We start from the raw sequence: 57,671 nt of genomic DNA on the forward strand, positions 1-57,671 counted from the left end.
CCTCCCAGCGTGAAATAACTAAATACAACCGGTATGAGAGAAAGTAAAAATCGCTTTTTTCTTGCGATTAACCAGTATACGGCGAACAACAGATTTACCGTTAACCAAATGGGAGTGCCTAATCCCAATGGGGCAAGATAGGGAATCGTAGTGGCAGGCACATGTATCGATACATAGGCCAAAACCAACAACAAGGCAAAGAATACATTGAGTGCCAAAGCAATTTTATTGAATCTTGCCAATCGTTTCAAAATTTCAATCTTCTTTGCCTGCTTTAAACAAAAAATCTTTTTCTTCCTTGGAGAGACTCTCGTAACCCGATTTACTTATTTTATCCAATATAGCATCTATTTTACGTTGACGACTTTCCCTGTCGTAGTCTACTCTTTTCCTTGTCGAAGGTTCTTTTTTCTTTTTATAGACCGTCTTCATTGGTGCTTTTTTTTCCTTGGCTTTAAAAAGATTCGCAAAACCATCGAGCATTTTGGCGAAGCCTTCCCCGATATCCCTTCCGTTAATCAATTGTCTCGCGTACATGTAGCCCAAGAATGCACCTCCCAAATGCGCCAAATGACCCCCGGCATTTCCGCTCCCCATTTGAATTAAATCCAGCATTACCACCACCAAACCGATCACCCATAACTTCACATTGAAAAAAATAAGACGAACCTCTTGGTTGGGAATATAGGCACAGACGAATATCAATATGGCCATCACTCCTGCCGAAGCACCGATAAGGGCGGTATTCGCGGCATAAAAAACGGGGAAGATATTATAACTGAGAAGAAATACGGCACCCCCTGAAATGACTCCGAGAAAGTAGATGTTGACGAACTTTCTGCTCCCGAAAAGGTTCAGCAAAATGCGTGACGAAAAATAGAGCAGTAACATATTCCAAAATATATGTCCGAAACTGCCGTGAAAAAAAGCGTAGGTAATCAAGGACCAAGGTTGTGAAATAAAGGTGGAAAGGTATTTGGGAAGTTCGAACCACTGAACGATACTATTGTTCGATAGCTTGAAGAAAAAGGGCACCAACAGGTTCACCAAAAAAATCGCTACATTGATTACGATGAGCTTTTCCGCAATGCTCAATCTAGCATACTGATATCGTAGGCCTCCACTGCTCATTTTAATTCCATCTTTTGTCGTTAAACTGATTCTTTTTCCAATACCACATGATGAGAAATCCAAAAATAGCGCCTCCGACATGGGCCATGTAAGCCGTATTACTGGGACTAAAAAAAGACTGCCCTGTCAAGGCCGAAATAACATCCAGTAAGATAATCCCCGGAATAAAATATTTGGCCTTTATAGGGATCGGTAAAAAAATCATCATCAACTGGGCATTGGGATTCATGGTGCCGAAAGCGGCCAAAATCCCCATGATACATCCCGATGCCCCCACCATGGAGGCATTATAAATTGGAAAAATAGCCCTTAGATTATCAATTTGAGCGGTACTCAAGGCATCCGAAGCTTGATTCGTGGTCAGCATCCGTACAATTTGATCTCCATTCAATCCAGAACCAATCAAATTCGAATAAGTAGGAAAGTACTCAAAATAGTAATACCCCAATTGAAACAGAACCGCACCCAATCCGGCGGAGAAATAAATAAACAAAAACTTTTTCATCCCCAGACTTCGCTCCACCGGTGTCCCGAACATCCACAAAGCAAACATGTTAAAACCGATATGCGCGAAACCACCATGCATGAACATATGGGTCAACACTTGCCAAATGGCAAAATTTTCATTCTTCGGAAACCAAAGTGCAAACCATTGGTACATTACCTCTCCGTACAAGGAGGTTGCCACAAAAAATAGGACGTTTACAATCAGTAAATGTTTTACCCCTTCGGTGAGTCTTCCCATCTAAATAAATTTTTTATCGATCTCATTTTCGGTGATAGTAATATATATGGGTTTGTTAAACGGACTCACCATGGGTTCTTTGCATGCAAATAGGTCGTTTACCAAAGCTAATTGGGAAGCACTTTCCAAAACCTCCCCCGTTTTAACCGCCAAGGTTTTAGCCAATGTTTTGGAGAGGATATCTGTTTGGGAAAAACTTCCATTCCCCACTTCCAACTGGCAATCGGCAATCAGCTGATCCAAGACCATACCCACCTCGCTTTCGGGAACTAGTAAGGGAACACCGCTTACCTGCACCAACTCCTCCGTAATTTTATCGAAAACAAAACCTATGGCAACCAAAGTGTCTTTTATATCTTTCAAAACTACAACATCGGTCTTCGAAAAGGAAAGCGACAAAGGAAATAACAGTTGCTGGCTTACCGCTTGCTTTACCGTACTGTTTTTGAGAAATTTTTCATACAGTACTCGCTGATGTGCCCGACTTTGATCGATAACGAGCATACCCGATTTTATGGTAGTTACAATATATTTTCTTCTCAATTGAAAAGTGGTGGCAATGGAATGGGTCGTGTCGGCTTGCCCTTCAAAAATGGACCCGGTGATACTATCCGATTCGAACCGTAAGTTACCAAAATTAGTTTCCTCGCTTCCCATGTCAGATTTCAGCCCCACGTATAAACCTTCCCAATTTGCCGCCCCTCGGCCAGTTCCAGCGACCGCCCCTAATTGATATGTCTTGGTAGCAACCTCTTTATTTCCCGATTCGACAAAAGGGTTGAAAGAGGGGTCGACGGTAATTTTCGGTATCGTTGCGCTTTTGTCCTTGTAGGAATAAGGCGTGGCTAGATTTTGATCGGTCTCAAAATCCAGGGCGGGCACTACATTGAACTGGCCCAAGCTATGTTTGATGGTAGAGCGCAATATGGCATAAAGCGTATGTTCGTCATCGAACTTTACCTCTGTTTTAGTAGGGTGGATATTGATATCTATAGAACCGGGATCTACCTGCAGATATAAAAAGTAGCCAGGATGGCAGTCAGGTTTCACCAAACCTTCGAATGCGGCAAGCACGGCATGATGCAGATACGGACTTTTTATAAAACGATCGTTCACGAAAAAGAACTGCTCGCCCCTACTCTTTTTTGCAAATTCGGGTTTATTGATGAATCCTGAAATCTTGACTACCTGGGTCTCTTCCTGAACCGGGACTAATTTTTGATTTGTCTTACTACCAAATACGTGAACGATTCGCTGTCGTAAATTACATTTGGGCAATCCGAACAGTTCGCTCCCGTTTACGTAGTAATGAAATGAAATCTGTGGATGTGCCAAGGCCACACGGTGAAATTCATCGGTAATATGCCGAAGCTCTACCTGATTTGATTTTAAAAAATTTCGGCGCGCGGGAATATTGAAAAACAAATGTTTAACCGATATGGATGTTCCTTTTGGTACCACTTGGACCTCTTGGAAAATGATTTTGCTTCCTTCGATCTTTAAATGGGTACCCAACTCGGCCTCTTCGGGCTTTGTTTGCATCTCTACATGGGCAATAGCGGCAATAGAGGCTAATGCCTCCCCGCGAAAACCCTTGGTCGAAAGTTTAAAAAGGTCTTCGGCCCGGTTTATTTTGGAAGTCGCGTGGCGCTCAAAACTCAAACGGGCATCGGTCTCGCTCATTCCAGACCCATCGTCTACGACCTGTATAAGGGTCTTGCCGCCATCCTTAATAATCAACTTTATAGTTTCCGCGCCTGCATCGATAGCGTTTTCCAACAACTCTTTCACAACGGAAGCAGGCCGTTGTACCACTTCTCCCGCCGCAATTTGATTCGCAACATGGTCTGGCAAAAGTTTAATGATATCTGCCATTATTTCGGTAGGAATATTGAGAGGTCAAAATCGATGATGTAGAGAAAAATAAGTACAAGGATGGAAAAAATAATAAGAAATCTAATTTTGAGATTCCGATCTCCCTCACGTCGCAGGTCAGCCATGGCCGATCCCAATTTGCGCTTTAATCCTCGTTGATTGCCAACTGTAGTCCGATACTTGTCGAACCTGTTCTCAAACTTAAAAGGACTTTCCCCTGTTTCGCTTTTGTAATAACGCGGGGTATAACCGAACGTTCTATTCTTCTTTAGCTTTGTTATTTTATCAAAAACCCCCATAACTTCAAAGTTACTTAAAATCAAAAAATATGCCGTAAACGGATTGCCAATTTTTGTTAACAGGAGTCAAGCCGTACAGGTCTGAAGTTTGGGTTGGGGAAAGACTCTTATTGCGGTGCGACCTTCTAGGAAATACAGCTGAAAATCGATTGTTCCTGTAGATGGCGGTATGGGCATGCGCGATGGTACTACGTTCCCAGCACCGCCATTTGAATGGCTGCTATGGCGGCCTCGGTTCCCTTATTACCGTGCTTTCCACCACTGCGGTCCTTGGCCTGCTGCAAGGTGTTGTCGGTTAGTACGCAAAAAATCACCGGTGTATCGAAATGCACGTTCAGGTCCTTGATTCCCTGTGCAACGGCACTACAAACAAAATCAAAGTGCTTCGTTTCACCTTGAATGACACTGCCGATAGCAATAACCGCATCTACCTGTTGGGTAGTCAACATTTTTTTACAACCGAAGGTCAATTCAAAACTTCCCGGTACGTTCCAGCGACGAATATTTTCGGTCTTTGCCCCACAGTCCATCAAAGCTTCGCGGGCACCTTTAAAAAGAGCCTCCGTAATCTCGTGGTTCCATTCCGAAACAACAATCCCAAACCGGAGGTGCTCCGCGCTTGGGATTATTGTTTTATCGTATACCGATAAATTCTTATTCTCTGTGGCCATTATTGTCCGCTTTTGGCCATACCGATAAAGGCATCGATGCTCTTTGCCTCGTCCGAACCTGAAAACTCGTCCTTGATTTTTTGAAAATACTGTACGGCCTTATCGTTTTGACCTAATTCCATAGCCGTGATACCGGCCTTATAAAGGTATTTGGGTGTGGTGTAGTCATTGGTGCTATGTGCAAGCGCCTCCTCATAGTAGCCCAGAGCCTCAGCAGGCTGGTTCAACTGCATAAAGGCATCCCCTAATCCGCCTTTGGCCATAGCGCCTAAGATGGCATCGTCGGAAGAGAAATCACTGAGGTGGGTAATCGCTTCCTGATACTTTTGCATATTCAAATAAGCCATTCCGGCGGAGTAGTTGGCCAAATTTGCCGCTTTGGTACCTGGATATTCATCGATGATATCCAAGAAACCATATTTGCCCTCTGCCCCGTTCAAAGCCAAATTATAAAGGGAATCTTTCTCGCTCGTTGCGTTCAACGCCTGATCAAAATACTGCTGCGGATAATACAATTCATTGGCGGCATTGGCATCTTTCGGTTTTTGGACGAACTGATTGTACGCTAGAAAACCCAAAAGGGCAACGGCAATCACACCGATAACCCCCAAAATATAGTTTTGATTCTTGGAAACCCAAGCTTCGGTCTTCGAGGCTCCCTCGTCCAAAGAACTAAAAACCTCAGCGGTAGTACTTTCCTGCTCATCGAATCGCTGTTCCTCTCCCTTATTTTTCGGCTTGTAGCCCCGCTTCTTGTATGTTGCCATTCTATTTTTTTATTGATCGCGCAAAAATAAAGTTTTTATCCAAAACCAAAAGGGTATTTATTCGTTATTTTTGGATATTTTACCAGATAGCACGGTACGTAAATCCTTAAACTCGACCGAACAAGAATGTTTCTGAAAAAGTTATCACTTGTCAATTACAAAAACTTTGAATCACGGGAATTCGAATTCGATCGTAAAATCAATTGCTTTGTCGGATCGAACGGTATCGGAAAAACGAATATACTTGATTCGATCTATCACCTTTCGTTCGGCAAAAGTTACTTTAATCCTCTAGCCACCCAGAACGTACGGCACGGAGCGGATTTTTTCGTAATCGAGGGGGAATTTGAAAAGAACGGTCGCGAAGAAAAAATCGTTTGTAGCTTTAAGAAAAGTACCAAGAAAATCATCAAAAGAAACGGGAAAACCTACGACAAACTATCCGACCATATTGGTTTTCTGCCCCTTGTCATTATTTCTCCCGCAGATAGGGACTTAATTATGGAAGGAAGCGAAACCAGAAGAAAATTCATCGATGGGGTTATTTCGCAATCCGACAAAGCCTATCTTCAAGATCTTATCAAATACAATAAAGTGCTCGCACAGCGAAATTCCCTTCTCAAGTATTTTGCACTCAATCATACCTTTGACCTGGACACCCTATCGGTTTACAACGGGCAGTTACATGAATACGGATCTGAAATTTTTAAAAAACGGGTCGCTTTTCTTAAAGTATTTGCCCCTATCTTTCAGGAGCAGTACGGCAGCATCTCCGGAGGAGTCGAAGAAGTATCGCTTTCCTATGAGAGCAAAATGTTGGAAGATACGCTGCAATCCTTGTTGGAAAAGAATATAGAGCGGGATCGCGCCTTGCAATATACCGGTGTGGGTATTCACAAAGATGATCTTGGCTTTGAAATCGATGGGCATCCAATCAAAAAATTCGGAAGCCAGGGACAGCAAAAATCGTATTTGATCGCGTTGAAGTTCGCACAGTTTCAGTTTATACAGGAACAGGCAAAAACAACCCCCATTTTGTTGTTGGACGACATTTTTGATAAATTGGATGAGCAGCGCGTAGGCCATATTATTGCGCTGGTCGACGATAAGAACTTTGGACAGCTGTTTATCAGCGATACGCATGCCGAGCGCACCGAAAATGTAATCAAGAACATCCATCAATCCTATAAAATCTTTAAATTGTAGCATGCGGAAATTTCATTATATCGGGTTGTTCTTTGTTGTTGTGGCATGCGTCGATACCATTTCCGAAGGAATCCTCACACGATTGAATGGCTATTGGGAAATCGAAAAAGTGGTATTCCCGGATGGAAATTCAAAGGAATATAAATCGAGTACCACGGTGGATTATATTCAGTTGGAGAACCTCAAGGGTTTCCGCAAAAAGGTACAGCCCAAATTTGATGGCACGTACGACACTTCAAACGATGCGGAGTTATTTACCATAGCGGAACAGGAAGGGAAGTTTCACATCGTATATAAAAACGAAATGAGCGAATGGCGGGAGCGATTGGTCCGATTGGAGGAGAATGCCTTTTCGGTAATTAATGAACAAGGCATCCGATATGATTACAAACGATTTGAACCTATTAAGGTCGATAACTAATGGCAAAAAGAAAAAATGACCATTTAAAGCTTGGGGAGGCCCTTCGTGAATTCATCAACGAGAACAAACTGCAAAGAGGAATAGACAAGGTCGAGGTGCGCAAAGCGTGGACGGCCTTGATGGGTAACGGTGTCAACAACTACACTACCGCGGTGGAACTCCAGCGGGATACCCTTTTTGTTTCGCTTTCCTCTTCGGTACTCCGCGAAGAGCTCAGTCATGGAAAATCGAAAATCATTGCCCTATTGAACGAGGAATTAGGGAAAGATCTTATCAAGAAGTTAGTGCTTCGCTAATATGAACGAGTTACAGGACTATATTATCTCGTATTTCGGCATCCGTTCGGCGGATTTGGGAAAATTGGCACCGCTCTTTGAACAACAAACGCTGGAAAAGGGAGCCTTTTTTGTTGAACAGGGCAGCTACTGCGATGCCTTAAGCTTTGTAAAAGAAGGCCATTTGAGAATATTTGCCGATTCGGAAAGTAAAGAGGTTACCCAATGGATTTCGGTCAAAGGACATTTCATTACGGATTTATCTAGTCTCATTTTTGACACGACCGCACGTTTTAGCATCCAAGCTTTGACCAATTGCCAGTTATATACGATACAAAAATCCAGCTATCGAAGGCTGCATGAGGTAGTCTCCGACTGGCCAAAGCTTGAAAAACTATTTCTGGCCAAATGTTTTATAACCCTGGAGAACCGTGTTTTTAATTTATTATCGCTTTCCGCAACCCAGCGCTACGAGCACTACTTCGAACAGAACAAGGAAGTTTTCAATCAAGTGCCCCTCCAATATATTGCCTCTTTGTTAGGCATGACCCCGGAGACCTTGAGCAGAATTCGAACCAACCACACTTCTTGACATAGATCAAGCGAACCCATTTCGAAATAGTCAATCTTTGTAAGTAATAAAACAAGAAACAATGACTATTCAAACCAGCATCATTATTAGGGCCACTCCCCGAAAAGTTTGGGACCACCTGCTCGATTTCGAATCCTATCCCGCGTGGAATCCGTTCATCACTTCCATAGTCGGAAAGGCCGAGAAGGGGCACCGAATCAAAGTGTATATCAGTGGTATGTCGTTTAAGCCAATGGTTTTGGAAAGTAAAACGGCCAAAGAACTTCGTTGGCGCGGCAGTCTTTGGTTCAAAGGACTCTTTGACGGTGAACACGTTTTTAAAATTCAACAAGTGTCGGATATTGAGGTAGTTTTTAATCACAGCGAGCGTTTCGAAGGAATTTTGGTTCCCCTTTTTAGAAAAAAACTCTTAATTGATACCAAAATGGGGTTTCATGCCATGAACAGCGCACTCAAGAATCTATGTGAATCATAAAAGACATCCCTCTGAAGTACGCCCTTCGTTTAAAACCGGAGTCGGCCCAATCCCAAACCGGGAGAAGTTGTGAACGTGACCCCGATGCGATCGGTCAAGACCGGATCAACCATCCCTGTTGTCGCGGAACCGGCTTTCAGGTAGATCAAGATGGCGGTTCCACTTATAAAAAAGGCCTAGCGTTTTTACGCTAGGCCAACCATTGCTTCTCTGTAAATTTCTTAGTAGACTTCCCTGCCTGAGAAGTGGAAAGCACCTTCGATCGAGGCGTTTTCATCACTATCGGAACCGTGTATCGCATTTTCACCGATATCTTTTGCAAACAGCTTTCGGATGGTTCCTTCCGCCGCCTCTGCCGGGTTCGTAGCTCCAATCAAAGCCCGAAAATCCTCTACCGCGTTATCTTTTTCCAAAATAGCCGAAACGATGGGCCCCCTGGTCATAAAATTGACCAACTCATCGAAAAAGGGACGTTCTTTGTGAATGGCATAAAATTCCTTGGCATCCCTCCTACTGAGTTGGGTGTATTTCATTGCGACGATTTTAAAGCCAGCACTCGTGATTTTCTCCAAAATGGCACCAATATGTCCGTTCTCGACGGCATCGGGCTTTATCATCGTAAAAGTTCTATTTGTAATCATGGTTAAAAAATTTTGCGCAAAAATAAGCTTTTCCCTACAATAGGCAACTATACCAACTTTCGCTTCGTTTTTTTGAAAATCGTTCAACCAAACCCGAAACAGAGCAGAACTTTCCTAGGGCCGGTAATGCCAGGATAATCGAAATCTCCAAAGTTGCCTACTTTCCCTGCAAAACTTCCGTTTAATTCAGTACTTCCGTCGCAAGTCGTTCAGTACAACCCCATTGTCACCCACCATCATCAACTGGACCGTTTTGGTCAGAAAATCGAAACGCAGTAAACCAAAACTCTCAGTGGAAACCACCTCTCCTACCCTAAACGGATTTGGCTCCCCCTTGAAATCCGAATAGGCATGGGTAAGGCCGCTGCTTGTAAAATCTATTAAGGGATATGACAGACCCTCGACCCGTGTCTGGGAAAACTCCGAAATATGGCGATCCCCGGAGAGAAAAAGAACCCCTTGGGCACCAGATTCCACAATCATCTTTTTCAGTTTATCCACCTCATGCGGAAAATTGCCCCAGCACTCAAAGCCATGTTCGTTCGATAGCACCTGAATGCTACTGACAATGAGATTGAAGTCTGCCTCTGAGGTCTTCAGTTGGTTTTCCAACCATTGCCATTGGACGTCGCCCAATAAGGTCCCCTCACCGTACCTATTGGGTTTTATTCGTTTATCCGTCTCCGTATCGGGTGTCAAGGACGTCCTGAAGTAACGGGTATCAAGGACGATAATCTTGATGCTTCCATTCCAACGCTGAAAGTCATGTACCGTATAGACCCCTTCTTGTTTTCTTCTAGGACTGTCTTTTGGAACCCCCATAAAATCAAGAAATTCCTGTTGGCTTTCACGCTTGGCCGTAAATTCCCGCCCTCCATCGTTGAGCCCATAATCATGATCGTCCCAGGTGCCGACTACAGGTACCCTTTTGGTCAACCGCTTATACCCTTTCACTTCTTGCTGCGCCCGGTACATCCCACGAAGTTGCTCGATATCGTCGGTATCCGCATAGATATTGTCGCCTCCCCAAATCCAGATATTTGGATTCGTGCTTAGAATATCGTCCCACAATACATTGTCGATATCGGTCTTGTTACAGGAGCCAAACGCAATGGTAAAATCTGAATTTATCTGGACGGGAGCGGTACCATTTGGGGTTTGGGAGGTATTAATTTGCGTTGCTTTGCAGCCGAGCATTAAAACGGATGTTAATAGGGCAATTGTTAATCGGTTCATAGGTGAATATCTAGGCTTCCGCAAAAATAGCCATTTCAACCATAGGTCTATATTATTAAATTGTATCTTTGCCCGCATGAATTTTGAGGATATAAACGCCGTAAAAAAACTACTCTCAGAGTCACGGAACATTGTGATAGTCCCTCATAAAAATCCCGATGGCGACGCCATCGGTTCTACTTTGGGACTTTGGTTCTACCTAAAATCAAAAGGGCACAACGCCTCGGTAATCGTGCCCAACGACTTCCCCAAATTCTTAAAATGGATGCCGGGCAATGATCACATACTTATCTTCGAGAAACACAACACACAGTCAAAGGACAGATTAAAACAGGCCGATTTGATTTTTACGCTCGACTTCAATCATCTAGGAAGAGCGGGTCAGATGGAAGAACTGCTAGCTACTTCGGAGGTGCCCTTTATCATGATCGACCACCACCAAAAACCGGACGATTATGCCGAAATAATCTATTCGGATGTGGAAATGAGCTCTACCTGTGAAATGGTTTATAATTTTATCGAGTACTTAGGTGGGAAAGAAGAGATTACCCCCGAAATAGCCGATTGCCTTTATACGGGAATCATGACCGATACCGGCTCATTCAAGTATTCGTCAACTACTAGTAGAACACACAGAATCGTAGCCGATTTAATAGATAGAGGGGCAAATAATCCCAAAATCCATAACTTGGTTTTTGACACCAATACCCCCAGTAGATTACACATTCTTGGATGTGCCCTTAAAAACATGGTGATTCTTGAAGAGTATGCCACGGCCTATATCACACTAAGTCAAGAGGAACTTGACTTATACGATCATAAGAAAGGGGATACCGAAGGAGTTGTCAATTATGGTCTTACCCTGGACGGAATCCGTTTTGCCGTAATCTTTATTGAGAACAAGGAAGAAGGCATCATCAAGATTTCTTTTCGTTCGGAAGGTAATTTTTCGGTCAATGAATTTGCTCGGAAGTATTTTAATGGAGGGGGGCACATGAATGCCGCGGGCGGAAAAAGTGAGGTTTCGATGCAGGAAACCGTCGACCGATTTCTCAAACACCTCGATGAACATAAAGAGGCATTATCAAAATTGTAGGTCGATGGGTACAACAATCGAAACCAGTAATTAACAAAAAACATCGGGGCACGCCTCGGATCATTTAAACCCCTATTATCGGGTAAATAAGAAATCATTTGAAACGACCAAACAAATTAGCGCCTTCCAAGTATACTAAACTGCAGCGGTTCAGGTTTTACGGCTACCTTCTTGTTACGCTGTTCCTAATCGGTTGCGGCGGACCGGAACCACGAAGACCCAAAGAGGTCAAAAGTGGAAGCTACTACGAGGAATCGATTGAGCGCAATAAGGAAATCCTCGCCTTAGAGGAAAAAATGATGGAGGAAATCATTCAAAAAGACTCCCTGCACATGTACCAACACAGTGCCAGCGGATCATGGTATTACTATGATTTTAAAAACGATGAGGCCGGTTATTTGCCTCAACCTGATGACTTAGTGACCCTTGTCTATAACATTGTTAGCTTCGAAAACGATACCATCTACAGCATGGAAGATATTGGGGTCCAGAAATATAAGGTCGATAAACAAGAGCTTTTTCCTGGGCTGCGTAACAGCGTAAAACTTTTAAAGGAAGGGGAGACCGCTACTTTTTTGTTTCCCTCCTCCTTGGGGTATGGCTATCCGGGTGATGGGGACAAAATTGGAATCAATATGCCATTGAAATCTACACTGTCTATCCTTAAAATAGAGCCATCGGCCTCTCAAAGTAATGAGTAACAACAGAAATTTCAAAAATAAATCTAAATTAAAATAGTACACATGAAAAAAGCATACCTATTATTTCCAATAATCGCGTTCGCATTATTGAGTTGCAAATCGAGCAAATATGCCGACTTGGGGGATGGCCTTTTTGCAGATATCCAAACGAACATGGGTGACGTCGTCGTAAAGCTTGAATATGACAAAACGCCGGTAACCGTAGCGAACTTTGTATCCTTGGCCGAGGGTACCAGTCCTTTTGTAAGCGATGAATTCAAGCAGAAAAAATACTATGATGGGGTTACTTTTCACCGGGTCATCAAGGATTTCATGATTCAGGGAGGAGACCCTACCGGAACGGGCAGTGGAAATCCTGGATATAAGTTCAAGGACGAATTCAATGATTCGCTCACACACTACAAGGCCGGAATCCTTTCGATGGCGAATGCCGGACCAAAAACCAATGGAAGCCAATTTTTTATCACCCATAAGGAGACGCCTTTTCTTAATGGAAAACATACCGTTTTCGGGGAGGTAGTACATGGCATGGAGGTAGTCGACTCTATCGCCAATGTGCAGACCGGGGAACGTGATAAACCTGTTTCGCCGGTGACCATGAAAACCGTCGAAATCATTCGAAACGGAAAGGATGCCAAAAAATTCGATGCCGTTCAGGTGATGACGGATTATTTTGCCGAGGAGGAAGCCGCGGTTGCGGCCATGAACAAAATGAAAGCCGAGGTAGCTGCCGGTTTTAGCACCGATGAGTCCAAGGCGACTGCCCTACCTTCCGGGCTGAAAATGCTTACACTACAAGAAGGTGAAGGTGAAAAACCCGCAGTCGGACAAAAAGTCCTCGTTAAATATGCCGGTTATCTGAGCAATGGCACCCTCTTCGATAGCAATTACGAAGAGGTCGCGAGAAAATACGAACAGTACGACCATAGAAGACAGGACCAAGGTGGTTACGAACCGACTCCCATGGCCTATAGTCCCGATGCACAGCTGATCGCTGGCTTTAAGGAAGGGCTCATGACTATGAAAGTGGGTGACAAAGTGCGCTTGTTTATTCCCCCGCATCTAGGATATGGAAATCAAAACTACGGCCCCATTCCCGGAGGTTCGAATTTGGTATTCGATATCGAGATTACCGGCATTGCGGAATAATCGCTAAAGTGGCTATAGCTAACCCATCGATACTTGGTACCGAAATAAAAACGGCCTTTGCAGGATAAAGGCCGTTTCTATTTTTGAGCCCATGTAAAGCTTTTGCGCTACTCCCATCCGAAATTATCGATCCACATTTCAATATTCTTCTTTCCGGGAAGGTAATTGAGATCAAGTCGAAGTTCATAGATTTCATTCAAGGGGTCGATAGAACCCTTCACCAGTTGCAAATCCAAACTGTCGATATAAATAGTGGCTTTTTCCCAAGAGCCTTTTTTAAAATCCTTCAGGGCACTAGCGTCTTTCAGGATCCGATTCCAGTGCTTACCGGTCAGAAAAAGGGTCGCATCGTCAAAATCATCACTCTCTTCAGTGAGATAATAGTCGAAATAAATCTTTTTTACGCTGGTGAAGTCTACGGGACTCCCGGTGATTTTTTCGAACATGGGTAGAAAACAGGTAAACTTTCGCCGCACGTCATTGCTGTTTTTAATACGAACCGCCATGGAACCGTTTCCGAATTTACCCTTGGCCAGCGCTTGGCCTGAGGACTCGAAACCACGGTACGCCAATACTTTTTGGAAATATGGGCCATCTTCAAAATCCATTACAAAAGGATTTGAAATTGTGTCAGGTTTGGCAGCGAGTGCTTTTATATAAGATTCAGGCGAAAACTCCCTCCCCACCTTAATCGCATGCACGTAAATCGTTGAACTGTCGGCTTGGTGCGCATTGTAAGGGTTCAAGGACAACACCGATGTGTTAGGAATAGGACTTTCCTCGCCCACCCAATTCTTGCAATCGACCAGTGCTTTCTTCAAATCTACCCTCACGGTTATCCATGCATCGTAGTGTCCATAAAAATTATTGGTGATCTCATGGCATCCGCCAAAGTTTCCGGCATCATCCTTATAATTGAATTTCAAAGCAGTAATCCAACTTTCCTTGGGTACGTAAATCTCCAATTCGGCGTAGTTCGCTTGGCGAAAATCAATGGAATGGTCGAACAGCTTATCCAGGTCGATAAATCCATCTGAAAACTCTTGGTCGGTGCGAATTTCCAAGGCAGCTTTTCCATCAACCCTGCTCAGTGCCATAGAGCACCCGGAACAGTAGACGATACTATCCCGAATCAGGGTTTGTGAAAGCGACTCCTCGCCCAGTTCAAAAACAAAGCTGGTGCGATCGGTACTTTCAAATCTGTTTTTTGACGGCCTTTCGGTGCTGCATGCAAAAAGAAAGGTTGTTAAAAGAAGCCCTAGTAATTTGTACATAAGTCATTTTTTAGGCGCATCCTTCAAAATCCCCAGGACGAATTTCCAAAACTTTTTCACCGAGGAAATCTGTACCCTTTCATCTGGCGAATGGGCACCTAAAATGGTCGGCCCAAAACTAATCATATCCATATGGGGATAATTTCGTCCTAGAATGCCGCATTCCAATCCTGCGTGACAGGCGACTACTTTCGGTTTTTCCTGAAAAAGCTCTTGATACTTTTGCTCCAAAACCTTTAAGATTTCCGAGTCGGGATTCGGTTTCCAACCGGGATAGTCCCCGCTTAAGGTAACCGACCAACCGGCCTCTTCGAAGGTAGCTTTTAGGGTGTTGGCCAGTTCCATTTTTCCCGATTCTACCGAAGAACGTGTCAAACAGCCAATCTTAATATTGCCATCATTTACTTCGACCCGTGCAATATTGTTCGAGGTCTCCACAAGGTCTGGAATGTCCGGACTCAGGGCATACACGCCGTTGTGCGCGGAATGAAGCGCTTGCAGGAGCTTTTCCTGGTCCGAACCAACCATTACTTTTGAGGGTATTTCGATAGCGGCGATTTCAATGGTAAGGTGTGGATCTAATTCTTTAAATTCTTTCTGAAACACGGTCGCCCAATTCCGTATATCTTTCTCAAAACGATCTTTGTTAACTTTTGGGATGACCACTTGGGCGTGACTTTCCCGGGGAATGGCATTTCGAAGCCCACCGCCATCCAACAATGCGATTCGCAGGCCATGGTTCGCGTTACTCTTGTAAAGTAGCCGATTCATAATCTTATTGGCGTTGCCCAAGCCTTTGTGAATCTCAATACCGCTATGGCCACCGGAGAGTCCCTTCACTTCTATACGGTACCCTATATAATTATCGGCCACCCGCTCCTCCGAATAATTGCCGGAAGCAGTTACGTCAATACCCCCGGCACAGCCGATATCAAGTTCGTCGTCTTCCTCCGTGTCGAGGTTCAGCAAGATGCTTCCTTGAAGAATACCTCCCTCGAGTCCCATGGCTCCGGTCATCCCCGTTTCCTCGTCTATCGTAAAAAGGGCCTCTAAAGCGGGGTGGTCGATGTCGGTACTTTCCAATAAGGCCATTATGGTAGCGACCCCCAATCCGTTATCGGCTCCCAAAGTAGTTCCTTTTGCCTTCACCCAATCGCCGTCGATGAACATGTCGATACCCATTGTTTCGAAATCAAAATCGGTGTCGTTATTTTTCTGATGCACCATATCCAAATGCGATTGTAATGTGAGCGTCTTTCGGTCTTCCATGCCCTTGGTAGCAGGTTTACGAATGATTACATTGCCCACTGTGTCCCTAAAGGTTTCCAGACCGAGCGATTGTCCAAAATCGAGCATAAACTGGATGACACGACCCTCCTTTTTAGAAGGTCTGGGTACGGCATTCAAATCCGTAAATTTATTCCAAACCGCTTTTGGCTCTAATGTTCGTATCGTTTCGCTCATCGGTATCTTGTATTTTTTCAAAAATACGGAGTCAAAAATTAGTATGCAGGATATTTGGTTATTTTTGAAAGCATGTCCGATCGAGTGTGGTCCCCTTTAGAAGGATGATTTTTCTTATCCCATTGCATTGACCGTGCCCAATCGGACGATAGATTGACAACCTCAGTAAAGAATGAAGGACAAACTTCGAAATGGCATTGCCCTAAGCCTACTACCTCAGTTTCTTGTGGTAAAATGGTTGGGAACCCGGCCAGAATGGGTTGAGGAATACTACAGCAAAGGGCTTTACCCCGTTATCAGCAAGTTTTTTCGTTGGGTTTTTGGCTGGGTACCGTTTTCAGTGGGAGAACTGATCTATACAGCTTTGATCCTTGTGGGGATATGGTACCTCGTAAAAAAAAGAAAGCAGATAAGGGCAAGTCCGTTACGATTTATCAGAAATGGTTTACTGGCAGTATCGGTTTTCTATTTTACCTTTCATTTGCTTTGGGGACTCAATTACTATCGCCAGCCAATTGCCGATAATTTAGGCATTCGCGATAGCATCACCCGACCCGAGCTGCTTAATCTTACCCAGCAACTGATTACCAAGACCAACGAAATCCAGTTCCGGATTACAGGCGATAGTACCGCTATGGTAGCAATACCCTATTCTAGGAAGGAGATTTTCGATAAGACGATTCATGGCTACGGGACCATCGAAAAACGTATACCCTTTCTCCAGTATCAAAGACCTAGCATCAAAAAATCGATGTACAGCACCCTATCAAGTTATCTTGGTATCGGCGGTTATCTCAATCCATTTACGAATGAGGCCCAAGTAAACGCACTGACCCCGGTGTTCCGATTTCCGGTGATCAGCGGACATGAGGTAGCGCACCAAGTAGGCTATTCGGCCGAGAATGAGACCAATTTTATCGGATATCTGGTCACCATGAACAATGAGGATATTTATTTTCAGTACGCTGCCTATGCCTATGCCTTGAGCCATTGTCTAAGTGCCATTGCCCGAACGGACGTCGTGGAATTTGACAAATGGTACGCCCAAGTGAACGAGGGCACCAAAAAAAACTACCAAGAACTGAGGGACTTCTACGAGCGATACGAGAACCCGTTCGAACCCATTTTCGAATCGATATTCAACACCTTCCTTAAAGTCAACAACCAACAAGACGGGATCGCAAGCTATGGCCGTGTGGTGAGTCTATTGGTAGGGTATCATGAAAAGTATCCCCTCTAAAATTCGTATTCGAACGGCCAACAGAAACGCAAGTCCAAAAGCCGGGATCACCTACCCCAAAACGTTAAAAAAATCCAAACACCACTAAAAATCCAAGGAGTTCCCCTATTTTTAGAGAGACTAATTAACTGATACGTTACTAGATGAAAATGAGACTGCTCGCGCTTGCACTCCTTTGGTGCAGTGCATCGTTATTCGCACAAGAGTACTTTCCAAAAAACGACGGTGTAAAATCAAAAAACAATAACTACACAGCCTTCACGAATGCCAAGATTTATGTGACCCCAACACAGGTAGTCGATGATGGCACCCTGTTGATTCAACATGGAAAAGTGGTACAAGCCGGAAAATCGGTGACCTTACCAAAAAATACGGTAGTGATAGATGTGGCCGGTAAATCGATTTACCCTTCCTTTATCGATATCTACTCCGGCTTTGGTGTGGAAAAACCCAAACGCGCGCCCGCCAACGGGCGGTCGGCGGAATACGATGCTTCCAGGGAGGGGTTCTACTGGAACGACCATATAATGCCCGAAAACGCAGCGGTCGAAAAGTTTAAATACGATGATAAAAAAGCAAAGGAATTACGCGGTGCGGGCTTCGGCGTTGTAAACTCCCATATACAGGATGGTATTGCCCGCGGAACGGGTGTGCTCATCGCCTTGAACGGGGAAGGCGACGACTCCGAACGCATACTGGATGATCGCTCCGCCCAGCACTTCTCGTTCAAAAAAAGCGTCGCTAAAAGACAATCCTATCCTACTTCGTTGATGGGAGCCATGGCCCTTTTGCGGCAAATGTACTATGACGCCGATTGGTATGCCAAGGGGAATGTTGATACCAAGGACCGTTCCCTGGAAGCCTTGAACGAAAATAAATCGTTACCTCAAATCTTTGAGGGAGGCGATAAGGGAAATATCATCCGTGCAGACGGCATCGGAGACAAATTCGGCATCCAATATATCATTGTGGGTGGTGGGGATGAATACGAGCGAATCGCCGACATCAAAGCGACCAACGCGACATTGATTCTTCCCTTGGATTTCCCGGATGCCTACGATGTTGAAAATCCTTATGAAGCAAACTATGTTTCCCTGGCGGATATGCGACACTGGAACCAAGCACCGGCGAATCCTAAGATACTGGCTGAAAACGGAGTGCCCTTTTCGTTTACCACACATGGTCTAAAGTCAACGGCAGACTTCAAGAAAAAATTGATGAAGGCCGTAACATATGGCCTGCCGAAGACCAAGGCCTTGGAGGCATTGACGACAGTCCCGGCCGGAATCTTAGGAAAATCATCTGAAATCGGATCGCTGCAAAACGGAAGCTATGCCAACTTTCTAGTTACCTCTGGCGATTTGTTCGATGAAAACACCACGCTTTATGAAAATTGGGTGCGGGGGCATAAGAATGTCATCAACGACATGTCGTTAAAAGATATCCGGGGAGCGTACAATCTGACTGCGGGCGGAAAGACTTTTGCACTCTCGGTGACCGGTGAATCGGGGAAGCCCAAGGCAGAAGTAAAACAGGATACGGTGAAACTGAAGTCCAAGTTCAGTTATCAAAACAATTGGATCGAACTTTCATTTGCCGATAAGGACGAGAACAACTACCGCCTTACCGCCCTGGTAATGGATACATCCGATAACATCGAGGGGAAAGCGGCTCTTCCCAACGGTAACGAAGGGTCCTTCACCGCCAACAAGACTGCTCCTTTTGAAGAAAAGGAAAAAGAGGAAAAAAAGGAAGACGAACCGGAATTGGTCCCCGTTAGATTTCCGAATATTGCCTATGGCTATGATGCCATTCCAAAAGCGGAAAATACATTGTTTAAAAATGCAACGGTATGGACCAGTGAGGCGGCAGGGGTTTTGGAAAACACCGATGTATTGGTGAAAAACGGGAAAATCGCCAAAATAGGTAAGGATTTGAATGCCGGCGGCGCGAAAGTAATCGATGCTGCCGGAAAACATTTGACCGCGGGTATTATAGACGAACACAGTCACATTGCTGCTTTGGCCATCAACGAGGCAGGGCAGAACTCCTCCGCCGAGGTTAGAATGGAGGAAGTGGTCGATAATGAGGACAAAGGTATTTACCACGCCTTGGCAGGGGGTGTCACCTCATTACAATTACTACATGGTTCCGCCAATCCTATTGGAGGACAATCGGCCATCATGAAATTGAAATGGGGAGAAAGTGCCGAAAATATGATCTATGATAATTCGCCCAAGTTTATCAAATTCGCCCTTGGTGAAAACGTAAAACAGAGCAATTGGAACAGTTTCAGCCGTTTTCCGCAAACCAGGATGGGAGTCGAGCAGGTGTTCATGAACTACTTTCAACGCGCCAAGGAGTACGAAACCAGAAAAAAAAGTGGCCAGCCCTATCGATACGATGAGGAAATGGAGACCCTGGTCGAGATACTGAACGGGGAACGTTTTATCAGCTGTCACTCCTATGTACAGAGCGAAATCAATATGATGATGAAGGTAGCGGAGAAATTTGGTTTCCGGGTCAATACCTTTACCCACATCCTGGAAGGCTACAAAGTGGCCGACAAAATGGCGGAACATGGAGTCGGCGCAGGCACGTTCAGCGATTGGTGGGCCTACAAGTATGAAGTGAGGGATGCCATTCCCTACAACGCGGCCATCATGCAACGCCAAGGGGTCGTCACGGCGATCAATAGTGACGATGCGGAAATGATCCGTAGATTAAACCAAGAAGCCGCAAAGACGATTAAGTATGGGGGTATGAGCGAAGAGGAGGCCTGGAAAATGGTGACTATCAACCCCGCAAAACTCCTTCATTTAGACGATAGAACCGGAAGTATCAAAGAAGGAAAGGACGCCGATTTGGTGTTGTGGAGCGACCATCCCTTATCGGTATCGGCCAAAGCGGAAAAAACGATGATCGAGGGTGCCACCTACTTCGATTTGGAAAAAGACCGGCAAATGAGGGAGTCGGTCAAACAGGAACGCAACAAATTGATCAATATGATGCTGAAGGAAAAAGTCAACGGAGGCAAGATGCAGGGTCCTAAAATGAAAAAGAAGGAACGGATGCACTGCGAATCGCTATAACCACTTCGTTTACCATTAGTACTTTCAAGTTCAAACCTAAATAAGAGTCTTTAAACATATAAAATGAAGAAGTCAATTTTTACGATAGTCCTTGCCATCGGAATCATACTTCCCGGTAGTGCCCAGCAAACACCGGCACCCCAACAAAATGGGGCTATTAGCATTAAGGGAGTAACCGCGCATATCGGGGATGGTACCGTTGTTGAGAACGCCACCTTGGTTTTCGAAGATGGAAGGATAACCGCTTTGGGTGCCGAGGCCGATGTTAAGGGAACCGTAATCGATGCTTCGGGAAAACATGTCTATCCGGGCTTTATCGCTCCCTGTAAATCGTTGGGATTGATTGAAGTAAATGCAGTACGTGCCAGCAATGACCAGGATGAACTTGGGGAAATCATTCCACATGTTCGAAGTTTGATAGCGTACAACGCCGAGTCAAAAGTGGTGGAGAGTATGCGGCCCAACGGTGTTTTACTGGGGCAGGTGACCCCGCAAGGGGGCCGTATTTCGGGCACTTCGTCCATTGTGCAGTTCGATGCCTGGAATTGGGAAGATGCCGCTGTAAAAGTCGATGACGGCATTCATCTGCGATGGCCCAGTACCTTTCGGCGAGGCCGTTGGTGGATGGGCGAGGAACGGGGTTATCGACCCAATGACAAGTATAAGGAACAGCTTACGGAAGTAGAAACCTTTATGAGGCAAGCGGCCGCCTACGGTAAAGGCGCTGCCAAGGAAATAAATCCCCCTTTTGCCGCGATGCAAGGCGTCTTCGGCGGTACCCAGAAATTATATGTGTATGCCGATGGCGAACGGGAAATTATCGATGGGATTACCATTGCTAAAAATTCCGGGGTACAGCATATCGTACTGGTTGGGGGTTATCACGCCTACAAGACCACCGATTTCCTAAAGGAAAATAATATCCCGGTTTTGGTACAGTTTACCCACAACCTCCCCGTTTTTGACAACGAGGACTATGACCTCCCCTACAAACTTCCAAAACTCTTGACAGATGCCGGACTCTTGGTAGCCATACAAAATGGGGATGCCAGCAACTTCCAGACACGGAATCTGCCATTCTATGCAGGCCAAGTAGTCGGACAGGGAATGGACGTGGAAAAAGCATTACAGCTGATTACGGGCAACTCGTCCAAAATTCTAGGAATTGACGATGCCTATGGCACCTTGGCCGTGGGAAAAAGCGCTACTCTATTTATTTCGGAAGGCAATGCCTTGGACATGCGTGGCAATCAACTGACACACGCTTTTATCGATGGTAGGGAAGTATCGCTCGAAACCCATCAAACCGAACTTTGGAAACGATACGAAGGAAAGTATGAGGGGGAGTAGACTATTTTCAAAGTTCGTTCTAACATAACAGCAATACCAGAAAATTCCTTGCGTCCAATATTCAAAAAAGAAGCAAGGAATTTTTTTGATCCATTATGGAAAATTTAGAACCGATAGGGCTTGGAAATTGCACCTTACCATTGGAATTGGCGTATTCGGGGACCAAAAATAGGGTGCTTTAAGCAAGCCACGAACTACGACATAGCTTTTGTGGGTTCATCATCAAAAAACAATCATTATGAAAAGGACTCTTTGTCTTCTCCTCACCATCGCTTTGCTTCAATCTTGTAAGGAAGCGCCTAAGCCAGATGTAGTAGATGAGACTATCAAAAAAGTGGAAACCAGCTTGGTTCCTCCCGTCTACATTGAAGGAGATGACACGTGGACCTTGGAGGAACGCATGGCCCACTACGGCGTTCCGGGAGTAAGTATTGCCGTAATAAATGATGGCGAAATCCATTGGACAAAAACGTATGGAGTGGTCGATAAGGTCAGTAAGGTACCTGTTACCAAGGAGACCCTTTTTCAGGCCGGATCGATTAGCAAACCAGTGGCTGCCTATGGGGCCTTGAAGTTAGTGGAGCAAGATCAACTAGACTTGGATTCGGACATCAATACTTTCTTGAAATCATGGAAACTGCCCGAGAATGAATTCACAAAAGAAAAAAAGGTGGCCCTAAAGCACCTACTCAGTCATACGGGTGGCCTAACGGTACATGGTTTCTTGGGCTATAGCCCGGACCTACCCGTACCGACATTGGAACAGGTGCTGAACGGGATTCCTCCCGCCAATTCAGGGGCAATTTTGGTAGACAAGGTACCAGAAGAGAGCTTTCGCTACTCAGGAGGGGGATATACAATTATGCAACAGATGATGATCGATGTCTCCGGCAAATCATTTCCATCCCTCATGGATGAGCTGGTACTGCAACCGTTGGGTATGAATCATAGTACCTACGATCAACCTCTAGAGAGTCCCCAATTGGAAAAAGCGGCAACAGGTTATCTACCTGATGGCTCGATGACCAAAGGCAAAAGACATACCTACCCGGAAATGGCGGCCGCTGGTTTATGGACGACCTCCGAGGACCTCGCAAAATTTGCGGTTGACCTTCAGAAGACCCTCAAAGGAAGCAGTACCAAAGTACTTTCCCAAAACATGGGCACCAACATGCTTACCCCTTTTGTAGAGGATTTTATCGGACTCGGTATCTTCATCAATAAGAAAAAAGACGCAGTTTATTTTGGACACGGAGGTTGGGACGAAGGGTTCTCCAGTGATTTGGTAGCGCATAAGAACAAGGGTTATGGTGTGGTGGTCTTAACGAACTCGAACCATCCGGAGTTTATATCCGAACTTATCCGTTCGGTAGCCCTTACGTACGAATGGGAAGATTATGTTCCCACTTATGGGAGAATAGCCATGGACACGGTCGCCCTGTCCACTATTTCCGGTCGATATCGCGTTGATGGCAACTGGTTGGTCGAAGTATTCCAAAAAGAAGGGGTCCTCTATGGAAAAGAGGTAGGCGGAAAAGCCTCTGAATTGGTTCAAGTATCCGATAGCACCTATGCAAGACGGGAGAACGATCGGCTTATACAATTTAAACCCAACCCAGAGACCAATGGGTTGGACATGCTTGTTCGTAATCCCAATACCGGCAAAGTACAAACTACTTTTACACAATTGAAGCAAAATGAGAAGTTACCCATCGAGTGGCTCGTAGCAGGTGATTTTGAGCAAGCCCTTGTCGCTTATCAGGCCCTGGTGAAAGCGGACCCGACCGACCCGACCATTCTGGAAGGAAATTTAAACGGACTTGGTTATCGTTTCCTGTATGGAGACAATATGAAGTTGGCACAAGATGTCTTCAAGGTCAATACACGGCTTTATCCGGAAAGTTCCAATGTCTACGATAGTTATGCCGAGGCCTGTATGCAGCTGGGGGAAACGGACTTGGCTATTGAAAACTATAAAAAATCCCTATCACTCGATCCCGAAAATAAAAACGCCGAAGAGAAGATTGCCGAATTGGAAAAATTGAAAACGAGCTGATCTACATTTTTGAAAAGGTTCGTCCCCGTTTCGTATGTCGTCGGGTAAGACTCAAATCACCCCCAACCCATTTTTCAACAATACCCTAATCCCAACAATAAGGACCAATAAGGCCGTTACCCGTTTGATGCCCTTTGGGGTGAACTTTTTAAGACTGATACGTATACCGAGTTGGCCGCCTAAGAACACGGTTCCCATCAAAGCGATGGTCTCTACCCAAGGAAGTTCGAGGGTCTTTGCCATGACGAGACCGCCCAACCCGGAAAGGGAGTTGACCAAAATAAAAAAGCTGGCCAGGGCGGCAATTTTAATAGATCGGTCCCAGCGTAAATGATTCAACACAGGGGCCAAGAAAATACCGCCCCCGATACCGACCAAGCCGGAAAGAAAACCGATGCCGGCGCCCAAAATATAACTAAACCATTTAGGGTAACTATTCACCCGCTCTGCATGACTTGTCGAAGTCGCGATGGTCTGCCATGCCAAAGCCATTGCCGAAGCAATCAAGGAGACGCCCAAAATAACAAAAAAGACCTCCTCTTTCAATCGAAAGGATGCTCCAATAAAAGCCAAGGGAATACTTGTCAATACAAATGGTAAAAAATCTTTTAATTTGGCATGCCCGTGTTTATAATAGAGATAAGTGCTAGAGGACACCACCACGAGATTGCAGACCAAGGCCAGCGAACGGATGGCAAAAAAACCGATAAGGGTCAAGGATAACAACGCGAGATAACTGGAACCACCACCAAAACCTACGGAGGAATATAACGTAGCCACTACAAAAAAACCGATGCATAAAAGCACCAAGCTTTCAATACTTAGCAGCATACATCGATAGTTGATTGATTCCGCCTGATACATTGATCAAATTGGCTTTGGGCGCGTACTTACGTATTTGGATTACGCCTTTTTGACTTCGAATCCCGGATTGACAAATGAAGTACACGGGACGTTGCATATCGATCTCCTCTCTACGGGTCTCGAGATCCACCAGCGGAATGTTAATGGAATCCTTCAACCGGAATTCCCGATATTCTTTGGGTGTTCGAACATCAATGATTTGTAGCTTCCGTTTTTCCAATAATCGTTCAAAACTATCCGCTTGAACAGACTGCACTGGTATGGTACATTCAAATTCGTAGGACTCCCTCAATTCCGTAATCCCTAAGTTTTCTGTATTTGTAGAAAACCGAATCTTCTGAAAACTGTTGGCCAAACCATTAAACAAGAGCAGCACACCTGAAAGGGGCTCCCCTAGCCCGGTTATGGCCTTTACCGTCTCCAACGCCTGTAAGTTGCCGACGATTCCCGGTACAATCCCGAGCACACCGTGTTCATTGCAATTAGGTACTTCGTCGGCTTTAGGCATGTTTGGGAACAAACAGCGATAGGTAGGTCCTCCTTCGTAATTAAAGACACTCACTTGACCTTCAAAGCCATGCAACGCCCCATAGACAAAAGGCTTTTTTAAAAGTACACATACATCGTTAATCAAATAGCGTGTAGGAAAATTATCAGTGGCATCGACTACCAAATCAAAACCCTTGATGATTTCCAAGGCATTTTGTTTGGTTAAAAAGGTATCATAGGCTTCGAAAAGGGTTTCGGAGTTTTGGGCTTTGAGTTTTTCGATTGCCTTCCACACTTTTGAACTTCCCACATCCGATTCGTTATACAATACCTGGCGATGTAAATTCGATAGCGATACGGTATCATTATCGACAATACCCAAGGTACCCACGCCCATTGAGTTCAAATAGGTAAGCGCGGGGACGCCGAGTCCTCCCGCTCCCACGACCAAAACCTTGGCTTCCGATAGCTTCTGTTGTGCTTCGGGGCCAAAATCTTTCAAGATGATATGTCGGTCGTACCGCTTGGAATTCATGCCGTGGTCAATTTCGCCAAGGCAGCTCGATAATCTTCCTCGGAATTGGCATTGAGCAAAACATTTGGATTCTTTGGATACACCAATTGTACCTCGTTATTGATTAAGAATTTTCTCGGACAGGTACCCACGCCACTTTCCAAATAGGCAACCGATGTTTTTAAGGCCTCCGGTTCCCATATGGCACATAAGGGTTCGGGTAAAGGATTTTTCCTTTGGGCAAAGGCCGTCGCCAATGACTTCGGATTACGTTCGGCAATTAATTGCTTCAGCGCATCCGCATCTATCAAGGGCAGGTCGCACGCCAAAACCAACCATGCCACTTCCGGAAATTGATGATGTGCCGAAAGGAGTCCGTTATAGGGTCCACGGTATTCGTCCTCATCTACGATGTACTTCATATCCTTCGGCAGTTCCTTGACCTGTTCTTCCCGAAGGCTGATAAAGGTTTTTTCACAAACTTGCCCTAACAAGTGGTACAAATGTTCCCGCTGAGGAATGCCGTGATAGCGAATCAATCCCTTATCGGTTCCCATTCTCGTGCTTTTTCCGCCCGAGAGTACCAATCCATATAACTTAGCGACTGAAATCATTCTTTCCTCCTGTTTTTTCTTCCAATTGAATTCCCAAAATCCGAATATCGTGCGATAGTGCCTTGCACATATCGTAAATGGTCAGTGCGCTTACCGATACACCTGTCAATGCCTCCATTTCCACACCGGTACGCTCGGTGCATCTGACCATACATTTGATCTGCAAGGCGTTGTCGACGGGCTGTATATCTATCTGTACTTTTGAAAGGTTCAATTGATGGCAGAGTGGAATCAGTTCGGAAGTCTTTTTTACGGCTTGGATTCCCGCGATAACCGCAGTCTGGATAATGCTTCCCTTCGCACTGAGAAAATCCTGCTCGGACAAGATGGCGAACACCGCTTCCGGAAATGCTACCCTGCCGGAGGCCAAGGCGGTTCTTATGGTCATAGGTTTCTCCGAAACATCGACCATATGGGCTTTTCCGGCCTTATCGATATGGGACAATTCTTTGTTCATTGATTTAAACTCGGATTACACTTCTTCATTTCCAATACTATCTATCCTACATGTGAAACAAGAATCAGTAGCCAAGACAAAAGAAAAATTATTGGAGCCTTTTAAGTCTTATGCCAGTATCTCTTCGGTATCATATCTATCCCGAACCTACGGATGTGCCGACACCCAGACCGATTTATTCTTGAACAATTCTTTTTTCCAGATAGGAACGCGTTCTTTCAAGGTATCGATTAAATACCGACAGGCCTTGAAACAAGCATCCCGGTGAGCGGCCGATGCGCCGACCACTACTACTGGCTCCTGTATCTCCTTCGCGCCTACCGCGTGACGAAGCAACACTGTATTCAGCTTCCATTTTGCCTTGGCTTCCGTTGCAATCTTTTTCATCTCTTTCAAGGCCATATTTTCATAGGCCTCAAACTCCAAGGAAACTACTTCCTCTCCTTGGGTAAACTCCCGTACCGTACCAACAAAAACACAAATACCGCCACTTTCCGAATGGGACAGTTCGGCATACACCTTATCCGGCTCAATGTAATCGACTATTTCAACGATTGTTTTCTCCATTACCCTCCGCTTACAGGTGGAATAATCGCAATTTCATCCCCTTTCCCCAAAGATACATTATCCGTGGCATATTCGCTGTTGACCGCTATTGCCAACGAAGAAAGTTTTGCAAACTCCGGATAAGACGAAATTAACTGTTCCTTTAGTTCGGAAACCGACGCGGGCACTTCGCCTCCCTCATCGAGATGTATCACCGTTTTTCCCACGATATCCTTTGCGATTCCGAATAACAATACTTCCATACGTTCCTATCGATTTGAACTTACAATTTAATTAAAAAAAAGGGATTCGATTTATTTTGTGACAACTTTGGCATTCTCCGGGACGGCATAAAACGAATCAGGCAGGGCGGCTTCGCTTAGCGAGACTTCTTCAAAGGTGTAGCTGTTTTTTGCCTCCTTGATATCCCTTCCCTCATAGGCATGCCATGTAAGTGTTTTAGGCAATACAAGATCTTCTACCTCCATCCAATCGCTATAGCGGATCCACTTTACATTGTCCGATTTTTCCCCGGTACGATAGGTCACCGTATATCCGAGCCATGTCATTTGATAATTCTGGGGATGGTAGTGGATATAGTATTCGTCTTTGGGCGAAGTACCCACACCGGTATCGTAGGTTATGCGTATGCCGGGATAGGAAACTCCCTCGAACTGTAGGGGTTCCGTTTCCGCATAGTTGATGCCATCATCTGCCAAGACGAAGGGCATCGCATAGAAGTAGAACATGAGGTTATGATAAAATATCGGATCTCCCCCGTAGGCCTCTTTTCCATCCAAAAGCCAAACATCCTTTCCATCAAAACCCATCATCACATCATCTATCGTTATCCTATCTTTTCTCGAATACAAATCGGTCGTATGGGTTTCAATACCGGTAGGTTTGGGAAGGTCATACACCAAGGTTCGTTTCTTTTTCCAGTTTTCCAGGCCACCATGGGCCTCAAAAACCCTTTCGAGCGCTTCCGGATAGGCATTTTTAGCAGCTTTTGTATCGGGTTTCCCACTAACGACTGCGGGGGGTACTTCCTTGGGCGCCTCTTTACAACTCACGAAGATTCCAAGTACCATGAGCATTAAGATTTTTTTCATTTGCATTTGTAGTGGATTTTACTGTTTCGACATCAGTCGGTCCAATCGACTTTTATTTACATTTGTGCCGATGGACGAAATTAAGCAAATCACCAGCTTGCAGAATACCTTGATAAAAAAAATCGGGGTGCTACAAGAAAAATCAAGGGAACGGAAAAAAACAGGGCTATTTGTACTGGAAGGATTACGGGAATTACAGCTTGCGATCATAGGAAACTATCGCATCGAAACCGTTTTATTTTTAGCCGAAGTCATCGCGGACACCAAAGTACGTTCACTTTTAAGAGGATGCCAAGGCAAACCCGAAATCATTGAGGTTTCCAAGGAAGTGTATCAAAAATTGGCCTATCGAGAGGGAACCGAAGGAGTAATTGCCCTGGCGGAAAGTAAGCCCCATTCGATGGAGGACCTTGGTTTCTTAGGAGAAAATCCGTTGATCCTTGTAGCGGAAGCTCCCGAAAAACCTGGAAATATTGGTGCCTTATTGCGAACGGCCGATGCGGCCGGACTCGATGCAGTCATTATTGCCAATCCCAGAACAGATCTTTATAATCCCAATATCATCCGTTCAAGTGTGGGCTGTGTTTTTACCAACCAACTGGCTATAGGTAGCTCCAAGGAGATTATTTCATTTCTTAAAAAACAGTCAATCGCTCTATACGGTGCTGCACTGTCTGCCGCTAAAATGTATGTGGATGTCGATTACACTGGCCCCTCTGCCATCATCGTAGGAACGGAGTCTACAGGACTTACCAAGGAATGGTTGGATGCTTCCGATCAAAACATTATTATTCCCATGGCAGGCGAAATCGACTCGATGAACGTATCGGTTTCAGCGGCAATACTTATCTTTGAGGCGAAAAGGCAACGGGGATTCAATCGATGAGGTTGTTTATAGGAAGTATAAGGTCGAATTTCAAAATCAGCCTCAAAGCATCTTAAAAATCTAGGAAAATACCATTGCCGCGATTAATCATTTAAACCAGCTGTTCGTTGAATACGACTCTTTTTTATGTCATAATAGCCATTCTTGTGCTTCAGTTCGTGGTAGAGACCGTGCTTGATTATTTGAACGCACGAAGATATGACGATCCCGTTCCTGATGAACTAAACGATGTGTTCGACACCGAGGAATATCAAAAATCCCAAGATTATAAAAAGACCAACTACCGTTTTGGGCTTATAAGTTCCGGATTTTCATTACTACTCACATTGGGATTCCTCATTTTTGGTGGTTTTGAATGGGTAGATCAACTGGTGCGTGGATTTACCGAGAATGCCATTGTCATGTCCTTGCTTTTTTTTGGAATCATCATTATTGGAAGCAGCGTGCTGACACTTCCGTTCTCTTACTACCGTACTTTTGTTATCGAGGAAAAGTTTGGTTTTAACAAAACCACTAAAAAACTATTTCTAATTGATAAGGTCAAAGGTTGGATTATGACCGCGCTGTTGGGAGGTGCAATCCTGACCTTGATCATGCTGTTCTATCAATGGGCGGGAAATCGATTTTGGATATACGCCTGGATATTGGTGGCGGTCTTTACGCTCATTATGAATTTGTTCTACAGTAAGCTGATCGTACCCCTGTTCAACAAACAGACCCCGCTGGAAGACGGAAGCCTTAAAAGTAAGATTGAAAGCTACGCGAAAAAAGTCGGCTTCGATCTTCAAAACATATTTGTTATCGACGGATCTAAAAGATCCACAAAGGCCAACGCCTATTTTTCCGGTTTTGGTCGTGAAAAAAGAGTGACCCTCTACGACACGCTCATTAAAGATTTGGAGGAAGACGAGATAGTGGCAGTTTTGGCTCATGAAGTGGGCCATTACAAGCGGAAACATATCCTTTTTAATCTCACCGCTTCCATTTTGCTGACAGGGCTTACACTCTTTTTACTCTCACTTTTTATCAATAACCCGGAGGTATCCCTTGCCATCGGCGTTTCCCAACCAAGTTTTCACGCCGCCCTGATCGGCTTTGGGGTATTGTACAGTCCCATTTCGGAAATTACGGGATTGATCATGAACCACCTTTCCAGGACGTTTGAGTATCAGGCAGACGATTACGCTAAAGCCACTTTTGCGGCACATACGTTGATCAGCTCCCTAAAAAAGCTTTCAAAAAACAGCCTAAGCAACCTTACACCCCATCCTGCCTACGTTTTCATGCATTATTCCCATCCACCTCTCATCGAACGAATACGCAACTTGAAGCGTTAAATCGTACGCAAGGGTTCCCTCCAATTGTCAAGATAGGTCAATAAGTCGTCATCATCGATAAACACTTGGTATTAACGATGAACAGGCACAGTTTTTGTTGTATAGTCTGTAGGATTATGGTAATTTTAATCTAGGATGACAGAAGCTGCATTGGAAATAGAGAACAAGGAGATTACCAAGCAATACAAAGAGTTGCTTCGTATCAGTTACCAGACGTTGACGGCTGCGGACAAGAAACTGATACGTTCCGCTTTTGAAGTTGCGTTGGATGCCCATAAGAACCAGCGGAGAAAATCCGGGGAGGCCTACATCTTCCATCCCATCGCGGTGGCGAAAATAGTGGCATCGGAAATTGGGCTCGACGCGGTTTCCATTGCCTCGGCCCTCTTACACGATGTGGTCGAGGATACCGAATACACTTTGGATGATATCGAGCGGATGTTTGGGGAGACCGTGGCACGGATTGTAGACGGCCTCACCAAGATAGCACATATGAAGAAGGACATGAACATCTCCCAACAAGCGGAGAACTTCAGAAAGATGTTGCTTACCCTGCACGATGACGTACGTGTTATCATCATAAAGATTGCCGATCGTTACCATAATATGCTCACAATGGACTCCATGCCAGAGCACAAGCAGGTAAAAATCGCTTCTGAAACCCTTTACATCTATGCACCCCTGGCACACCGAATTGGTTTATACAATATCAAAACGGAGCTGGAAGACCTAAGCCTAAAATATACCGAGCCCGAGGTATACGACGACCTTCAGGGAAAAATTGAGGAATCGAAAGAAGAACAGCAGGCCTATATCGATTCGTTCAAGAAGGTCATTGAAAAATCATTGGACGAGGAGGGGTTGAACTATACGATCAAGGGCAGGATGAAGTCCATTTTCTCCATGCGGAGAAAAATGAAGGCACAGAATGTTTCCTTCGATGAAATTTACGACAAGTTCGCCATCCGGATTATTTACAAATCAGACCGTCAGAATGAAAAATTTCTAGCCTGGAAAATCTATTCGATCGTCACCGATCACTTTACCCCGAACCCCGTTCGTCTTAGGGATTGGATTTCCTCACCAAAATCAACTGGTTACGAGGCCCTCCATATTACCGTTATGGGTCCCAAGGGTAAATGGGTCGAAGTGCAGATCCGTAGCGAGCGAATGCACGAAATTGCCGAAAAAGGGTATGCCGCCCATTTTAAATACAAGCATGGGGATCAAAAAGAACAAGGAATCGAAATTTGGCTCAATCGTCTTCAAGAAGCCTTGGAAAATTCCAATACCAATGCGGTCGACTTTGTCGAGGAGTTTAAACTGAACCTGTATGCAAAGGAAATTTTCGTGTTTACCCCGACTGGGGAGCTCAAATCCCTACCAAAAGGGGCTACTCCCTTGGATTTTGCCTTCAACATACACACTGAGGTAGGAATGCATACCCGCGGTGCCAAGGTCAACGGCAAGTTGGTTCCGCTAAATACCACCTTGAATAGCGGTGACCAGGTAGAAATTATTACTTCCGATCAGGCCAAGCCCAATCAAAACTGGTTAGACTATGCCACAACGGCCAGGGCAAGGGCAAAAATCAAATCATCGCTTCGGGAGGAGCAGAAAGCGGTCGCCCTCGATGGAAAGGAAATCCTGAGGAGAAAGCTGAAATCCCAAAAAATCACCTTGAACGAGGACACCGTTAATAAAATGGTGACCCACTTTAAATTGAAGACCAGTCTAGACCTCTTCTATCGGGTGGGCATCGGAGCGATCGATAACCAAATGATCAAGGATTTTGCCTCTTCCCACAGCAACGCCTTTATCAGCTTCTTCAAAAACAAGATTCGGCGATCTCCTGTGCCGGAGGATATTAACAAAGAAGAAATTACCTCTAAATACGATATCCTCGTATTCGGAAAGGAAGAGGAAAAACTAGACTACAAACTTTCCAAATGTTGCAACCCCATTCCCGGTGACGAGGTGTTTGGATTCGTGAGCGTTTCCGAAGGAATCAAGGTGCATAAAAAAAACTGTCCGAATGCGATATCCCTGCAAAGCAACTATGCCTATCGAATTATTTCGGCCAAGTGGATCGATTCCTCTAAAGAGGAGTTCAAAGCCGATATCCAATTAACGGGAATCGACAATCTGGGGCTAGTTAGCGAGATTACTGAAGTGATTTCGGATAATATGCACGTGAATATGCGGAACCTGAACTTCAGCACCGATGGCGGAACCTTTACGGGACAAATAACCGTAGTAGTAAAAAATAAGGGCATTCTTAAAAAATTGATAGACAACCTCAAGCAAATCGATGGTATCGATAAAGTAACCCGTATCTAACTGCTTTTCCAAAAAGGCCAATACCCTCACCTCACCTACAATACGATTCGCATCCAAAAAAATGAAGAAATCGATGCAATCCCAGGTATTCTACAACCATTTGAAAGCACATATTAGCGTCACCATCGGGTTTCTTCCATCGACTATCGCGACTTTGCGGTAAACGCATATCCAAATAGGTTTCACCAATCAAAATTTAACTGTACATTTGCGAATTGATGTAGCGGAAGAACTATCCCATGGCAAGCAATAAAGATCAGGAAATCGTCAAGAACGTATTCACCTCGTTCCTAGAGGAAAACGGACACCGAAAGACCCCCGAGCGCTACGCCATACTCCAGGAAATTTATGAAAGCGATGAGCACTTCGATATCGAATCGCTTTACATCAACATGAAGAACAAAAACTATAGGGTAAGTCGCGCCACCCTATACAACACCATAGAATTATTATTGGAATGCAAATTGGTGCGCAAGCACCAATTCGGAAAAAATCAGGCCCAATACGAAAAATCCTATTTCGACAGGCAACATGACCATGTAATCCTTACCGATACGGGTGAAGTCGTCGAATTCTGCGATCCGCGCATTCAATCGATTAAAAAAACCATCGAGGAGGTTTTTGACATTCAGATCAACAACCATTCCCTCTATTTTTACGGCACAAGAAATAAAGATAAAAAAGAGGAAAACACAGACCACTAACACTAACCAAAAAAGAAATAGCTCATAATGGCGGTAGATTTACTACTAGGATTACAATGGGGAGACGAGGGAAAAGGCAAAATCGTTGACGTACTTACAAAGAATTACGACATTATCGCACGATTTCAGGGAGGTCCCAATGCAGGACATACCTTGGAGTTTGACGGCATAAAACATGTCTTACATACCATTCCTTCAGGTATCTTTCATGAAAACGCGGTCAATGTAGTCGGTAACGGAGTGGTCATCGACCCCGTTATCTTTAAAAAGGAGCTGGACAATCTTCAACAATTCAACCTCGATATCCAGTCTAAGCTGTTGATTTCTAGAAAAGCCCATCTAATATTACCCACCCACCGTCTTTTGGATGCCGCTTCCGAAGCCTCCAAAGGGAAGGCGAAAATAGGGTCGACCCTAAAAGGCATCGGTCCCACTTATATGGATAAAACAGGCCGTAACGGCATTCGTGTGGGAGACCTTGAAATGAGCGATTGGGAAGAAAAATACCGCGCCTTGGCCGACAAGCATGAATCGATGATCGCCTACTACGATGTACAGCTCGAGTACGATTTGAAAGATTTGGAAGCTGACTTCTTTGCAGCCGTAGCCGCATTGAAAGAACTGACTTTTATCGATAGTGAAGAATACCTCTATCAAGCCCGGAAGAAAGGAAAAAAGATATTAGCGGAGGGTGCCCAAGGATCCCTGTTGGATATCGATTTCGGCACCTACCCCTATGTTACCTCTAGCAATACCACTGCCGCAGGTGCTTGCACGGGCCTTGGGGTGGCACCCAACCATATCGGGGAGGTATTTGGCATTTTCAAGGCTTATGCTACCAGGGTAGGAAGCGGACCCTTCCCCACCGAACTTTTCGATAGCGATGGTAAAACCATGGCTCGGGTAGGCAATGAATTTGGTGCCACCACGGGCAGACCACGCAGATGTGGTTGGTTGGATCTAGTAGCGTTAAAGTATGCCGTTCGCGTCAACGGCGTCACCGCCCTGATGATGATGAAAGGGGATGTTTTGAGTGGATTTGAAAAGCTAAAGGTCTGTACCGCCTACAAATACAAGGGGGATACCATAACACATCTCCCCTACAACATCGATCCGGAAAATGTAACCCCCATTTATTCCGAAATGGACGGATGGTCCCAAGACCTGACAAAAATGGAGTCTCCCGAACAATTTCCCAAGAGTCTTAACGCCTATATCGATTTTCTTGAAAAAGAAATGGAGGTCCCTATCAAGATCGTTTCGGTCGGACCTGATAGAACCCAAACCATTCACCGATAAAAAAAGCCACTCGAAAGTGGCTTTTTTATTGAACTCAGTTATACTTTTGGATTAAAGTGAAAATCAGCTATTTTTTGGCCTATCAAAGGCTTATTTGAGTTGCATAGCAGGGCTATGGAAGGAAAAAAAGACAAAAAGCGGACGGAAAAGGGCGAATTTTTAGCCAATTAAAAAAGTTTAAATGAGTTCATTCCCTATATTTAGCTATTGCTAGATTTCCTTCATATGAAAAACAATACCAAGGGGAGATTTAAAAGAATCGGTCGGATACTTTTTTTATTGCTTCTCGCTGTCATCGGCTGCACCCAAAAGGAAGATGCCAAAATAAATATTGAGAAGGGCTATCGTATTGTACTGCTGGGGAATAACCTGGGGGCACGTATGATGAACTTCGGCCATTTTGAAACCGAAATGCATCAACGCTATCCTGAAAGCGAGCTTTTTATACGCAATATGTGTGATGGTGGGGATACCCCTGGGTTCAGGCCCCATTCGGGACGAATGGATCCTTGGCCCTTTGAAGGAGCCGAAGAATTTCAGACCGAATTGGCCAAGAACTCTGGTAGTGAGGGCGTTTTTGAAAAACCGGACGAATGGCTCCATCGTCTATCGGCCGATATCATCATCGCTTTTTTCGGTTATAATGAATCTTTTAATGGTCCGGACGGGTTGAACAGCTTCAAAAAGGAATTGGAGGCTTTTGTACGTCACACCTCAGCCCAAAAATATAATGATTCCTTACCCCCCAATTTAGTACTCGTCTCCCCGATTGCCTTTGAAGACCTCTCTGAAATGCATGACCTACCGGATGGCTCTCGGGAAAACAAAAACTTGGAACTCTATACGGATGCAATAAGGGAAATCGCACAACAACAGCAGGTAGATTTCATCGATGCCTTCCATCCTTCCAAACAGTGGTATACGGAAAACGACCCCTTGACCATCGATGGCTTTCAGTTGAATTCCCAAGGCTATATGCGATTGGCAAAATTCCTCTCCAATGAAATTTTTGGAAGTGTTTCGGAAAATGGCAACGCAAATCGGGAAGCGATTGCGAAAGCTGTCCAAGACAAGAACTTTTACTGGCACAACGATTACAAGGTGCCCAATGGGGTACATGTTTTTGGGCGGCGGTATGCCCCCTATGGTCCGGACAATTATCCCTACGAAATTCAGAAAACCCGGGAACTCACTGCCAATAGGGATACTCTGATTTGGTCGGTTGCCCAAGGAAAGTCCTATGATATCGCCGCTGCCGATTCCAAAACTACGGAATTGCCACCGGTCGAGACCAATTACAAAATGGGAGATTCCGAAGACCCCGCCAATTACCTTTACGGGGAAGACGCCTTGCAAACCTTTTCATTACCGAAAGGCTATAAAATTGAACTATTCGCTTCGGAAAGGGAATTTCCCGATTTGGCCAATCCCGTTCAGATATCCTTTGACAACAAGGGACGCCTTTGGGTCGCTGTGATGCCCTCGTACCCACATTACCGACCTGGAGACCCTAAACCCTCGGACAAATTACTCATCCTGGAAGATACCGATGGTGATGGCAGGGCAGACAAACAGACTACTTTTGTAGACGGTTTGCACCTCCCTATCGGGTTCGAGTTCGCGCCCGAAGGGGTATACGTAAGCCAAGGAACCCATTTGAAACTATACACCGACACCGATGGGGATGATAAGGCCGATACGGAGGAAATAGTACTTAGCGGCTTCGACGACCACGATACCCACCATGCCATATCGGCCTTTTGTGCGGATCCTTCCGGAGCGTTCTACATGGCCGAAGGCGTGTTTTTACACACCAATGTGGAAACCCCATACGGACCGGTTAGGGCCACCAATGGTGGTTTTTATCGATATAGTCCACAACGAAAACGTTTGGAGCGGGTGGCCCAAGTAAGCATCCCCAATCCTTGGGGAATTGCCTTTGATGACTGGGGGCAGGATTTCTTTATCGAGACCTCTGGCACCAAAATGCATTGGATGATGCCAAGTACCTTGAATTCCATTTATGGGGTGGCATCGCCCTTGACCGAAGACCTTATCGAAAAAGCACATCGGGTGCGTCCCACCTCCGGTTTGGAGTTTGTTTCGAGCCGCCATTTTCCGGATGTGGTACAGGGGGATATCCTACTCGGCAATACCATCGGATTTTTGGGGCTCAAACAACATAGGGTCTCGGAAGATGGCACTGGCTTCAAAACCAATCACCGCCAAGACTTGATCAGCAGCACCGATTCCAACTTCAGGCCGGTAGATATCGAGTTTGCCCCCGATGGTTCCCTCTATATGGTCGATTGGCACAACGTATTGGTGGGCCATATGCAGCATAATGCACGGGATCCGCTGCGTGACCACGTTCACGGCCGTATCTATCGTATTACCTATCCCTCGCGCCCCTTGGTGCAGCCTTCCAAGATTGCGGGGGCGACTATCCCCGAATTATTGGAAAATCTCAAATTACCCGAATACCGTACCCGATATCGGACACGTAGGGAAATCCGGGGTAGAAGTCCTGAAAAGGTATCCGAGCAATTGAAGAAGTGGGTGGCAGGGCTGGATAGTTCCGATGCCCGTTATGAGCATCATCTTTTGGAGGCCTTATGGGTATCCTGGGGAATCAACCAAATCGATTCCGAGTTGTTGGCCCGGCTTTTGTCCACTGAAGACCATCGTGCACGGGCAGCGGCCGTACGGGTGCTTCGATATATGGGCCATCAGGTAGCTAACCGGAACGAACTAATGCAATTGGCCGCCAATGACTCTCATGGAAGAGTACGATTGGAGGCCATCGTCGCCGCGACTTGGATGGATTCCGAAAGCGGGGAAAAAGTGCTGGATATTGCCCAAAAACACCCGCTAGACCGATGGATGAAAGACTCTTACGACTTTGCCCGTACCCGACTTTCCGGCGTTTTCAAAGAGAGAGACCCTGATTTAGCCGTAGCATCCCATTTAAAGGGCGCCGATTTTGAACGCTTTAAACAGGGAAAGAAAATATATGAGACCGAGGGTTATTGTATTACCTGTCATCAAGAGAACGGAGGTGGACTCCAAGCAAGCGGCTATCCGACCTTGGTCGACCAGAACTGGGTGTTGGGCAGTAAGGAACGTTTGATCAAGCTGACCCTTAACGGCCTCTACGGCCCCATGAACGTCATGGGCACGCACTATGAGGGGCAGGTTCCCATGCTCGCCTTTAGGGATATTCTAAAAGATGACGAAATCGCCGCGGTACTCACCTATGTGCGCAATGCGTTCGGGAATAAGGCCTCTGTCATAGATCCTGCCACCGTACGAAAAATACGGGAGGAAACCAAGGATAAAAAGGGCTTCTGGACTCCCGATGAACTTTTAAAACTGCATCCCGATGAATAACTTACACGTACGTTTATCCTGGCATTCAACTGCTTATCCTTATGGATTCACCTTGGTCTTTTTACTATTGGCACTCGGACTTGTTACCTCCTGTGGCGATAAAAAATCGGCCAAGGACCAAGCCCTTGAGGGTACTGAAACGGATAGCGCGGGTACCGATGCGCGACCGCATATTGTTTTTGTAACCGGGGACGAGGAATACCGGTCAGAAGAATCAATGCCGATGTTGGCCCGGCTCGCCAGGAGGGAACTGGATGCCAGGGTAACGGTTTGTTATGCATTGGATTCGGCGGGATACATTGCTCCCAATAGAACCGACCATATCGAAGGATTGGAAGCCTTGGAAACAGCGGATTTGATGGTCATCTTTACGCGTTTTCGAACTTTGCCCGAAAACGAGCGTACCTACATTACCGATTATGTGGAATCCGGAAAGCCAATAGTAGGTTTCCGAACGGCGACCCACGCCTTCAGGTATGAAAATGATTCTACCCTACTTTATTGGAACGATGAGTGGCCGACCAAGGTATTTGGGCAACAATGGATTACGCATCACGGCCATTTCGACGATGGGGCCCACCCATTGACCCAAGTAACCAAAATCAAGGGTACGGACCATCCGATCCTGAATGGTTTTGAACCCGTACAAACCTACTCCTGGCTCTACCATGTCGATGGTGGGGATTGGAAGCTCTATGGCGATAGCGATCCCCTGCTCCAAGGGACTTCCCTGAAATCAAAACACGAAATGGAGGGAAACTTGCAGAAGTATCCCTTGACGAACCCAGTGGCATGGGCCAAGAGCTATACCGGTAGTGCGGGAAAAAAGGCGCGGGTCTTTTTTACTACTTTAGGGCATCCCTATGATTTTAAATTGCCCGAAATGCGGCGTTTGGCCCTTAACGGTATCTTTTGGGCCTTGGGCCGGGAAGATGCGATTCCGGAAAATGGTACCAATGTGTCGCTGGATGCTCCCTATGAACCCAATAATTCGGGTTTTGGTGAGAAGTACAAGCTGGGGCAACGTCCCACGCAAATCAACTAAGTCATGATGCCAACAGGACCCGCTCTTCCTAAATCTATCCTAAACCAGACCGGACTGCTTTAAAAAATCCTATTTTTGCGGAAATTCTCTAGCTTGAACAGGTTATACTACCTTTTTGTTTTTTTCTTTATCAGCGGTTGGACCGTTGCCCAAGAGGAGCAGGAATCGGATACCACACAAATCAATATCGTGTATGGGGCCAACTTTACCAAGGACGAGGAACAGTTCCCCGGGGCCTTTATTTTTAGTAAGGACGAACGGCAGGTTCAATTTGAGCATCAAGGGGCCGACCTTTGGTGCGATATCGCCATTCATTATCAGAAAGAGAATCGTTTGCGAGCCCTTGGCAATGTACGGTTGCAACAAGGCGATTCGGTAGAATTGGTAAGCGGTACAATCGATTACGATGGCGAGACCAAGCTGGCCAAGGCCTATGAAGAGGTTGTTTTGACGAACAAAACCATGACCATCACCACCGATACCCTTTATTTCGACCGTGAAAAACAAGAGTCGTACTATCAGGATTCCGGTACCGTCGTGGATTCCGTCAACACCCTCACCAGTGAGATAGGCCGGTATTTTCTAGAAATTAAAAAGGCACAGTTTTTAGACAGTGTGCATATCGATAATCCGGATTTCACGCTTGACTCGGAACAACTCGATTACTATACGAACTCAAAAAACGCCTACATGTACGGGCCCTCGACCATTATCGGTGAAACGTATAAAATGTATTGCGAACGCGGTTTTTACGATACCAACGTAGAGAGTGGATATGGGATCAAGAATACCCGTATCGACTATAACAATCGCATCATCGAAGGAGACAGCGTATATTTCGAGAAAGCAAGCGAGTTCGCCTCGGCCACCAACAATATCAAGGTCACCGATACCATCAATAAAGGGGTGATCAAAGCCCACTATGCGGAAGTCTACAAGGCCAAAGATTCCGTTTTTGCCACGAAACGGGCCGTTTCCATAAGTCTGGTCGAGCAAGATTCCCTTTACATGCACGGCGATACCTTGATGGTCACCGGGAAACCGGAATACCGTATTCTACGGGCCTTTCGAAATGCCAAGTTTTACAAGACCGATCTGAGCGGCAAATGTGATTCCATTCATTCCGAACAACGAACGGGCGTCACAAAATTGATTAAGAATCCGGTTATCTGGAACGGCGAGAATCAGATGACAGGGGACAGCATTCACCTTATCTCCGATCTAAAGACCGAAAAATTGGATTCGCTCAAAGTGCTCAATAACGCTTTTGTCATCTCTCAGGACACTATCGGAAAGGTGGGCTACAACCAGGCCAAGGGCAAAGACCTGTTCGGGAAATTCATCGACAATGAACTCAAGTATATCGATTTGATCAAAAACACCGAGGTGATTTACTATATGTACGATGAGTTGGATTTAATTGGAATCAACAAGACCATTTGTAGCAAAATCAACATTACCTTGGCCAACAACGATATCGAGGACCTGACCTTTATTACCGAGCCCGACGGGGATATTTTTCCGGAAAAGGACCTTCCGGAAAACAGCAGGAAGCTCAAGGGGTTTGTATGGAGGGGCGATGAGCGGATCCTTACCAAGGACGATATTTTTGACGAGGACGACAACAACATTGAACTCGTCGTTATCAGGGGTGTCAACAATCCGATAGACATTGATTTGGAGGAGGAGGACCGTTCATTGAACGAAAGCGACCCCGTGAATAATATACAACCGGGGAATTCGGGGGAAACCGACAAAAAATCAAAATTTCCGGGGAAGAAACCCAAAATCTCCAAGACCTCCCAGCCCCTCAAGCCAAAGGCAACCCCGAAAATGGAAAGAGTAGAGTAACAATAAGGGTCCCCACTTGATGAAAAAAGACTTCCTGACATACCAGGCCCAGACCACCCCCCATCCCTTGGCGTTGGAGATATCCCATGCAAAGGGAAGCTACATCTATGATACCGATGGCAAGGCACACCTCGATTTTGTAGCAGGCGTTTCGGCCTGTAGCCTAGGCCATTGTCACCCCAAAGTGGTCGACGCCATTCAAAAACAAGCGGAAACCTATATGCATGTGATGGTTTACGGGGAATACATCCAAGAACCGGCCGTGGCATATACCAAACTACTTGCCTCTTTCTTACCAGCACCCTTGGAAACAACCTATTTGGTGAATTCGGGAACGGAAGCCATTGAAGGAGCCCTGAAACTGGCCCGCCGCCATACGGGGCGTACGGAACTCATTGCAGCCCGTCGTGCGTATCATGGAAACACCCTGGGGAGCTTAAGTGTTACCGACTACGAAGTGCGAAAGAGTGTATTTCGGCCTTTGATTCCCGATGTGCGATTCATTCATTTCAATGCGCCCATTTCGCTTTCCGCCATCACCGAAAAAACGGCGGCGGTCATCTTGGAAACCATTCAAGGAGGGGCCGGTTTTATAGAACCCAAAGCAGGTTATTTGAGAAAAGTACGGGAACGCTGCGACGAAGTGGGCGCACTCCTGATTTTAGACGAAATCCAACCGGGCTTCGGCCGCACTGGAAAATTGTTCGCATTCGAGCATTACGATTGCATACCGGACATTTTAGTGATGGGCAAGGGAATGGCCTCCGGACTTCCCGTAGGTGCCTTTACCGCCTCCAAAGTAATGATGGAGAGTCTCCAAGACCGACCCAAGCTGGGACATATTACCACTTTCGGGGGAAACCCAGTGGTAGCCGCCGCCAGTTTGGCGACCTTAGGGGTACTAACCGAGACGAAGCTTATTGCGGAGACCCTGGAGAAGGAAAAGCGCTTCCGCCAGTTGTTAAAACACGAGCATATCAAGGAAATTCGCGGAAAGGGATTAATGCTCGCCCTGATCCTAAAAACGCCCGAAATGGCGAATTACCTGGTATTGGAATGTGCAAATCAAGGCCTTATCCTTTTTTGGTTGTTGTTTGAACCTAAGGCGGTTAGAATATCCCCACCGCTGACTATATCGATGGGGGAAATTGAAAAAGGATGCAGGTTGTTACTCGAAGTTTTAACGAAATACAAGCAATAAACTGTTAACTAATTTGTTAATAATATAGCCCAAATCGGGGATTGAAAGTAGTCGCAAAAGACTATTTTTAATTCCATAGTTTAACCAAAACGTTCCTATGGCATTTGAATCTGAGGAAAGACCCAGTCAATCCATCACCAAGTTCGAGTCGATGCTCAAGACCGATGACGTCTATTTTTTCGATGCGGAGGACTTCGAGGAAATTATTCACCACTACCTCAATCACGGAAAAGTCGCTTTGGCCAAAAAGGCCATTAAGATAGGGCTGCAGCAGCACCCCGCCAGTATTGAGTTAAAACTGTTGGATGTAGAAGTACTCGTATTCGAAAACAACCTGGAGGTAGCGGAACGACTGCTCGATGAGCTACAAATGCTCGACAGCAACAACGAGGAAATCTATATTCAACGGGCCAATATCTATTCTAAAAAAGACAATCATGAAGCAGCGGTAGCCCTACTTCAGGAAGCCCTGCAATGGACCTCCAATAGTTTCGATATCCACTCGCTCCTGGGTATGGAATACCTGTTCATGGACGATTTTAAACTAGCCAAGGAGAATTTCATGAAATGTGTCTCCTTCGACGAGCAAGACTACTCATCATTGTACAACGTTGTGTATTGTTTTGAATTTTTAGAAGATTACGATGGGGCCATTCACTACCTGAACGACTATTTAGATCGAAATCCGTATTGCGAAGTGGCCTGGCACCAGTTGGGAAAACAGTATTACACCAAAAAAATGTATCCCGAAGCCCTTGCAGCATTTGATTTTGCCGTTATTGCCGATGATCGCTTTATCGGGGCCTATTTTGAAAAAGGGAAAGTGCTCGAAAAAATGGGGAAATACGAAGAGGCGATTGAAAATTACGAAACCACGCTCAAGCTCGAAGATCCGACCTCCCATGCCTATTTGCGGATCGGACGTTGTTACGAAAAAAAGGGCAACGATGAGATGGCGAAATATCACTATTATAAGACCGTACATGAGGATCCATTGCTCGATAAGGGATGGTTGGTGATTACTGAGTTCTACTTTAAAAAAGGGAATTATAAAAGGGCCCTTTATTATATCAACAAAGCCCTGAACATCGACGGGGACAATCCCAGCTACTGGAAAAAGTGTGGAAAAATACATACCGCGCTCAAGGACTATGATAATGCCGATTTTTCCTACAAGCATACCATTGATCTAGGCAACTATGAGTTGGATACCTGGCTCAGTTGGGCTGCCGTGGCCGTGCTGGACCATCGCCTGGATGATGCCCTTCATATTTTGACACAGGGTCAGGAGTTTTATCCCGAATGTGTTGAAATCATTTACAGGAAAGCCGGTATCCATTTAGTGAAAGGAGACCGGGTTAACGGTCGGATAGCCTTAATGAAAGCCTTAAAACAAGATTTGGAAGGGTTCGAGCAATTCAACAAGGAGTTTCCGGAATTCAGTACCCAGGATTGGGTATTGGAACTGGTTTCGGCCTCTAAAAAAACCTCCCGCTCTTAGCAAACCGGTTTCCTAACCTATAACCTTGAAAGCCCTGACCACCCTGTAAATGGCCTATCGCTTTGAAAGAAGTCTTTTTCCAATGCCGTAAAGTGAAATATTGTTCCTTTATTTGCCCTCGTTAAACTATTGCATCCCATTTTATGAAGCCACGAAATACGTTGCAATACCTCTTCATAACCCTTAAAGGAATGGCTATGGGCATCGCCGAGCTGGTGCCAGGCGTTTCAGGGGGTACCATTGCCTTTGTAGCGGGTATCTACGAAGAACTGATTTCCTCGATCAACAAGGTGAACCTCAAAACGGTGCACATTTGGCGCGAAAAAGGGTTCAGGGCATTCTGGGACGAACTGAACGGGAATTTTTTGGTAGCACTTGTTTTGGGCATGGCCATTAGCATCTTTTCATTTTCCAAGGTCATTAGCTGGCTTCTCGAAAACGAACCCATTCCCCTATGGTCGTTCTTTTTCGGATTGGTGGTCGCCAGTGTGGTCTTCGTGGGTAAAGCGATAAAAAAATGGAACCTGGCCACCATTTTACTATTGCTCCTCGGGGCGGTCGTCGCCTATTACATCACCACCCTGCCCCCGTCTGCGAATACGGACAGTCTTCCTTTTTTGTTTTTTTCCGGTGCCCTTGCCATCTGTGCGATGATCTTACCGGGCATTTCGGGTTCTTTCATATTGGTGTTGTTGGGCTCCTATAAGACGGTACTGGACGCGGTTGACGGGAAAGACCTTCAAATACTATTGACGGTCGCCGCAGGGGCCCTGTTCGGTTTGTTCAGTTTCGCGAGGTTGCTAAAGTGGATGTTCGACCACCGGAAAAATATCACCTTGGCCGTGCTTACCGGATTTATCCTAGGTTCGCTTAACAAAATATGGCCTTGGAAAAAAGTATTGGAGACCAAGACCATCGGTAAAAAAGTATTGGTTATCGACGAAAATATTTCTCCTTTTTCTTTTGAAGGCGACCCAAAATTACTCTGGGCCATTGTAGCGGCCATCATCGGTTTTTCCCTTATTTTTATGCTGGAGAAATTGGCTTCCAAAAAATAACGTGGCGCTTTCATGTATGAACCGAGAACACTCTTAGACAAAATTTTTCTGGTCATCAAAGGGCTCTGTATGGGTGCGGCCAACAAAGTACCAGGGGTATCTGGAGGTATTGTGGCCTTTGTAGGCGGGTTTTACGAGGAATTTATCTATTCGCTGCAAAAAGTAAATTACAAGGCCTTTAAGTTGTTGTTCAATGGCCGGTTCAAAAGCTTCTACCGTTATGTGAACGGCTCTTTCCTGACCCTTCTTATTTTCGGGATGTTGGTGAGCTATTTTAGCGTATCGAAGCTCTTGGACTATTTCCTGGAACGCAAGGAACTTTTTGTATGGGCCGCTTTTTTTGGGATGATCTTGGGATCGATCCATTACATCGGCAAGGATTTTGGGCACTGGAACAAACGTACCATTCCGGCCGGGATCATTGGGTTGGTCATCGGCATCTCTATCAGTTTTTTGAGTCCGGCCAAGGAGAACGATAACCTCTTGTTCATATTTTTGTGTGGCATTATCAGTGTCTCGGGGATGACACTTCCTGGACTTTCCGGCTCGTTCATCTTGATTCTTTTGGGAAATTATGTATTGTTGCTGGTCGATTCGGTGAACGCCTTGTATGATACCTTTGCCGAAATCATTAAGGGCGATTTTAGTTTTATCGATAACGGCGCCCGATTGAACACGCTTAAAATCCTGGCGGTATTTACCGCGGGGTCTGCTGCGGGGCTCGTAACACTATCGCATATCCTCACCTATGTGCTAAAGCACTTTAAGCACATTACCACGGCCACTATTTTAGGATTTATCACCGGTTCGCTCGGGGTGGTATGGCCCTGGAAAAAAACGATCTTCAGAACCGATGCGGATGGCGCTATACTGTTCGATTCGAACGGGAAGGAGATCGTGGCCAACTACGAACGTTATTTTCCCGATTTTGCAAACGGGGAAAACTGGTGGGCGCTTTTCTTTGTTGTCATTGGAATCGGTATCTTATTAGCACTCGATTGGTATGGAAAAAACAGGAAACGACTGGCATAGGTTCGGCCTAATCGGAAAAAACATTGGCTACTCTTTTTCGAAGGGTTATTTTACGAAGAAGTTCAAGGACCTGGGCCTGGACCAACACAGCTATGAGAACTTTGACCTCCCCCAGATCGGCGACTTTGAGGCGCTAAAGGGGCAAACGGATACCATCAAAGGGTTCAATGTCACCATCCCCTACAAGGAGGCCATACTCCCCTACCTAACGACCATCGACCCGGAGGCCGAAAAAATCGGGGCGGTCAACACCATTAAGGTAGAAGGGGCGACGTTTACGGGTTACAATACCGACGTATACGGTTTTCAACAATCGTTGGAACCTTTGTTGCAGCCACAGCATACCAAGGCGTTGATTCTCGGTACGGGCGGTGCCTCGAAAGCGGTCGCCTATGTGTTGAAGGCCTTGGATATCGATTACCGGTTGGTTTCCCGCCGACCCCGGACCGATGAACTGGGCTACGATGCCCTGACAGAGGAGATCATGGAAAGGCATACGATCATCGTGAACTGCACTCCCCTGGGCACGTACCCGAATATCTCGGAAAAACCACCCATTCCCTATCATTTTGTACACCGAGGACATTTACTCTTCGACCTGATCTACAATCCGCCCAAGACGGCTTTTTTGGCGGAGGGGGAGGCCCGTGGCGCAACTATCAGCAATGGACTTCGCATGTTGCAACTACAGGCGGAAAGGGCCTGGGAGATCTGGACGACCCCCTAAGTGGTACCATCCCCTAAGAGCTTTATCGGTCCGGGGTATTGGTCCAAGGTGCATGGTGCGCCGCGTAATGCGAACTGCGTAATGCGCGCTGCGTGATGCGTAATGCACGATGCGTGGTGCGTACAGCGAGGCACGCGATGGTAATGCGTGATGCCACAAACAGGGTTCATGGCCATTGTTTTTTAATGATAGGGGCAGTTGGGCCACTGATCGGTCAGGGGCCGATCGTTATCGATTACCGGTTATCGGGGACTGCCTACCGCCCGCACAAGGGATTGCAGTGGAAATACCGCAGACCGGCGCCAGGAGGGGCGAGGAATTGCAACGAAAAGCCCGACCCCACCACCCGTGGGGATGTGCCCGTCAAAAAGACTTTTGCAATCACTTTGCCATTCAATGGGTTGTTACTATCTTAGGTTAGGATTTGCATAACAGGGAAAACAGCTATAGAATGCCAGAAGAAAATGAACAGGAAATGAAGGAAGTTTTGGGAGCGGATGAAGGGCAAGAGGCACCCGTAAAAGACCCTGATACGGCCAAGACAGCTGAAAGCGAGGAGCTTGCAACCACCGACGATGCCAAAGAAATGCCTGCCGCCGAAAATAAAACCCCGAAAGAACCCGAACCGACCGGCGATACCGAGGAGCCGGACACCCAGCTAGTAGAACCTTCGGAGACGGTGGGGCCGGATACCCCGCTAGAAGGATCCTCGAAGACGGAGGAGCCCGCAACCACTGAGGAAACGAAGGAAAACAAAGCGGTCGAGAAGGTCGAGGAAGCCCCCGCTTCCAAACCGGTGAAAGTGAAAAAATCGGAGGAAGACGAAAAAGCGCTGAACGAAATCGATGAGGAGAATGCGGAGGATGCCGAAGACCATGAAAACGAGCACAGACACCGAATCCCTATCTTGGATTACCATGCCATGTCGATGGAAAACCTGGTAGGGGAGCTGCAGCGGCTGGTGCGCAACGAAAAGGTACAGGCCATTAAAAAACATGTGGACGGCATCAAATACGAATTTGATCTAAAGTTCCAGGAATTCATCGACGGCAAAAAGGAGGAGTTTATCGCCAATGGCGGCAATGAAATCGATTTCAGGTACAATTCGGTCACCAAACGGCAATTCAACGAGGTCTATTCGGACTACCGCGAGAAGCGCAACCAGTACTACAAAAACCTGGAGAATACCTTAAAGGAAAATCTGGCGAACCGATTGGAGATCATCGAGGAATTGAAGGGGCTGGTCAACGTCGAGGAAGATATCAATACTACCTATAACAACTTTAAAAGCATCCAGGAGCGCTGGCGCAATGCAGGACCCGTGCCCCGTACGCATTACAATAACGTTTGGCGTACCTACCAGCACCATATCGAGATCTTCTACGATTTCCTGCACCTGAACCGTGAGTTGCGCGACCTTGACTTTAAACACAATCTGGAGGAAAAGACCAAACTGGTGGAACGGGCCGAAGCCCTGGCCGAGGAAAAAGACCTCGGGAAAGCCTTTAGGGAACTCCAGATCTTGCATAAAGTCTGGAAAGAGGATATAGGACCTGTGGATCGGGAACACCGGGATGCGATCTGGGAACGTTTCAGCAATGCGACCAAGGTACTGCACCAACGCAAGCAGGAGCACCAGAAAGAACTGGAGAAAAGCTACGAGGCCAACCTATTGCGAAAAAACGAGATCATTGCGCAAATCAGCGCGATTGCGGCCAATATTCCGAACAACCATCGGGCCTTGCAGCAGCAGATGAAAGAAATCGCTGCATTGCGCGATACCTTTTTCAAGGCCGGCAAGGTACCGCAGCACGCCAATGAGGCGACTTGGGCAGCCTTTAAGGACGCGGTACGCACCTTTAATCATGGGAAAAACGCCTTTTATAAAAACCTGAAAAAAGAACAGCAACAAAACCTGGAAAAGAAAAGGGAGCTCCTGGCCATCGCCGAGGCCCACAAGGATAGCGAGGACTGGGAGGCGGCTACACAGGAAATGAAACGCATTCAGCGCGAATGGAAAAATATCGGCCATGTGCCCCGCAAATATTCCGACCGTATCTGGAAAGATTTCAAGGATGCCTGCAACCACTACTTCGACCGGCTGCATGCGCGCAAGAATAGTGCATACAAACAGGAGGAGGAAAACCTGGCCAAAAAGACAGCCTGTCTGGAACGTCTGCGCACATTCGAACTGAGCGGTGAGAAAGACAAGGACGTGGAAGCCGTAAAAGGGTTTATCGCCGAATGGAAAGGGTACGGGCGTGTTCCCTTCAAGAAAAAGGGAATCGACCAAAAGTTCAACAAGATCCTGGATGCACTATTCCGAAAAATAGGACTGGACAAGCAGGAATCCGAACTGTTACAGTATGGCAACAAAATACAGCAATTGGCCAAATCGCAGGACCAGGAGCGCGCCATCGGGAACGAACGCCAGTTCATTCGCAAAAAGATTACCGAAAGCAAGAACGAAATCCGCCAATTGGAGACCAACCTGCAGTTTTTCTCCAATGCTTCGGAAGATAACCCTTTGGTACGTGACGTAATCAAGAACATCGATCGGCAGAAGGCGGCATTGGAGACCTGGAAGGGGAAGCTGAAAAAGCTGAACATAATGCAGCACCGACTTGAGCGGGCCGAGGAGGATAGCGAGACGAAGGCCCAAGCGTCTTCGGAAGAGGAGTAAACTTCCGGTTAAAAACAGCACCTATCAAAGCCTCCTATGAAATACCATCACTTGCGTCCCGAAGCATCGGGGCTTCGGACCGGTGACTTCCTCTAGCAGCATCGGGCGGCTCGTCGTTGGCAAAAAAACCTTAGCCCAACCGTTAGGGCACATTCCGCAGAAGCTGACTTTTTTTACTTCGTGCCAAGGCACTCCCGCCCAAAAAGAAATGTGTTACGACTACCTGCTAAATCAAATTGGCAATAGAGCTCCCGACCGCCAAATCCCAGTTTTAGCAGGACTTCGAGTCCAAACAATGTTACAACAATACCTAAAAGCAGTTTATTCATGTCATATCCATTTTGATAGGCATTCATGTTTTCGCCCTGCTCGGAATGTACGATACATCTTATTTCCAATACCGAAATATCCAGAACATACAGCCTCGAATGCGGCCTGGTTCGAGTACTAGCATTGGAAACAATACGCAAACATTAAGAGAGCGTTTTAAACGATAGTTAAGGGATTTTACTATATTTCCATAGAAATCAATAGCCCGCGCTTCTACCCGCACACTGTGATCGCAGCTGTGATGTTTAGCAGGTCGTTACCGGTAAGCTAAAAAGAACGTATATCAATCAATATGCACAAATCACTGATTCCAATATTATTTTCATTAATCTTTCTAAATACGGGTGAGGAACCACCTTTAAAACTTATAGATGAACAGAAAAAAATTATAGCTGAGTTGAGCGGTCACAGTAAATTAGAAAATGGTAAAACAATATCTAGTAGAAGCACAAAAGAAGAAAGACAGCTAACACGTGAATATTTGTCAAACCTAATTGCATCTACCGGACTCAAGCCCCAAGTTCAAGAATACAAACTGCCAAACGTGAACCCTTTAGTTGATTTATTATTTGAGCCCTTTGCGGGAGCCAATGTTTACACTATTCTGCCATCAACAAATCAGAGCGATGACTATATCGTATTCGGCGCCCATTTTGACACAGAACGTAACTGTCCCGGTGCAATCGATAATGCTACGGGTATCGCTATAGGGTATGGTCTAATTGAGAAATTGATCGATGTAAAGGAAAGGAACGTCAATGTCATATTGGTTTTCTTTGACCAAGAGGAGGAAGATTTAATAGGAAGTCAGGCATTTGCGAAAAAATTAAAAAAAGAAAAATTCAAAATCCTCTCGGTACACACGATGGACACAATGGGTTGGGATAGGGATGAAGATAGCGCTATCGAACTGGAATTACCCACTAACTATCTAAAGGATATTTATATTAAAACTGGTAAAAGGCTTGGAATACCTATATATACTACAAAAGTAAACTCGACCGACCATCATTCTTTTAGGGAATTAGGATTTAATGCCACTGGATTAACGGACGAACTTGTTAACGGCGATTATGCACCTTACAAGGATACAGCAAAGGATACGTATGAAACAGTCAATTTTAACTACGTTGCATCGTGTACAGAATTAGTTTACGAAGTCGCCAAAACATTAATTGAACAATGAATATTTTAAAAAGCATATATAAATCCAAATCATTGTACGCGATGCTTGGTATTTCTATGGCATATTTTTTATTCAAGAGCTTTCAGTATTTGATAATTGGCAGCTACGTTCCAATATTGTTCATAGCATTTATGGTTATTCTTATTTATTGGAGTTTTACTGTAACCCGTACAACTCATTATCGGATTTTGAAGTTTTGGGCGATTTTAGTAATTTTTTGGGCAATCGCAAGATTTGGTGTTTGGCTGATGTTCAAAATTGATGTAACCTTGACAGAATCCCATATAAGGGAACAATTTGGCATAGTACCTCATGTCGTATCCATTTTGATGTTATGTATCGGAATTGGAATACTTAGGCAGATAAAAAAGCCAGCAGGTAACAACGTATAGGCTCAACTGCAGTGGAATTACTATACCGGGTGCATGCAATACGAGACAACTTTTTATTTAGGATGAAAATCAAAATGAAATTAGCAGCAGCATTCTTACTAGTTTTAAGCATTTCATGTAAAGGACAATCCAAACATAGCCCTAATGTATTTATCAAGGGTATCCCGACCATGGTTGGGCCAAAGATCATGGACTCAGGTTATCCCCTTCCCATAGCAATTTTCACCGATAGTTCAAGACAAGATGTTCATTACAGTGGCTGGGCTAATTATGATGATGTTTATATTGCCGACCCTGATGACGCCAATTCACCGATTATTATACATAAAGAAGTAGAAGACGTTTCTTTTGAGTTGGCAGCAAACAAAATTTCCAAGAACTATGGCTTTGGCCATTTCGATATTGAAACAATAAAACGAAGTCCATTCTATCAAAAATACAATTTGGATATCGCGTATGGACTAGCAAAAACGGAACTCAACGGAAAAGCAGCAACCACCATCATACAAGGTCAAAGATTAGACGGTAATACATATCTTGTCATACTAACCATAGTTCAGGACGAGTTATTTAAAAAATGGTCCGGCATGAACATCCTATTGATGCAAATGGGTTATATACAGACCTTTAAAACATTGCCAAAAGAAATGGTGGAGGTTGCCGTAAACGGTTCTGCCAATGAAAAATTGAAATACTTTGAGAGGGTCAATGCACGAGCCCAGACAGCCATATCAAATCAATCGGTAGAGAAAGGAAAAATAAATGATGAAATAATGAGAATGCTATCCGACAAAGCGCAATTGGATGTTATCCAATTTCAATGGGATATGAGCAATGATATTTTGTATGGGAACGGTTGGTAAATATCCTATTGTGGAAATCGAAAGAAAAAGGCCTGCATACAACGAGGACGGCAAACAATTACTTGTTTTCAACCACTTCTGAACCCCCAAGCACCAAGACTGACTGGTCTTCAGTTTGGTGTGTATCTGCAAATTTAAGCGCTCATGCCGTCCTTTCGCTACGCGCGTAGGAGGCAAGAACCAAATCATAGCCGATATCTCCCTATCCCTTCTATCTTAGCTCAGATTAATAATCCGGAAACTACTATATTTATGAACAATAAATAATGTTTCGTAAACTACGAGCCGAGACCGTTACCCACCATCATGAAAAAAACTTGGAAAAACGTTTTAGTATGCTTTCTGATTTCAAGTTCATTCACCTCCAGTGCCCAGAATTCAAAAACTAAAACAACTCTTGATAAAATAATCGAACACGTGGAAAATAGTTCGCTCTATCGAAAAAACATTGACTGGGCCGCTCTCAAAAAAGAAATGTATGTACTTGCAACAAACGCTGATTCCGTTTCTCATCTCAAACCCGCACTTGATTTAATGCTGAAAACGTTAAATGATACACATGGTCGTGTTTTTCACAACAATCAATATCTATCATACTATTCTGGGGAAAAGAAAGAGCACCGGAAAAATATTGATTGGGATGTTTATACTGAAATTCAGTCAGCACAGGTTTATGAATTCAAAGCCACAAATATTCAGGACAGTATCGGATATGTAAGAATCGTTGGGCTTCCAATGGGAGACAATCAAAAAATGTCATCCAATATTCAAAACGCTGTTTGCAAGCTAATCGAAAACGGGGCGAAAAAGTGGATTATAGATTTAAGATATAATGGTGGTGGAAATATGTTCCCGATGGTCGAAGGATTAGCGAATATCATTGGCGACGGAATCGTTGGAGGAACAGAAGGCGTTACGGAAGATGAAAGTTCTGTTTGGCAAATTAAAGATGGGGATTTCTTCTATGACGAACAAAATGTGGCGATAGAAAACAAATGCCCAATCCTTGAACTTCAAAGAGTCGCGGTCTTGACGAGTGTTTACACCGCAAGTTCAGGAGAAGCTTTAGCCGTGATTTTAAAAAATAGACCAAGGACAAGATTTTTTGGGAATAAAACTATGGGAATGGTTACCGCAACCGATTATAACCAGATTGATAGTTTAACCGCAATGATGATTTCCGTAAGTTACTATAAAGACCGAGAATCCAATCTGTACAATGAATTTGTAGATGTTGATGAAATAGTTGATTTTGATCCAAAAGTGGAAACGAACGAAGACAAAGGAATAAGTCGAGCGATTGAATGGTTAAACGAAAACAAGTAACCGTAGGTGACAACCGCTATAAGTGATTCAATGAAGACGGGCAGGTTTCTTGTCCTTGCATCCTCCTGAGAATTCAATTGGAATTTTCAGCTTGTTGTTCACCTGCCTGCGATTGGTAGGCTTTTAGCGTTTCACCGACTTTATCTAACACCGTCATTGACAATTGAAAAATAAAATAAATGATCAAGGGACTTTATGAAACCCATTTATTTGTGGAGAAAATTGAGCGTTCGGTTGAGTTTTATAGTGAGGTCCTTGGACTAAGGCTATGCCATTATGAAGAAGAGCGAAAAGCAGCTTTCTTTTGGATTGGGAAAGATAAACAATCAATGCTCGGCTTATGGGAAAAACCAAAAGAAGAAATCGATATTCGACATTTTGCCTTTGAATGTGAACCGGAATGGGTATTGAACGAATCAGTGAACTACTTAAAATCACGGAACTTAAATTTTAGGAACTTTTTAGACGATGGAACCGAGCGACCCATGGTATTTGCTTGGATGCCGGCGATAGCGATTTACTTTGACGACCCTGACGGACACTCCCTTGAATTCATTGGAATTCTCAACGGAAAGTCTAGACCTGGAAAAGGAATAATTGCTTATGACCAATGGTTGGAATTGGAAAAAAATGGAAAATAAAGGGATGCAACTGTAGCTTTTATGAAAAGCTAAGGACTATTCAATCGAGCACTCCTACCCTAAAATAACCAAAACATTATGTCCTGTGTAGTTGGAAAGAATTAAATTTAACCCATTCATTAAATCCTCATAAATTGAAAACCAATACCATTCTCTCAATCTTTGTCGCCATGGTATGGTGTATCAGCTGCCAGCAGCCTACGTCATCCGATACTTCCAAAATCAAAAAAGGCATGATCAAAGTGGCGATACTATATCCGAACACTGAGGGGAAAACGTTCGATATGGACTACTATTCCAACAAACACATGCCAATGGTCGCGGGTTTATTCGGCGACTCCTTAAAACTGTACACGATTGATAAGGGAATAGCTGGTAGAACGCCCGATGAACCCCTTCCCTATGTGGCCATTGGATATTTTTACTTTGACAAGCTTTCTGCCTATCACAATTCTTTCGGACCCAACGCTGAGACAATCTTAGGTGATATCCCTAACTATACCAATATTCAGCCTATTGTCCAAATTAGTGAGGTGTTGCATTGACTATTTAAGGTCGGGTACCATTACAATCCAAGAGCTTTTAGGGGGGGTTCCAAGACAGTACGGCCGGCAACACGAACTGCAGAATGCCGAAAACATTCCATAACCATAGCTTTTGGTAAAGGTTGGTATTGGTTTAAGAGGAACGTGGAAGAAGGGTCGAGTAAAATAGCGTACCTTTTACTTAACATTGAAGCAATAACCTGAAGTTAAAGGGATGGGCAAAACAAGTTATCATGATGAGATCAACTGAAGGGTACGAACCATCACATAGCCCCCAGAGATTACGTTGGGTAAAAAGAATTATCACCTTGATAGTGGGTACTGTTATTTGGTACCTCCCCATTCCTTGGGGATTAAGTCCGGACGCTTGGCACCTGTTCGCTATTTTTATTACGGCCATCATAGGAGTTTTACTGGATGCCCTGTCTATTTTTACCGCATCGGTTCTTGCATTGGTAGCCGTAGTACTATTGAGGGTTCTCACTCCTGAAAAAGCCTTTTCAGGTTTCTCGGAGAGCTTTATACTACTTATTCTGGCAGCTTTTTTGGTGGCCAAAGGGGTGATTAAGTCCGGATTGGGAAGACGGATCGCATTCCTTTTAATTCGCCGCTTTGGCAAGTCTACCTTAAATTTAGGGTATTGCATTGTTGCTACGGATACGCTTTTGGGGCCTGCCATTCCGAGTAATACGGCAAGATCGGGAATTCTTTATCCCATTACCCATGCACTGTCTTTGGACACCGGATCACTGCCGACGCCGGAAAGCCGAAAAAAAACAGGAACGTATCTTATGATGACAGCCATATCTGGACACACCATAAGTTCTGCATTATGGTTTACGGGTATGGCTGCCAATCCAGTAGGAGCCGGTATTGCCGCTCAATTTGGGGTAAACATGAATTTTGGTAATTGGGTGTTTGTGGCTTCGGTACCCTGCATCATTGCTTTGATTGCGATCCCCTTGGTATTGTATAAGCTTTTTCCGCCTGAAAACAAATACACCCCCGAAGCCCCTGAAATGGCTAAAAATACGCTGCTTGAAATGGGTCCCATGAGTCGGCAAGAGTGGATTATGGGCATTACATTTTTTGGAATGATCCTTCTTTGGGCTTTTTCACCCCTTTTGAACATCAACCTGGCCATCATTGCCTTTCTTGGATTATCGATACTGATATTGGCGAACGTGTACACCCTGGAAGATATTCGACAAGGGGCGGGTGATGCGCTTGAAACCTATGTATGGTTTGCCATTTTATATATGATGAGTACCGCATTGAACGACATGGGTTTCATGAAAACCCTAGGCGCTCAAATAGCTGCTCAAATTAGTGGTTTCAACTGGGTTACCGTATACATCCTTTTGACCGTATTGTATGTGGTAATCCACTATTTGTTTGTCAGTCAAACGGCACAATTGCTGGCTTTATACGCCGTATTTTTACAGGTAGCCGTAAATGCGCAAGTACCTGCTGCGCTAATGGCTTTTATGCTCTCTTTCGCCACCAATTATTTTGCGGTGATCACGCCCCAAGCCTCCAGTTCCAATGTTTTATTTGCCGGAAGTGGCTTTTTACCGTCGGAAGATATTTACAAGCAAGGAGCGGTCATCACGGTTTTGAACACCGTCATATTCCTTCTGGCAACTCCTTGGATCTTGTGGTCATCATCGGTGTGAAGAAATTATGATTCCCGAGCTAACTGGTAACAAAGAATGATAATCAGCAATCGAAGCGTATCTTTTTATAAATGCCTATTAGAGGTTCGTTACCCATTCAAAATACCGTTAGTAACAGTCTAAAAAATGAATCCCGAATTGAAGGAAATATCCAATTTTTTTAGAACGGATTATCCTTTAAATAAAGATGGACTAAAAGAGTTGCTTTCTTTCTTTGAAATGAAAGACCTTTAGGAAAGGCAGTCAAATTCTTATGGTCGAAGAAGAGGAAAAATACTCAACACGAGGTTTGAATGCGGTACGAACAATGGATTATTGGAAGTCATCCGATTTTCTAGGAGACAGGATAAAAGGTATTCCAGCCGTGCACGGATATGGATGTGTAGCCAAACCGATGGGAAATGTCATGGGCTTTTTCATACAGTTGCCCGATGAGAAATCCATTTATGTAAGCTCGGATACTATTTACACAGATGCCGTAGACAATGTTATAAAGAAATATAAGCCAGCTATTAACGTTGTAGCCTGTGGAACTGCTCAAATGGACATTTTCAAGCCGTTGCTAATGGCTATGGCGGATATAATCAGATTTGTAAAGAATTCACTTGAAAAGTCATCACAAATCACTTGGAAGCTGTAAATCATTGCCCCACCACAAGAAAGCAGCTTCGCTCCAAATTGACCACCTATGGAGTATTGGAAAACCGTATATTCCAGAAGATGGAGAGATGATTGAAATTGAATATAGCCGGTAATTGGTACAATTTCCAACAATCCATGAACATATAGCATCCTGGGTTATAGTCAAAGAATTTAGGTACTCTACATCCCTCATTCGAAAAACGGCAACATCTTTAGGCACAAGCGTATCAAATGATAGCGCTTTAAGCCAGATAGTTCGTTCTCTGATAAGACTACAAAGTTTATTACCTTAGATATCAAAGATAAAGAGCTTCAATTCCATCAAATAAACGAGTTAATGCTGAAATTCTTTAGAAAAATTCGAGCGGCCCTCATTAAACAAAGAAAATTTCGTACGTATCTCGCATACGCGGTAGGTGAAATAGTATTGGTAGTCATCGGAATATTAATAGCCCTCTCGATCAATAATCTTAAAGATGCAGCCGATCTTATAAAAGAAGGACAACATCTCTACAAAGACATCATTACCGAATTGCGTGAAGACCTTAAGGACATCCAGGAAAATGCCGACTATAACAATTATTTTCTTGAAAGATACAGACTAGGGAGAAGAATTATATTGACCGATAAGGAAAAAGAAAAAAGCGATTCGCTCGCCGTAATA

52 protein-coding genes (2 of these 52 running past the window's edge) are annotated in these 57,671 nt (G+C 44.9%); 35 read left to right on the forward strand and 17 right to left on the reverse strand.

Translation table 11 applies throughout. The features are described 5' to 3' along the window. The 6 genes from FK220_RS17475 to FK220_RS17500 all read right to left on the reverse strand — a co-directional run. Positions 1-242: the start of an endonuclease/exonuclease/phosphatase family protein gene (locus tag FK220_RS17475; protein ID WP_238719092.1), read on the reverse strand. The gene continues 787 nt to the left of window position 1, outside the view; only the first 242 of its 1,029 coding nucleotides appear in the window; it begins with the start codon at positions 240-242; its stop codon lies beyond the left edge, outside the window. 13 nt (positions 243-255) lie between these two features. Further along, positions 256-1,131, reverse strand: coding sequence for a rhomboid family protein (locus FK220_RS17480; protein ID WP_152575649.1), 876 nt, complete (start codon positions 1,129-1,131; stop codon positions 256-258). A gap of 1 nt (position 1,132) precedes the next feature. Next, entirely contained in the window at positions 1,133-1,876 is a 744-nt protein-coding gene (locus tag FK220_RS17485) for a rhomboid family intramembrane serine protease (RefSeq protein WP_152575650.1), read from the reverse strand. Beyond that, positions 1,877-3,751, reverse strand: coding sequence for a DNA mismatch repair endonuclease MutL (mutL, locus tag FK220_RS17490; RefSeq protein WP_152575651.1), 1,875 nt, complete (start codon positions 3,749-3,751; stop codon positions 1,877-1,879). A 487-nt stretch (positions 3,752-4,238) separates the two neighbouring features. Continuing rightward, positions 4,239-4,721, reverse strand: coding sequence for a 6,7-dimethyl-8-ribityllumazine synthase (gene ribH, locus FK220_RS17495; protein WP_152575653.1), 483 nt, complete (start codon positions 4,719-4,721; stop codon positions 4,239-4,241). Next, a complete protein-coding gene (locus FK220_RS17500; protein ID WP_152575654.1) occupies positions 4,721-5,488 on the reverse strand; it encodes a tetratricopeptide repeat protein in 768 nt (255 codons plus the stop codon). Before FK220_RS17500 ends, ribH begins: the two co-directional genes overlap by 1 nt. A gap of 126 nt (positions 5,489-5,614) precedes the next feature. On the opposite strand from FK220_RS17500, the gene recF reads away from it, so the two are divergent. From recF to FK220_RS17525, 5 genes are all read left to right on the forward strand, one after another. Next, positions 5,615-6,694 (forward strand): DNA replication/repair protein RecF, encoded by a 1,080-nt coding sequence (recF, locus tag FK220_RS17505; RefSeq protein ID WP_152575655.1) that lies wholly within the window; start codon positions 5,615-5,617, stop codon positions 6,692-6,694. A gap of 1 nt (position 6,695) precedes the next feature. Further along, positions 6,696-7,115: a hypothetical protein gene (locus FK220_RS17510; protein WP_152575656.1), complete on the forward strand. Its 420-nt coding sequence runs from the start codon at positions 6,696-6,698 to the stop codon at positions 7,113-7,115. Next, positions 7,115-7,411, forward strand: a complete 297-nt coding sequence (locus FK220_RS17515) for a DUF721 domain-containing protein (protein ID WP_152575657.1) — start codon at positions 7,115-7,117, stop codon at positions 7,409-7,411. Before FK220_RS17510 ends, FK220_RS17515 begins: the two co-directional genes overlap by 1 nt. Position 7,412: 1 nt before the next feature. Continuing rightward, on the forward strand, positions 7,413-7,982 hold the full coding sequence (locus FK220_RS17520) for a Crp/Fnr family transcriptional regulator (protein WP_152575658.1): 570 nt from the start codon (positions 7,413-7,415) through the stop codon (positions 7,980-7,982). A 61-nt stretch (positions 7,983-8,043) separates the two neighbouring features. Beyond that, positions 8,044-8,457, forward strand: coding sequence for an SRPBCC domain-containing protein (locus tag FK220_RS17525; RefSeq protein WP_152575659.1), 414 nt, complete (start codon positions 8,044-8,046; stop codon positions 8,455-8,457). Between the two features lie 221 nt (positions 8,458-8,678). Here the strand turns inward: FK220_RS17525 and FK220_RS17530 are convergent, their stop codons facing one another. Further along, a complete protein-coding gene (locus FK220_RS17530) occupies positions 8,679-9,098 on the reverse strand; it encodes a nucleoside-diphosphate kinase (RefSeq protein ID WP_152575660.1) in 420 nt (139 codons plus the stop codon). 186 nt (positions 9,099-9,284) lie between these two features. Next, positions 9,285-10,334, reverse strand: a complete 1,050-nt coding sequence (locus FK220_RS17535) for an alkaline phosphatase D family protein (protein WP_152575661.1) — start codon at positions 10,332-10,334, stop codon at positions 9,285-9,287. Between the two features lie 76 nt (positions 10,335-10,410). On the opposite strand from FK220_RS17535, the gene FK220_RS17540 reads away from it, so the two are divergent. The 3 genes from FK220_RS17540 (at position 10,411) to FK220_RS17550 (ending at position 13,280) form a co-directional block, all read left to right on the forward strand. Next, the gene (locus FK220_RS17540; RefSeq protein WP_152575662.1) at positions 10,411-11,430 is read left to right on the forward strand and encodes a DHH family phosphoesterase; all 1,020 of its coding nucleotides are present in this window, start codon (positions 10,411-10,413) and stop codon (positions 11,428-11,430) included. A 98-nt stretch (positions 11,431-11,528) separates the two neighbouring features. Further along, a complete protein-coding gene (gene gldI, locus FK220_RS17545; protein WP_238719093.1) occupies positions 11,529-12,131 on the forward strand; it encodes a gliding motility-associated peptidyl-prolyl isomerase GldI in 603 nt (200 codons plus the stop codon). Between the two features lie 42 nt (positions 12,132-12,173). After that, positions 12,174-13,280 carry a peptidylprolyl isomerase gene (locus tag FK220_RS17550; RefSeq protein WP_152575663.1) on the forward strand — a complete coding sequence of 369 codons (1,107 nt, stop codon included), beginning with the start codon at positions 12,174-12,176 and terminating at the stop codon, positions 13,278-13,280. Positions 13,281-13,387: 107 nt separating this feature from the next. Here the strand turns inward: FK220_RS17550 and FK220_RS17555 are convergent, their stop codons facing one another. Next, the gene (locus tag FK220_RS17555; RefSeq protein ID WP_152575664.1) at positions 13,388-14,554 is read right to left on the reverse strand and encodes a hypothetical protein; all 1,167 of its coding nucleotides are present in this window, start codon (positions 14,552-14,554) and stop codon (positions 13,388-13,390) included. A 3-nt stretch (positions 14,555-14,557) separates the two neighbouring features. Beyond that, positions 14,558-16,018: an aminoacyl-histidine dipeptidase gene (locus FK220_RS17560; protein WP_152575665.1), complete on the reverse strand. Its 1,461-nt coding sequence runs from the start codon at positions 16,016-16,018 to the stop codon at positions 14,558-14,560. Positions 16,019-16,190: 172 nt separating this feature from the next. Between FK220_RS17560 and FK220_RS17565 the strand changes: the two genes are divergently transcribed. The 4 genes from FK220_RS17565 to FK220_RS17580 all read left to right on the forward strand — a co-directional run bounded on the left by FK220_RS17565 (position 16,191) and on the right by FK220_RS17580 (position 23,756). After that, a complete protein-coding gene (locus tag FK220_RS17565; protein WP_152575666.1) occupies positions 16,191-17,258 on the forward strand; it encodes a DUF3810 domain-containing protein in 1,068 nt (355 codons plus the stop codon). Between the two features lie 143 nt (positions 17,259-17,401). Further along, positions 17,402-20,350 carry an amidohydrolase family protein gene (locus FK220_RS17570; RefSeq protein ID WP_152575667.1) on the forward strand — a complete coding sequence of 983 codons (2,949 nt, stop codon included), beginning with the start codon at positions 17,402-17,404 and terminating at the stop codon, positions 20,348-20,350. A 63-nt stretch (positions 20,351-20,413) separates the two neighbouring features. Continuing rightward, entirely contained in the window at positions 20,414-21,700 is a 1,287-nt protein-coding gene (locus FK220_RS17575) for an amidohydrolase family protein (protein WP_152575668.1), read from the forward strand. Between the two features lie 238 nt (positions 21,701-21,938). Then, positions 21,939-23,756: a serine hydrolase gene (locus tag FK220_RS17580; RefSeq protein ID WP_152575669.1), complete on the forward strand. Its 1,818-nt coding sequence runs from the start codon at positions 21,939-21,941 to the stop codon at positions 23,754-23,756. A gap of 51 nt (positions 23,757-23,807) precedes the next feature. On the opposite strand, the gene FK220_RS17585 is transcribed toward FK220_RS17580, so the two are convergent. From FK220_RS17585 to FK220_RS17615, 7 genes are all read right to left on the reverse strand, one after another. Next, entirely contained in the window at positions 23,808-24,587 is a 780-nt protein-coding gene (locus FK220_RS17585; protein ID WP_152575670.1) for a sulfite exporter TauE/SafE family protein, read from the reverse strand. Beyond that, positions 24,571-25,644, reverse strand: coding sequence for a HesA/MoeB/ThiF family protein (locus tag FK220_RS17590; protein WP_152575671.1), 1,074 nt, complete (start codon positions 25,642-25,644; stop codon positions 24,571-24,573). The genes FK220_RS17585 and FK220_RS17590 overlap by 17 nt, the downstream gene beginning before the upstream one ends. Continuing rightward, positions 25,641-26,237 (reverse strand): NTP transferase domain-containing protein, encoded by a 597-nt coding sequence (locus tag FK220_RS17595; protein ID WP_152575672.1) that lies wholly within the window; start codon positions 26,235-26,237, stop codon positions 25,641-25,643. The genes FK220_RS17590 and FK220_RS17595 overlap by 4 nt, the downstream gene beginning before the upstream one ends. Further along, positions 26,221-26,694, reverse strand: a complete 474-nt coding sequence (gene moaC, locus FK220_RS17600) for a cyclic pyranopterin monophosphate synthase MoaC (RefSeq protein WP_152575673.1) — start codon at positions 26,692-26,694, stop codon at positions 26,221-26,223. The genes FK220_RS17595 and moaC overlap by 17 nt, the downstream gene beginning before the upstream one ends. Before the next feature lie 147 nt (positions 26,695-26,841). Beyond that, positions 26,842-27,261, reverse strand: a complete 420-nt coding sequence (locus FK220_RS17605) for a molybdenum cofactor biosynthesis protein MoaE (RefSeq protein ID WP_152575674.1) — start codon at positions 27,259-27,261, stop codon at positions 26,842-26,844. Continuing rightward, a complete protein-coding gene (locus tag FK220_RS17610) occupies positions 27,261-27,503 on the reverse strand; it encodes a MoaD/ThiS family protein (RefSeq protein ID WP_152575675.1) in 243 nt (80 codons plus the stop codon). Before FK220_RS17610 ends, FK220_RS17605 begins: the two co-directional genes overlap by 1 nt. Before the next feature lie 51 nt (positions 27,504-27,554). Next, positions 27,555-28,352 (reverse strand): DUF6503 family protein, encoded by a 798-nt coding sequence (locus tag FK220_RS17615; protein ID WP_152575735.1) that lies wholly within the window; start codon positions 28,350-28,352, stop codon positions 27,555-27,557. A gap of 70 nt (positions 28,353-28,422) precedes the next feature. On the opposite strand from FK220_RS17615, the gene FK220_RS17620 reads away from it, so the two are divergent. The 23 genes from FK220_RS17620 to FK220_RS17730 form a co-directional block, all read left to right on the forward strand. Then, entirely contained in the window at positions 28,423-29,238 is an 816-nt protein-coding gene (locus FK220_RS17620) for a TrmH family RNA methyltransferase (protein WP_152575676.1), read from the forward strand. 107 nt (positions 29,239-29,345) lie between these two features. Next, positions 29,346-30,575, forward strand: coding sequence for a M48 family metallopeptidase (locus tag FK220_RS17625; RefSeq protein WP_152575677.1), 1,230 nt, complete (start codon positions 29,346-29,348; stop codon positions 30,573-30,575). Positions 30,576-30,710: 135 nt separating this feature from the next. Beyond that, a complete protein-coding gene (locus FK220_RS17630; protein WP_152575678.1) occupies positions 30,711-32,915 on the forward strand; it encodes a RelA/SpoT family protein in 2,205 nt (734 codons plus the stop codon). Between the two features lie 239 nt (positions 32,916-33,154). Next, positions 33,155-33,619, forward strand: a complete 465-nt coding sequence (locus FK220_RS17635) for a Fur family transcriptional regulator (protein ID WP_152575679.1) — start codon at positions 33,155-33,157, stop codon at positions 33,617-33,619. 27 nt (positions 33,620-33,646) lie between these two features. Beyond that, complete coding sequence (locus tag FK220_RS17640) at positions 33,647-34,918, forward strand: adenylosuccinate synthase (protein ID WP_152575680.1); 1,272 nt, start codon at positions 33,647-33,649, stop codon at positions 34,916-34,918. A gap of 225 nt (positions 34,919-35,143) precedes the next feature. After that, positions 35,144-38,308 (forward strand): PVC-type heme-binding CxxCH protein, encoded by a 3,165-nt coding sequence (locus FK220_RS17645; RefSeq protein WP_152575681.1) that lies wholly within the window; start codon positions 35,144-35,146, stop codon positions 38,306-38,308. Then, positions 38,301-39,353 (forward strand): ThuA domain-containing protein, encoded by a 1,053-nt coding sequence (locus tag FK220_RS17650; protein ID WP_152575682.1) that lies wholly within the window; start codon positions 38,301-38,303, stop codon positions 39,351-39,353. The genes FK220_RS17645 and FK220_RS17650 overlap by 8 nt, the downstream gene beginning before the upstream one ends. Positions 39,354-39,446: 93 nt before the next feature. Further along, positions 39,447-41,204, forward strand: coding sequence for an OstA-like protein (locus tag FK220_RS17655; RefSeq protein ID WP_152575736.1), 1,758 nt, complete (start codon positions 39,447-39,449; stop codon positions 41,202-41,204). Positions 41,205-41,223: 19 nt separating this feature from the next. Next, positions 41,224-42,405, forward strand: a complete 1,182-nt coding sequence (locus tag FK220_RS17660; RefSeq protein WP_152575683.1) for an aspartate aminotransferase family protein — start codon at positions 41,224-41,226, stop codon at positions 42,403-42,405. Positions 42,406-42,502: 97 nt separating this feature from the next. Next, positions 42,503-43,906: a tetratricopeptide repeat protein gene (locus FK220_RS17665; RefSeq protein ID WP_152575684.1), complete on the forward strand. Its 1,404-nt coding sequence runs from the start codon at positions 42,503-42,505 to the stop codon at positions 43,904-43,906. A 143-nt stretch (positions 43,907-44,049) separates the two neighbouring features. Further along, positions 44,050-44,964 carry a DUF368 domain-containing protein gene (locus FK220_RS17670; protein WP_152575685.1) on the forward strand — a complete coding sequence of 305 codons (915 nt, stop codon included), beginning with the start codon at positions 44,050-44,052 and terminating at the stop codon, positions 44,962-44,964. Positions 44,965-44,976: 12 nt separating this feature from the next. Beyond that, the gene (locus tag FK220_RS17675; RefSeq protein WP_152575686.1) at positions 44,977-45,996 is read left to right on the forward strand and encodes a DUF368 domain-containing protein; all 1,020 of its coding nucleotides are present in this window, start codon (positions 44,977-44,979) and stop codon (positions 45,994-45,996) included. Then, the gene (locus tag FK220_RS17680; RefSeq protein WP_152575687.1) at positions 45,968-46,723 is read left to right on the forward strand and encodes a shikimate dehydrogenase family protein; all 756 of its coding nucleotides are present in this window, start codon (positions 45,968-45,970) and stop codon (positions 46,721-46,723) included. The genes FK220_RS17675 and FK220_RS17680 overlap by 29 nt, the downstream gene beginning before the upstream one ends. 95 nt (positions 46,724-46,818) lie before the next feature. After that, entirely contained in the window at positions 46,819-47,139 is a 321-nt protein-coding gene (locus FK220_RS17685; RefSeq protein WP_152575688.1) for a hypothetical protein, read from the forward strand. 35 nt (positions 47,140-47,174) lie between these two features. After that, complete coding sequence (locus tag FK220_RS17690) at positions 47,175-49,406, forward strand: DUF349 domain-containing protein (protein WP_152575689.1); 2,232 nt, start codon at positions 47,175-47,177, stop codon at positions 49,404-49,406. Between the two features lie 622 nt (positions 49,407-50,028). Then, a complete protein-coding gene (locus tag FK220_RS17695; RefSeq protein WP_152575690.1) occupies positions 50,029-50,922 on the forward strand; it encodes a M28 family metallopeptidase in 894 nt (297 codons plus the stop codon). A gap of 466 nt (positions 50,923-51,388) precedes the next feature. Then, the gene (locus FK220_RS17700) at positions 51,389-52,177 is read left to right on the forward strand and encodes a hypothetical protein (RefSeq protein WP_152575691.1); all 789 of its coding nucleotides are present in this window, start codon (positions 51,389-51,391) and stop codon (positions 52,175-52,177) included. A gap of 306 nt (positions 52,178-52,483) precedes the next feature. Beyond that, positions 52,484-53,503: a S41 family peptidase gene (locus FK220_RS17705; protein WP_152575692.1), complete on the forward strand. Its 1,020-nt coding sequence runs from the start codon at positions 52,484-52,486 to the stop codon at positions 53,501-53,503. Positions 53,504-53,682: 179 nt separating this feature from the next. Further along, entirely contained in the window at positions 53,683-54,144 is a 462-nt protein-coding gene (locus FK220_RS17710) for a VOC family protein (RefSeq protein ID WP_152575693.1), read from the forward strand. Between the two features lie 134 nt (positions 54,145-54,278). Next, positions 54,279-54,689, forward strand: coding sequence for an EthD family reductase (locus tag FK220_RS17715; protein ID WP_238719094.1), 411 nt, complete (start codon positions 54,279-54,281; stop codon positions 54,687-54,689). 233 nt (positions 54,690-54,922) lie between these two features. Continuing rightward, positions 54,923-56,365 (forward strand): DASS family sodium-coupled anion symporter, encoded by a 1,443-nt coding sequence (locus tag FK220_RS17720; protein WP_238719095.1) that lies wholly within the window; start codon positions 54,923-54,925, stop codon positions 56,363-56,365. A 253-nt stretch (positions 56,366-56,618) separates the two neighbouring features. Further along, entirely contained in the window at positions 56,619-57,005 is a 387-nt protein-coding gene (locus tag FK220_RS17725; protein WP_152575694.1) for a hypothetical protein, read from the forward strand. Positions 57,006-57,344: 339 nt separating this feature from the next. After that, positions 57,345-57,671, forward strand: partial view of a hypothetical protein gene (locus tag FK220_RS17730; protein ID WP_152575695.1) — the 5' portion only. The gene runs 378 nt beyond the window's last position; 327 of the gene's 705 nt are visible here — the first part of the coding sequence; it begins with the start codon at positions 57,345-57,347; its stop codon lies off the right edge, out of view.

The sequence above is a fragment of the Pelagihabitans pacificus genome (genome assembly GCF_009371985.2).
GTDB lineage: Bacteria > Bacteroidota > Bacteroidia > Flavobacteriales > Flavobacteriaceae > Pelagihabitans > Pelagihabitans pacificus.

Coding starts and splice junctions, on each gene's coding strand:
- FK220_RS17550 (WP_152575663.1), top strand. CDS start 12,174: ATGAAAAAAGCATACCTATTATTTCCAATAATCGCGTTCGCATTATTG.
- FK220_RS17645 (WP_152575681.1), top strand. CDS start 35,144: ATGAAAAACAATACCAAGGGGAGATTTAAAAGAATCGGTCGGATACTT.
- FK220_RS17640 (WP_152575680.1), top strand. CDS start 33,647: ATGGCGGTAGATTTACTACTAGGATTACAATGGGGAGACGAGGGAAAA.
- FK220_RS17675 (WP_152575686.1), top strand. CDS start 44,977: ATGTATGAACCGAGAACACTCTTAGACAAAATTTTTCTGGTCATCAAA.
- FK220_RS17485 (WP_152575650.1), bottom strand. CDS start 1,876: ATGGGAAGACTCACCGAAGGGGTAAAACATTTACTGATTGTAAACGTC.
- FK220_RS17535 (WP_152575661.1), bottom strand. CDS start 10,334: ATGAACCGATTAACAATTGCCCTATTAACATCCGTTTTAATGCTCGGC.
- FK220_RS17555 (WP_152575664.1), bottom strand. CDS start 14,554: ATGTACAAATTACTAGGGCTTCTTTTAACAACCTTTCTTTTTGCATGC.
- FK220_RS17685 (WP_152575688.1), top strand. CDS start 46,819: ATGCGTAATGCACGATGCGTGGTGCGTACAGCGAGGCACGCGATGGTA.
- FK220_RS17520 (WP_152575658.1), top strand. CDS start 7,413: ATGAACGAGTTACAGGACTATATTATCTCGTATTTCGGCATCCGTTCG.
- FK220_RS17620 (WP_152575676.1), top strand. CDS start 28,423: ATGGACGAAATTAAGCAAATCACCAGCTTGCAGAATACCTTGATAAAA.
- FK220_RS17650 (WP_152575682.1), top strand. CDS start 38,301: ATGAATAACTTACACGTACGTTTATCCTGGCATTCAACTGCTTATCCT.
- FK220_RS17705 (WP_152575692.1), top strand. CDS start 52,484: ATGAAAAAAACTTGGAAAAACGTTTTAGTATGCTTTCTGATTTCAAGT.
- FK220_RS17630 (WP_152575678.1), top strand. CDS start 30,711: ATGACAGAAGCTGCATTGGAAATAGAGAACAAGGAGATTACCAAGCAA.
- FK220_RS17515 (WP_152575657.1), top strand. CDS start 7,115: ATGGCAAAAAGAAAAAATGACCATTTAAAGCTTGGGGAGGCCCTTCGT.
- FK220_RS17710 (WP_152575693.1), top strand. CDS start 53,683: ATGATCAAGGGACTTTATGAAACCCATTTATTTGTGGAGAAAATTGAG.
- FK220_RS17500 (WP_152575654.1), bottom strand. CDS start 5,488: ATGGCAACATACAAGAAGCGGGGCTACAAGCCGAAAAATAAGGGAGAG.
- FK220_RS17635 (WP_152575679.1), top strand. CDS start 33,155: ATGGCAAGCAATAAAGATCAGGAAATCGTCAAGAACGTATTCACCTCG.
- FK220_RS17595 (WP_152575672.1), bottom strand. CDS start 26,237: ATGATTTCAGTCGCTAAGTTATATGGATTGGTACTCTCGGGCGGAAAA.
- FK220_RS17480 (WP_152575649.1), bottom strand. CDS start 1,131: ATGAGCAGTGGAGGCCTACGATATCAGTATGCTAGATTGAGCATTGCG.
- FK220_RS17615 (WP_152575735.1), bottom strand. CDS start 28,352: ATGAAAAAAATCTTAATGCTCATGGTACTTGGAATCTTCGTGAGTTGT.
- FK220_RS17720 (WP_238719095.1), top strand. CDS start 54,923: ATGATGAGATCAACTGAAGGGTACGAACCATCACATAGCCCCCAGAGA.
- FK220_RS17690 (WP_152575689.1), top strand. CDS start 47,175: ATGCCAGAAGAAAATGAACAGGAAATGAAGGAAGTTTTGGGAGCGGAT.
- FK220_RS17660 (WP_152575683.1), top strand. CDS start 41,224: ATGAAAAAAGACTTCCTGACATACCAGGCCCAGACCACCCCCCATCCC.
- FK220_RS17725 (WP_152575694.1), top strand. CDS start 56,619: ATGGTCGAAGAAGAGGAAAAATACTCAACACGAGGTTTGAATGCGGTA.
- FK220_RS17590 (WP_152575671.1), bottom strand. CDS start 25,644: ATGAATTCCAAGCGGTACGACCGACATATCATCTTGAAAGATTTTGGC.
- FK220_RS17700 (WP_152575691.1), top strand. CDS start 51,389: ATGAAATTAGCAGCAGCATTCTTACTAGTTTTAAGCATTTCATGTAAA.
- FK220_RS17570 (WP_152575667.1), top strand. CDS start 17,402: ATGAAAATGAGACTGCTCGCGCTTGCACTCCTTTGGTGCAGTGCATCG.
- ribH (WP_152575653.1), bottom strand. CDS start 4,721: ATGGCCACAGAGAATAAGAATTTATCGGTATACGATAAAACAATAATC.
- FK220_RS17670 (WP_152575685.1), top strand. CDS start 44,050: ATGAAGCCACGAAATACGTTGCAATACCTCTTCATAACCCTTAAAGGA.
- FK220_RS17525 (WP_152575659.1), top strand. CDS start 8,044: ATGACTATTCAAACCAGCATCATTATTAGGGCCACTCCCCGAAAAGTT.
- recF (WP_152575655.1), top strand. CDS start 5,615: ATGTTTCTGAAAAAGTTATCACTTGTCAATTACAAAAACTTTGAATCA.
- FK220_RS17540 (WP_152575662.1), top strand. CDS start 10,411: ATGAATTTTGAGGATATAAACGCCGTAAAAAAACTACTCTCAGAGTCA.
- FK220_RS17580 (WP_152575669.1), top strand. CDS start 21,939: ATGAAAAGGACTCTTTGTCTTCTCCTCACCATCGCTTTGCTTCAATCT.
- FK220_RS17565 (WP_152575666.1), top strand. CDS start 16,191: ATGAAGGACAAACTTCGAAATGGCATTGCCCTAAGCCTACTACCTCAG.
- moaC (WP_152575673.1), bottom strand. CDS start 26,694: ATGAACAAAGAATTGTCCCATATCGATAAGGCCGGAAAAGCCCATATG.
- FK220_RS17510 (WP_152575656.1), top strand. CDS start 6,696: ATGCGGAAATTTCATTATATCGGGTTGTTCTTTGTTGTTGTGGCATGC.
- FK220_RS17530 (WP_152575660.1), bottom strand. CDS start 9,098: ATGATTACAAATAGAACTTTTACGATGATAAAGCCCGATGCCGTCGAG.
- FK220_RS17610 (WP_152575675.1), bottom strand. CDS start 27,503: ATGGAAGTATTGTTATTCGGAATCGCAAAGGATATCGTGGGAAAAACG.
- FK220_RS17695 (WP_152575690.1), top strand. CDS start 50,029: ATGCACAAATCACTGATTCCAATATTATTTTCATTAATCTTTCTAAAT.
- FK220_RS17585 (WP_152575670.1), bottom strand. CDS start 24,587: ATGCTGCTAAGTATTGAAAGCTTGGTGCTTTTATGCATCGGTTTTTTT.
- FK220_RS17605 (WP_152575674.1), bottom strand. CDS start 27,261: ATGGAGAAAACAATCGTTGAAATAGTCGATTACATTGAGCCGGATAAG.
- FK220_RS17680 (WP_152575687.1), top strand. CDS start 45,968: ATGGAAAAAACAGGAAACGACTGGCATAGGTTCGGCCTAATCGGAAAA.
- FK220_RS17560 (WP_152575665.1), bottom strand. CDS start 16,018: ATGAGCGAAACGATACGAACATTAGAGCCAAAAGCGGTTTGGAATAAA.
- mutL (WP_152575651.1), bottom strand. CDS start 3,751: ATGGCAGATATCATTAAACTTTTGCCAGACCATGTTGCGAATCAAATT.
- FK220_RS17575 (WP_152575668.1), top strand. CDS start 20,414: ATGAAGAAGTCAATTTTTACGATAGTCCTTGCCATCGGAATCATACTT.
- FK220_RS17665 (WP_152575684.1), top strand. CDS start 42,503: ATGGCATTTGAATCTGAGGAAAGACCCAGTCAATCCATCACCAAGTTC.